Here is a 57,671-nt window from a genome sequence, read left to right as displayed (position 1 = left end):
TTGCCTTCTCCCCTTGTGGGAGAAGGTGGATCGGCGCGTAGCGCAGAGACGGTTGAGGGGTGATGGCCGGAGTGCCGCCGGCGCCAAGCTGGAGCACCCCTCATCCGTCGCCTTCGGCGATACCTTCTCTCACAAGGGGAGAAGGGGAGCCGCGCGCTCGGAGCCGCCTCGTCTAGATCACGACTTGACCGGCAGGCCGGTCGCCGCGGCGATCTGGCTTGCGGCATCGTCGAGCGCTGCCTTGGCGTCGGGATAGCCGCCGGCCAGATATTTGGTCTGCACCGCGCGGATGATGATTTCGGCGTCGCTCTGGAACGGCGTGCCGCGGCTGGGGACGACCTTGGGCAAGGTGCCGAGGATGTCCTTCCACACGGCTTGGCCGCCCCAATAGGGCAGGCCTTCGGAGACATAAGGGTCGTTGAGCGCCGAGATCAGCGACGGCACCAAGCCGAAGCCTTTCAGCATGGTGATCTGGCCCTCATTCGTCCCTAGCGTGTATTTCAGATAGGCGTAGGCGGCTTCCTTGTTCTTCGACACCGAGGTGATGGCGAGCGAGGAGCCGCCGAGATTGGCGGCGCGCGGACCGTCGGCGGTCAGGCTCGGCATCAGATAGACGCCCCATTTGCCTGCTCCATCGGGCGATTCGGTGCGCACGGTGCCTTCATACCAGCCGCCATACATCTGCGTGGCGACCTTGCCGGCGGTGTTGTTGGTGATCTTGGTGCTCCAGTCGGCAGAGGAAATGATGCCGGCATCCTTCATCTCCTTGATCTTGGTCATGGCATCGACGCATTTGGGCTGGTTGACCGTGATCGATTGCCCGTCGGCGGAGAAGTAGGCGCAACCCTGCTCGTTGGAGATCATGCGGAAGAATTCGGAATCGCCGTTGAAATCGGCGTTGGTCATCGTGACGCCGGGATTGGCGGCCTGGATTTTCTTGGCGGCGGCGATGAAGTCGTCCCAGGTCTTGATCGAGGACGGATCGACGCCAGCCTTCTCGTAGAAGTCGCGGCGGTAGAACATCGCCACTGGACCGGAATCCCAGGGCATCGCATAGGCCTTGTCGTCAACCTCGAGCTCGGTACGCTTGAAGTCGGGGAATTTTGCCTGGTCTTCCGCGGTGTAGCCGAGCGTATGCAGGTCGACGAAGCAATCCGGGAACTGGCTCCAGTAGTTTTCGGCTTCGCCGTTCTCGATCGTAACGATGTCAGGCAGCCCCTCGCCGCCGGCGGCACAGCCGGCGATTGATTTGTCGTAGGTCGGCTGGTTGCCAAGGTCCTCGACCGTCACCTTGATGTCGGGATACTGCTTGTTGAAGCCCGCTATGGTGGCCTTCAGCGACGAAGCGGCGATATTCCAGCTCCAGATCGTGATTTCACCGGACTGCGCAAAGGCCGGGCTGGAGCCCAAGGCAAGCGCGAGCGCGGCGCAGGTCAATTTTATGCGCATTGAAATCCTCCCATTTCAGTTGCTCTCTGTTTGCGAGCGTGGCTAGACTAGGCCTCGGGAAAGCCTTGTCCGCGACAAAGGGAATAAGAAATGAGCGGAAAGTAAGATGCCGGAAAGGCCGTTTTACCAGCCTGGCGCCAGCAGCGTGGAGGGCCTGCCGCTGCTGCTGCAGATGTTCCACACCCAGCCCCTGGTGATGCTAAAGCCGCATTGGCACGCCCAGGTCGAGGTGAATTTCATCGTGCGTGGCGCCGTGCATTACCGCATGGATGGGCACGGGCTTTCACTTTCTGCGGGTGACATGTGCCTGTTCTGGGGCGGCCTGCCGCACCAGATGGACGAAGCGTCCGATGATGCCATCTATGCCGGCGCGCATTTGCCGCTGGTGCATTTCTTCCGGCTGCATTTGCCCGTCGAGGTCCGCAACAGGCTGATGACCGGGGCGACGCTGGTGACCGACGCCACCGACCGGTCGGACGACCACAATTTCGAGCGCTGGAATCGCTATGCCCGCTCCGGCGATCCGGTCAAGGCCGAGCATGCCGTCAACGAGCTTTTGCTGCGGCTGGAGCGGGTGCGCTTCGAGCCTTACCGGCTGGTGCCCGAAACCCCGGTCGAACAGGAGATAGGCAGTCCCTTCGATCAGCAATCGCTGCGCAATGTCGGGCGCATGTGCGACTTCATCGCCGAGAATTTCCTCTACGAGATCGATTGCGTCGACATCGCCGCGGCGGCCGATATCCATCCCAAATACGCCATGAGCATCTTCAAGAAATCGACCGGCATGACGCTCAATGAATATGTGAACTTGCTGCGCCTCAGCTACGCGCAGGCGCTGCTGATGCATCAGGATGCCAATGTGCTGCGCGTCGCCATGGAATCGGGCTTCGGCTCGCTCAGTGCCTTCAACAAGTCGTTCCGCAAGCTTTCCGGCATGTCGCCGTCGGATTTCCGCAGGGGCGTGGCCGGCGCCAGATAACGGCTGGATTCAAGCGATAATATCCAGGCGCCTCGGCAGGCGGTTCATCGGCGACGGCCCGTTGGCGGTGATCAGGAACTGGTCCTCGAGATTGAAGCTGGCGAGACCGTCGATGTAGAGCGGGATTTCGAATGCCAGCACCATGCCGGCCTCGATCACGACATTGCTGTCGGCCGAGATGAACGGCCATTGCTCGGAAAACACGGAATTGCCGACGCCGTGGCCGAAATGGCCGCGGCGATAGGAACGCAGGCCCTGGCGCGCCAGGCTTTCGCTGGCGGCGCGATGCACGGCGGCTAACGGCTTTCCGGGCATAAGCGCGGCAAGCCCGTCGGCGAAGGCGCGTTCGGCTATCGCATGCAATTCGGCCTGTTCGGGCGAGGGCGGCCCGAAGGTGAAATTCCGCGACATATCCGAGGCATAGCCGTTCACGCTGCACACCATGTCGGCCTTCAGCGGATCGCCGGCGGCGGCGACGACGTCGGCGCCTTTTGGGCGAGCGCCCAGCGTGACGTATTCCGCCGTCGAGATTTGCTGCGACGACCCGGCGGATGCATCCGCGACGCCTTGCCGGTAAAGCGCGACCAGCTCAGACTGACGCATGCCGGTCGTCGCATGCTGCTGCAGCCGCGACAGGCCGGCTTCCGACAGGGCGATGCCCTGCTGCAGAAGGTCGATCTCGCTCTGCGATTTGATTGCCCGCAGCCTGTCGAGAACCGGCGAGCCGTTGACCAGGGCAGTGCCCGGCAACATTGCCTGCATCGCGGAAAAATCGCTGGCCGAGACGAAATCCAGCTCGATGCCGAGCGTCGCACGCTCCAGCCCGAATTCTGCGAGGATCGTTTTCAGCTCGCGGACGGAGCGGGCAAGCTCGAAGGTCGCCGGACGTGAAAACCCGGGGGCGCGGCCAACCAGGCCGGCCTCGATGCGCTGCGCAACAGGCCGGTCGGCCGTCGCCGGCTCGAGCGACGCCGATTCGATCCAGAACGCATGCGTGCGCAGCACGGCGCCGGCCATCGCCGCCCGGAGCCGGGCAGCCTGGAAATCCGCCACCACGACGCCGATCGGCAGGTCGCCTCGCTTGGGAATAACGACGAAACCGGCGCCGGCCCGCCGGAACAGGCCGGCCGGGCCGATCCAGGCACCGGTGGCATATTGGAACGCCTCGGGCTCACAAAGCACCAGCGCCTCGATGCCGGCGCGCTGCATCAGGTCAGTTGCGCGCTCGCGGTCGACAAAGCCGGCCATGGGATCTCCTCGAATGCAATCGAAACCGACGCCGATGCGGCGGCGTTTGGCCTTAGCGTAGCTTCAGTGCCGCCGTGGAGCAGCTTTTTTCTGGAAGCGCTGTTCACCTTTGAGAGTTCGTCGTCGGGAAACGAAAAAAGCCGCGGCGAACCACGGCTTTCAACGCGACAAGTGGTCTGTTTCGAATGCTCACTCGGTTTCGTCAGAGGTGTCGTCGGCAGTGTCTGCCGCGTCTTTCGCGGCCTTTCTATCCAGCGCTGCCTGCAAGGCCAGCGTAGCCTGCGGCGAGGCCGGTGTCGTGGCAACGACCGCCATTGCATGAGCAACGCCGGTCGTCGACTTGTCCTTGGCCGCGGCGGAAGTGGCGGCTCCGTGTCCCTGCGAGCCGGCCCCGGCCGAGTTTCCGCCGTTACCGTTGCTGCCGCCATTGCCGTTGCCATTGCCATTGCCCCCGGGAGCAGCGAGTACCGGAGACGCGACAAGGGTGAGAGCGGCTACAGTCGCGAATAGACAGGTGCGCGTTTTCATAGTTCCTCCTTCGAGTCGCCCTCCCGCCAGGATGGGTTTCTGATGAAAAACGTCAGGACTTTCGAATCCGAAAGTCGGCTGTTACCTAGCTTTGTTCAAATACAGTATTCTACAAGACGGACCTTGGTCCGAAATCGATACGCAAAAGTCCTGGATTTTATCGACAGCGTACTTCGGACGACCGCAGCGGCGGGATTTTTGCTGCCGGCAGATCCGGCGGCGCTTCAGCGCAGTGTGCGTCGGCTGACATCAGGCTAGGGTCGAGGAAACCTAGCTGCTCGACCATCGGTGAGATCATTCAAGGCGATTGAGAAACATTCCACATCTCCTGAAGTTGGGAGCGCAGGTGCGCTTTTGAGGTGCCAAAATGTTTGATGCCGGCGGGCTTTTGGGAGGAAGCCATGATCCGCGTCACGCCTGCATTTCGTGTTTCGCGCCGCCGCGCGTTGCAGTTTGGCCTGGGAGCAACGCTCGCTTCGGCCACCGGCCTTGCCCCGATTTCCCGGGCCTATGCGCAGGATGAGGTCAAAGACGAAGACATTTTTTCCGGTTCGCCCTCAATCTCGAATATATGCGGAAGCCGAATATTACCTGCGCGGTACAACCGGAAAAGGGATCGAAGACTCGGATACTGGCCCGAAGGCCGGCACTGTCGTTGGCGGTAAACAGGTCAGCTTTGACACGCCTGCAATCGGCGAGTTCATGTGCCCATGGCGTCCAAAAAGCTAGTGAGTTCAATTGGCTCGCCCGAAAAGAGTCGAATTCCTGACCCTTAGATTCTGGTCTGAGAAGTCAAGATCTAGGCGGTTCGAACGTGTCCCATACTCCGTCAACGCTCCGGCTTCCCACCGCCAAGGCACATCATGGTTTAGGAGCTTGGCTTAGACGCTCGAAGTGAAGTACCCAGCCCATACCTTATTCCATTCTGGAGTTTCCACGTTTTTCGCAGCGGTCAAGGCCGCCGAGAATCCGAGATGGTCAATACCAGTGAAATGATGCAGGTTCTTCTGGACCACGTGGCAAGCAGGCCGCTGAGCAGACGTAGCTTCCTGGTTTCAGCATATGGACCCTCTTTGTAATACGAATTGAAAATTGCGCCCTCATGTTTCAGAACAGGTCGGTAGACCCGCGAGGATGATTTCGAATCCTGCGGGTCGCTCACGGTCCTCAAGGCGAGAATTCTAAGAGACGTTCAACAATGACCCAGCACGCAGAAAACGCTCGAATTCTCATGTACAGCCACGACACGTTCGGGCTCGGCCATTTGCAGCGCTGCCGGACTATCGCGCATTCGCTGGTCGAGGATTTCCGCGGACTTCAGGTGCTCATCATTTCGGGTGCGACTATCGCTGGCGCCTTCGATTACCGCGCCCGTGTCGACTTCGTGAAGATCCCCAGCGTCATCAAGCTGCGCAACGGCGAATACACCTCGCTGGAAAAGGACATCGATCTGCATGAGACGCTAAGGATGCGCCAGTCGATCATCCGCCATACAGCTGAGACCTTCCGGCCCGATATCTTCATCGTCGACAAGGAACCGCTCGGCCTGCGCGGTGAGATTGAGGACACGCTGTCCTACCTCAAGACGCGGGGCACCACGCTGGTGCTTGGCCTGCGCGAGGTGATGGATGCGCCGCATCTGCTCGAAGCAGAGTGGGCGCGCAGAGACGTGATGCGCAAGATAGGCGTCTTTTACGACAAGGTCTGGGCCTATGGTCCGCCGGATTTCTACGATCCGTTGACGGGCTTGGATGTGCCCCCGGCTGTCAGGGCAAAGATGAGGTTCGTCGGGTTCCTGCAACGGAGCCTGCAGCGGAACGAGTTGCCCGGCCACCGGCCCGAGGGCGACTATATCCTCGTTACTACCGGTGGCGGCGGTGACGGCGCCGATCTGATCCACGACGTCATCGATGCCTATCAGCAGGATCCGCAATTGCAGCATAGAGCCCTGATCGTGCTTGGGCCTTACATGCCGGCGCGCAAGCGCAACAAGCTGCTCAAGAAGGGGTCCAAGATCCCTTACATCAAGATCATCGAGTTCGACAACCGCATGGAAGACCTGATTGCCGGCGCCAAGGCGGTAGTGGCGATGGGCGGCTACAACACCTATTGCGAGATACTGTCTTTCGACAAGCCGGCGCTGATCGTGCCGCGCGTCGAGCCCCGCCGGGAACAACTGATCCGGGCACGGCGCGCAGCCGAACTCGGCCTCATCGAGATGCTTTTGCCGGAAGAAGCCGAGGATTCCCGGCGGTTTGCTGATGCACTGAAGGTGCTGCCGGACCGGCCCCGCCCATCGCAGAGCAATCCGCATCTGACGCTCGAAGGGCTGCCTCATATTTCCGAAATCGTCGCGGAACTGCTCGACCGGCGGGCCGGCCATCACCTTTCGGTCATTGAAGGAATGACCTGAGTTGCAACATCGCAAGATCGTCGTGGTTCTGAAGGGTTATCCGCGGCTGTCCGAAACCTTCATCGCGCAGGAACTGCTCGGTCTTGAGCGTGCGGGGTTCGACCTGATACTCGTCGCGCTCAGGCGGCCGACCGACGAAAAACGCCACCCCGTGCATGACGAGATCAAAGCCCCCGTCCATTATTTGCCGGAATATCTGCATGAAGAGCCGCTGCGCGTGCTTCGCTCGCTGTTTGCCTATGTGCTGCGTCCGGGCTTCTGGCGCGCGCTCGGATCGCTGGCTGCCGATATGCCCCGCGACTTTACGCGCAATCGCGCACGGCGCTTCGGGCAAGCGCTCGTGCTGGCGGCCGAATGGCCGGAAAACGCGGGCTGGCTGCATGCACATTTCGCGCACACGCCTGCATCGGTGACGCGCTATGCCAGTCAGCTTCGTGGCCAGCCCTGGACCTGCTCTGCCCATGCCAAGGACATCTGGACTTCGGCGGACTGGGATCTGGCCGGCAAGCTTTCCTCGGCGCGCTGGACGGTCACCTGCACGAAAACCGGCTTCGACCGTCTGAAAAAACTCGCTAACGGCAACTCGTCTGTGCATCTGAGCTATCATGGGCTCGACCTTGATCGCTTCGGCAGTTTCGGCAAGGCGCGAAAGCAGCATGACGGCTCGGCTCCGGACGAACCGGTTGTCGTTCTGAGTGTCGGGCGCGCCGTTGAAAAGAAAGGTTACGATACGTTGCTGGAGGCCCTTGCCCTGCTGCCCGGCGATTTGGCGTGGCGTTTCGAGCATATCGGCGGTGGCGAAGAACTGGAACGGTTCAAGGCGCTGGCGCAAAAGCTCGGCCTGGATGGTCGCGTCTCTTGGAAAGGCGCTCTTGCGCAGGAGGAGGTGCTTGAGCACTACCGCCGCGCCGACATCTTCGCCCTGGCCTGCAGGATCACCGCAAATGGCGACCGCGACGGTCTGCCGAATGTTCTGGTGGAGGCGGCTAGCCAGCGGCTTGCCTGCGTGTCGACCGATATTTCCAGCGTGCCGGAGCTTTTATCGCCGGATGAAACCGGGTTGCTGGTTCCGACGGAAAACCCGATTGCCCTGGCACAGGCGCTGGAGCGCCTGATCCGAGATCCCGTGCTCCGCGACCGCCTCGGCGACGCCGCAGAGCGGCGCGTGCGCGCCAATTTCGATCACATGGCAAGCATTGGACAGCTCAAGGAACTGTTCGAGCGGGAGTGGCGGGCCGCCGAATGAAGCGGCTGCGCGCTTTCTTCTATGTCCAGCACTTGCTCGGCATCGGCCATCTCGCGCGCGCCAGCCGCATTGCGGCGGCTCTGGTCGATGACGGGTTTGACGTTACCGTCGTGACCGGCGGAGCGCCGATCGCCGGGTTTCCGGGACTGGGTGTACAATCTGTAACCCTGCCACCTGTCACCTCCGGTGATGAAGGATTTTCGGGACTTGTCGACCTGCAAGGCAACCCGATCGACGATGATTTCAAGAAATGGCGTTCAGAGATGCTGCTGCAGGCATTCCGGGATTGCAGGCCTGATATCGTCATTGTCGAGGCGTTTCCATTTGGACGCCGGCAGATGCGTTTCGAACTCTTGCCGCTGATCGAGGCCATCGACGCGACGTCGCCCAGACCGCTGCTGGCGACGTCCGTCCGTGATATCCTCCAGGAGCGCGTCAAGCTGGGCCGAAACGAGGAAACGGTCGATCTCATCAACAGGCATTTCGATCTTGTTATGGTCCACGGCGATCCGGCTTTCGCAACCATCGACAAGACATTTCCACTGGCTGGGGCGATCAGGGCCGAGGTCACCTACACGGGGCTCGTTGCCGCGCCGCCGTCGCCCGCGGCCTCCGAGCGCTTCGACGTTCTGGTGTCGGTTGGCGGCGGGGCTGCCGGAAAGAGCCTTGTCAGATCCACCATCGCAGCGGCGCGGAATGCCAACAACGCTTGGAAATGGTGCTTGATCACCGGCCCAAACCTGCCGAAAGACGAGTTTGACGCGATCGCACGCGATGCCACGCCAGGCCTGTCCATCTTCCGGTTCCGCGAGGATTTCGCCAGCCTGCTGACCGGCGCCCGCCTGTCAGTCTCGCAGGCGGGTTACAACACGGTCTGCGATGTCCTGCGCGCGGGTTGTCGCTCCCTGCTCGTCCCATTTGCAGCCGGCGGGGAAACCGAACAGACGGTTCGCGCCCTGATGCTCGAAGAACTCGGTCTTGCAACGGTGCTGATGGAAAAGGACCTGACGCCTGAAGGTTTGGCGCAAGCGATCGAACAAGCGCTTGTGGAACCGACGCCATCCGCGCATCGTCTCGATCTGGAAGGCGCGCGTCGCTCCGCGCAAATCCTGCGTGAGCGGCATCGAACATGGTCCCTAAATGTGGGGCCCGGTTTCGGAAAAGTTCATGATTAAACAGACGATAGATCCTAGAGCGGTTCATCGTTTCACGCAGAACCGCTCTGTCTCTTTGTTTTGACGCAATTCCGGACGGAAAGCCGTTTCCACACTTTCCTGCAAATGCTCTAACGCGCGTCGCGCCTGGTGAGATTCGTGCGACGCGCTTCAAGTCCTGTTTTTATGCATGTCGTTTCCCAAACCGCTACGCGCTTTTGGGCGAAATGCGTTAAACAGTTCCAATCAGCATGAAGCGCGTATAATTTTTTGTCGGCAGTTCGCCGGAGAACCGCACCTCCCGTAGCGCCGCCATTTCTTCGAAGGCTGCAAGCGAAGCCACGCAGTTGATGTGCGTCGGCTCGCTGAAATAATCGTTCGATTGCAGCAGTACATTCGTGCCCGGCGGAAGCAGAGCAAGCCAGGCGCGCAGATCGGCTATGTGTTCGCAGCTCGTATTGACCATCAGATCGGGCCGCCCGGCCGCATAGTCGAGTGCGTACATATCTGCCGTCAGCGCCCGGAACCGGTCGCCGGCTTCCCGGTTGAGGGTCCGGGCGACCGGCGCGACTTCGGGATCGATGTCGATGCTATCGACCGCCGCGATGTCGAAGCGGGCGTCGTTGAAAAGCATTGCCGGCAATACGCCGTACCATCCACCCAGAACCCATATGCGTCCGAAGCGGCCGCCGCCGCTTTCGAACAGCCTGTCGAGCGCCCACATCTTGCAGGCGACCTGCTTGTGGTTGAAGGCGTTGGCGATATCGGCCTTCGGATGCTTGGCGACGACCCGCGCCAGCCCTGCCACGAGAGGGCAGTTGACATAAGCAGCAATTCCCCGCGTGAGGTCTAAGGCTTGCTCGTGCCAGTCCATGGCATTGCGTGGTTGCGTGACATCCATCATAATTCGTCTTGTATGTTGGGATTTTGGGCGACACAACGCAATCTTGCCTCCCGCAAGACTGTTTGATTCCGCGGACGTGATCATGCTGCAAGCCGCTTGGCTATTGCCCGGTGCCGGAGAGAGCCTGTTGCATCTGTCCGGATCATCGGCGTCCATCCGCCAGCACCAGCCGCGCAGCTGCGGCCTCGTGCCGCTCGGCTGTTCGCCAAAGCCCTACGAAAGCCGCGGACCGTTTGGCCAGCCGCTGTCTTCGCCGATCAACAATGCCCATGTCGATGCCATCGACCATGCGTCGGAACTGGATCGCGCCGCCTCGCAGGTTTCTTGCATCGTTGAGCGCAGGACAATGTCCGTGCACAGCAGCTTCGAGCTTGTCGTTGGCGATGAAGAAATTGCCGATACGCCATTCGCCAGCAGGTGCTTTTACATCCTGCATCCTTCCAACTGAAGGGTCCACAGTCGCATATGGAAGCCAGCCTAGCCCGCTATATCTGGACGCACACCAAGAAGCAGCAACTCTGGATATTGATGATCGTCGTGCTTTCGATGATCCCGTATTTCATGTCCTTCGACCTGCCGAAGCTGATCGTCAACGGACCGATCCAAGGTCGCGGCTTCGAGCAACCGGGCGCGACCCAGCCATTCATGAGGCTACACTATAACCTGCCGTTCGTTGGAGAGGTCCAGTTCTTCTCCGGTTTTCAGCTCGACCGCAAGGAGACCCTGTTTGCCCTGAGCCTTGTGTTCCTCTTGCTAGTCGTCATCAACGGCCTGTTCAAATTCTACATCAACACCTACAAGGGCCGCCTCGGCGAACGCATGCTGCGGCGTATCCGCTTCGATCTGGTCGACCGTGTGCTGCGTTTTCCGCCGGTTTATTTCAAGCGGGTGAAATCCGCCGAAGTGGCGACCATGGTGAAGGACGAGGTGGAGCCGCTGGGCGGCTTCATCGGCGACGCCTTCCTGCAGCCGGTACTGCTCGGCGGCCAAGCGCTGACGGCCATGCTGTTCATCATGATCCAGAACGTCTGGCTCGGAATGATAGCGGTCGTGATCGTGGCGATCCAGATCGTGCTCATCCCGCGAATGCGGCGGCGGCTGATCGTGCTCGGGCGCCAACGGCAGTTGACCGCGCGCGCGCTTTCGGGCCGGGTTGGCGAAATCGTCGACGGCATCGGCGCGGTTCACGTCCACGATACATCAAACTACGAGCGCGCCGACATAGCTGCCCGGCTCGGGCTCATCTTCAAGATCCGCTTCGATCTTTACCAATGGAAATTCATGGTGAAGTTCCTCAACAATTTTCTCGCGCAGCTCACGCCCTTTCTGTTCTACATGATCGGCGGGTATCTGGTCCTCGAGGGGCGGCTGGACGTCGGCCAGCTCGTGGCCGTGATCGGCGCCTACAAGGACCTGCCCGGACCGATGAAGGAACTGATCGACTGGGATCAGGATCGGCAGGATGTCCAGGTCAAATATCAACAGGTCGTTGAACAGTTCACCGTCGAAGGTCTCATCGCGCCGAAAATCGGGGCATTGACGATCGACGATCCCGATCCGATGACCAAGCCGCTGTCGGCGATCAATCTGTCCGTAGCAGACGATGGTGGTGCAATGCTCCTCAACCGTATCTCCCTCCAGGTCAAGCCGGGTGAGACGGTGGCACTGGTCAGTACCGCAACAGGTGGAGCGGAGGCGCTTGCAGAAGCCTTCGCGCGGCTGACCTGGCCGGACAGCGGAAGGGTCGCTTCGGGCACCGACGACCTGCTTGAACTCCCCGAAGCAGTAACCGGCCGGCGCATGTCGTATGCCTCGTCGGATGTTTTCCTGTTCCAGGCAAGCCTCCGCGACAACCTGCTCTACGGGTTGAAGCATGCACCGCTGACATCGGTGCCTTATGACGGTGCTGCGGCAGATCAGCAACGCTGGAACATTCACGAGGCGCGCCGGTCGGGCAATCCGGATCTTGATATCCACAGCGACTGGATCAACTATGCTTCCGCTGGCGCTACCGGCCCGCACGACCTCTTTGAAGCCGTGCGCCGGGTGCTCGACGCGGTTGTTCTGTCGCGTGACATTCTGGATCTCGGCTTGCGCTCTTCGGCCGACCTCACGCGTCACACGGAGCTTGCCAGGCGGATCGTCGAACTGCGTGCGGCGCTGCGGACCCGGCTGGAACAAGAGGGGCTGAGCGGACTGGTGGTTCCTTTCGAACCGGGCGCCTACAACAAGGAAGCAACGATCGGCCAAAACCTGCTCTTCGGCGCTGCCGCCGGCCCCGAACTGGCCGACAGGGCCCTGGCGGCCAATCCCTATTTTGCTTCCGTGCTGAGGCAAGCCGGCCTCGACCGAACGCTCTACGAAATGGGCTTGGAGATCGCCAAACAGGCGATCGAGCTGTTTGCCGACCTGCCGCCCGATCACCAGTTCTTCCAGCAGCTCGCCTTCATGAGCGCGGAGGAGATACCCGCCTACGAAACCTTGCTGCAACGGCTCAAGAACCGTCCCTACGAGGCGGTTTCGGAAAACGATCGCGCCATGATCGTTACCTTGAGCTTTGCCTACATCGAGCCCCGGCACCGCTTCGGCCTGCTGAGCGACGAGCTGATGAGCAAGATCGTCGCTGCACGCAACCGGTTCTATGAAGACCTGCCGCCCGAGCTGCACAATGCGGTCGAACGGTATGATCCTGCCAAATACATTGCCGCGGCCACCGTCATGGATAATGTCCTGTTCGGGCGTGTGGGCAACAATCATCCCGACGCGCCCGACCGCATACGCTCCATCGTCTATGACATTCTTGACGAACTGGGGCTTTATGGCGAACTTCTGGATGTCGGCCTGGACTTCAACGTCGGCTCCGGCGGCAGGCGGCTGACCGGTGGACAGCGACAGAAGCTCGATGTTGCCCGAGCCTTGCTCAAGCGTCCCGATTTTCTCATTCTCAACCGGCCGCTGTCGGCGCTCGATCAGCGCATGCAGGATAAGGTGCTGCGAAATGTGCTCGAGGAAGCCAGGCGCGACGGCCATTCGCCGGCAATTGTGTGGGTCGTGACGAGTCCGGCAATGGCGATGATGTTCGATCGCGTTATCGTCTTCGACTCGGGTCAATTGGCGGAAGACGGAACACACGAGACACTTTTGGCAGGGAACGGTATCTTCAAGGAACTGTTGTCATAGAGCAACGGATATTCAGATGGGATCATTCTGCCGGTGCACGACATCGGGCTCGCCACCTTTCGCGTGGTTTGTCTCGCCATCCCGGAAAGAGAATTGATTCCATCGGGGCGTCCGTTGCTCTAGTCTGGCAAACGCGAATTTTGGAAGGTTTGCGACAATGCTGCTCAAGGATGAAGTTGGAATGCTGCAACGCGTTCCCTTGTTCTCTGCCATCGAGCCGACAAAGCTCAAGCTGCTTGCGTTCACATCCGATCGTGTGAGCTACAGCGCCGGCCAGATCCTTTTCCGGCAGGGCGACGAGGGAGACGCCGCCTATGTCATCCTTTCAGGCAGAGCGGATATTCTTGTCGATTCCGACAGCGGACCGATAAAAGTTGCCGAACTGGAGCCAAATTCGATCGTTGGCGAGATCGCCATATTGTGCAACAGCTCCCGCACTGCCACCGTCAGAGCGGCAAGTCCGCTGGAAGCCCTGAGAATCCGCAAGGATCATTTCCTGAGGCTTATGAGGGAGTTCCCGGAAATGACCATCGAGATATTGCGGGTTCTTGCCGATCGCCTAAGCCATACGACCGCGGATCTGATCGACGCACGAAGCGCCAAATAACGACGGACGTGCGCTCGATCCTCGCAGTCGTGACGGCACTGTCCTCTCGCTGAGAAGATCACCCGGAGAAAGCCTGTCTGTCTCGCCTAGCAGCAGTTGTTTGGATATGATGGGCGAAGGGGTAGCATGGACGACAACGTTTTCCTGGTCAGGTTTTGGGGTGTCCGCGGCAGCATTTCGGTATCAGGGCCAGAATTCTCTCGCTATGGCGGCAACTCAATCTGCGTCGAGATGCGATGCGGTAAGCACACGCTTCTGTTCGACGCAGGCTCTGGCCTACGGCCTGCCGGCGCGGCGCTTCAGGCGTTGGGCGTGACCGATTTCGACCTGCTTTTCACCCATTGCCATTACGATCACATCATCGGGCTGCCGTCTTTTGCGCCGATCTATGACCGGGGCGCCAAGGTTACGCTCTGGTCCGGGCATCTTGCAGGACACATGACGACCCGGCAGATGGTCGATGAGTTCATGCGGCCGCCGTGGTTTCCGGTGAAACTGGAGGCCTGCAAGGCAAGCCTCGACTATCGCGATTTCGTATCCGGAGACGTGCTTCGCCCGCGCGAAGGGGTGGTGGTCCGAACCGGCAGTCTTATGCATCCGGGCGGCTGCATAGGCTACCGGGTCGAATGGGGTGGCGGCGTCGTGGCGGTGATCACAGACACTGAGCACGACCCGGACAAACTCGATCAGACGGTGCTCGGCCTGATCGAAGATGCCGACCTCGTCATCTACGATTGCACCTACACCGAGGAGGAAATGGAACGCCGCCGCGGTTACGGGCACTCGACGTGGCAACAGGGCGTCAAACTCTGTGAGGCGGCAGGTGCGCGGAGGCTTGCGCTGTTTCACCACGATCCGACACGCACCGACAAGGAACTGGACAAGATCCAGAAACTGGCCAAGGACAGGTTTACCGGCGCTTTTGCCGCGCGGGATGGCCAGACGCTCAACATTCCAGTCTCATTGCGCAAAAAGCGCTGAGCTATTTTCCTCTATCTCTTTGTCTTGACGCAATTCCGGACGGAAACCGTTCACACTTTCCTGGAATTGTTCCACCGGCGCTGTGCCCGATCAATGTCCTGATCGGAAGCCATGCGCAGGCTTCGGTCTGTGCGGTGACTGTGAACAGCCGTTCGAGGAAGAGCCAGGCGGATTCATCATGTACGAGATGGTGGGTGAGCAGGCCCACGGGTTCGCCCCCATCGAATGCATGCTGCAATTGCGCGATGATAGCCTGAACCAATAGGCCATGATCGCGGCAGCCGTGCGTGCCATGCCAATCCATGATGTCGACATTGCTGTTGATGACCGCAAGTGAAGCCGGCCTTGGCGGCCCATAGACCGACAATGCCGAAAATCCTATCGATCCAAGATCGGATACCAAGCCGGCGTCGATCCTGTTCCAGGGTGGTACCAGCATCGGAACAGCACGTGCGCCGTGCAGGCCGGTTACGTGCGCCAGCCCGCGAGCCAGATCATCGAGCACCGCCTCGCGTGGCCGATGCGCGCCGAGCTCCTGCTTCTTCTGGCCCTCGGGCGCATGATTTCGGTGCGCCCAGCCATGGATGGCGACCGTGGCATGCGGCGCCTCGTCAAGCCGAACGACAAGCTTCTCGTCAGTCAGGGCGGGAATGACGGCCAGAGTCACCGGAACCGCGAATTCACCGGTGAGGTCGAGCAACCGATCAAGCGCAGGCGTCGGATCCACGGCGTCATCGTCGCGCAGCCAGAACTCTGCCTTACGGTCCGCCCGTTGCCGGCTCGCCAGTTCCTCCACCAAGGGTTGCCAGATCTGATCGGATGTCATGAGACCGGGATCTTTGCAAGAAGTTCGGCCAGACGCGCCGCCGCAGCACCGATAGAACGTTCTTCGAGGATGAAACGTCTGGCTTCTGCGGCCATGATGGATCTTTCGTCGTTACGGGCCAGAAGCCTTTCAATGGCAGAAGCGAACGCCGCCACATCGCCCGGCGGGGTGAGAAACCCGGCCCGCACGACCTCCGGCACGCCGGCGATGTCCTGAGCCACAACCGGAAGGCCGGCGGCCTGTGCTTCAAGATAGGCAACGCCATAGGCCTCGCCGAAACCCGGCCAGACGTAAATTCCCCCACTGTAGAGGACATCCGGCACGGCGGCTGGCTCAATCGCGCCAAGCCATTTGATACGGTCGGCGGGCAAGCCGGCGAATTGCGCTTTGATCTCCTCGCGGGCAGGTCCGTCCCCGACGACCGACATCGTCCAGGGCAGGTGACCGATCGAACCGAGCGCCTGCGCCAGCATGCCATAGCTTTCGACTTTGTCGCCCGGGCGCATCATGGCGACGGTAACGAGGCGCGACGGACAACCCCGTGCCGGCGTTTCCCGGAATAGCGATGTGTCGATGAAGGGCGAAAGCATGCCGAAAGCGGCGTCGGGTACCGCATCTGCCAGTCCCTGACGATCCCTTTGCGTGAAGCAGATGTTCAGCGCCGCCTGTTCGACGGCTCGCGCCACCAACGCTTGCGTATCGGCCCACAAACCGGTGTTGCGCCGCCTCGAATAGGAGGCTTCCGCTGTCACATAGGGGACACCAAAGGCCAACGCCAGTTCGGGCCCGATCAGGTCGGGTGCCTTGTAATAGGGATGATAGGTGAACCACAGATCGGGCTTGCCGTCACGATCCCAAAGCCTTGCCAGCCGCGCGGCTTCCTCCCGGGCCTCGATCTTGAGCGCATCGAAACTTTTCGAATCCGGTTCGCGTAGATAGAAGCGCAATTCGGATGCCAATTCGACGCTGTGCCTTCCATGCTCCAGTGCCTTGACCAGCATCCGTGCCATCTGGCGGTCGCCGGAGGCAACGGGATGATTGGGCGACTTCAGCGGCGCGTAGAAGGCAATTCGCATCGCCGGACCCTATCATCGGAAAGCCTGCGCAAGTCAATTTCGAAGCATGATCGACTTCACCCTCAAGCACTGGAATGTGCTATCTGATGCTCATGGAAACAGCTGCCGCGTCCGATCCGTTTGTCGCTTCTCTGCCGGTCTTCGCAAAGTTCGAAAGCGTTGCCGATATCGATAACTATCGGCCTCTCCCCGATAGCTGGGCGCTGGCCACCGCCGACATCGTCGGCTCGACCAAGGCGATCGAGGCGGGGCGCTATAAAACCGTCAATATGGCCGGTGCCAGCGTCATTTCGGCGCTGCTCAATGCGCTGGGTAGGCAAGATCTTCCCTTTGTCTTCGGCGGCGACGGTGCGCTCGTGGCGTTTCCCGGCTCGGCGCTGGAGATCACCCGCAACGCGCTGGCGGCTGTCCAGAGATGGGTGGCGGACGAACTGGACCTGACCTTGCGTGCCGCAATCGTGCCGATAAAGGATATAAGAGCGCAAGGCCTCGACGTTCGCGTGGCGAGGTTCCAGGCCTCCGATGCGGTCTTCTATGCCATGTTCGCCGGAGGTGGCGGCAGTTGGGCGGAAGCCGAGATGAAAGCGGGGCGCTACCGCATCGATCCTGCGCCGGCCGGCGCGCGGCCGGACCTGACCGGCCTCTCGTGTCGCTGGAACCCGATCGAAGCCCGGCATGGCGAAATCGTCTCGATCATAGCCATACCGGGGGCGTCGCGCGACTTGCGCGGTTTTCAGTTTCTGGTTTCCGACATCATCGCCCTTGCCGGCAGGCAGGAACGCGATGGCCACCCGGTGCCGGTGAACGGGCCGGACTACAGTTTGCTGCCCGCCGGCCTCGATATCGAGGCGCGGGCCACGGCGCCGGCAGGACGGCGGTGGCTGTCGAAGCTGTGGATAGTGTTCCTGATGACGCTTACGGCTGTTACGGATAGATATGGCTGGACGATCGGCAGATTCGATCCGAAGATCTACAAACGCGAAGTGGCCAGCAATTCGGATTTCCGGAAGTTCGACGATGGCTTGAAGATGACCATCGACGTTGACGCGGATGTGTTGCAACGGATCGAGGACCGGCTGAAACAGGCGGAAGAGGCGGGCATCTGCAACTATGGCCTGCACCGCCAGAAGTCGGCCTTGATGACATGCCTCGTCGCATCGCCGCTGCAGCGCGATCACGTTCATTTCATCGATGGCGCCGCCGGCGGCTATGCGATGGCTGCCGCAAGCCTTAAGGCGAAGGTGCCGGTCTGATGCTTGCGGACATCGATTTTCCGCAATATGCCTCGGGGCTCTTGTGAGCGGTGAACCTCACCATGGAAGCGGACGGCCTGTCCGAATTAACAGAAAGCAGATTGTTGGACGCCTCACGATCGACATATGACCGTCTTCTGACCCGGATTTCGACGCGTGCCGCGCAAGTCGGCGTGATCGGACTGGGCTATGTCGGGTTGCCGCTGGCGGTTGCGATCGCACGCGCCGGCTTCCCGGTTTCCGGCTTCGACATCGAAGCCCAGAAGGTCGAGAGCCTGAACAACGGCCAATCCTACATCGAGGCGGTGACGTCGACAGCTCTTGCCGGCCAGGTGGCAAGCGGACGGTTCCGCGCCACTGCGGATTTTGCCGAACTGGCCGTCTGCGATGTCATCGTCATCTGCGTTCCGACACCACTGACGAAACACCGCGAGCCGGATCTCTCCTTTGTCAGGAACACCGCAGGCACCATCGCGAAGCATCTGCGTCTCGGCCAGCTGATCGTGCTGGAATCGACCACCTATCCCGGCACCACCGACGACGTGATCAAGCCCATCCTGGAAAAAACCGGCTTGCAGTCGAGGATAGACTTCTTCCTCGGCTTCTCGCCCGAACGCGAGGATCCCGGCAACCGCAGCTTTGAAGTCGCGACGATCCCCAAGGTCGTGGCAGGTGACGGCATTGAAGCGGCGACGCTCGTGCAGGCTTTCTACCATGGCGTGGTCAAGACCGTCGTTCCGGTTTCCACCACGGCGACCGCCGAGGCGGTCAAGCTGACGGAAAACATCTTCCGCTCGGTCAACGTCGCCCTCGTCAACGAGTTGAAGATCGTGCTCGGTGCGATGGGAATCGACATCTGGGAGGTGATCGAGGCGGCAAAGACCAAGCCCTTCGGCTACATGCCTTTCTATCCCGGCCCTGGACTTGGCGGGCACTGCGTTCCGATCGATCCCTTCTACCTGACGTGGAAGGCTCGCGAATACGAACTGCCGACCCGCTTCATCGAGCTGGCGGCAGAGATCAACACGGCCATGCCGCGTCATGTGGTCGATGAACTGGCGAAGGCGCTGGACCGGCGCTGCGGCAAGGCGCTCAGCCGCTCGCGCATTCTCATCATCGGGCTCGCCTATAAGAAGAATGTGCCCGACATCCGCGAAAGCCCCTCATTGCGGCTCATTGAACTCATCGAGGAATGGGGCGGCAAGGCGGAATTCCACGATCCGCATGTTGCCGAAATCCCGGCCACACGGGAGCATATGGCGATCAAGGGGCGTCGCTCGGTCGAATTGACCGAGGCGGCCTTGAAGGATTTCGACGCTGTCGTCGTTGCAACCGACCACGACGCGATCGACTATCAGGCGATCGCGGATCACGCTCTACTGATCGTCGACACACGCAATGTTTTTGGCCGCCTCGGGCTAGCCCGAGAGACGGTGGTGAAGGCCTGACGGCGTCCGAGCCGGCGAATTTGTGGCAGATCAGGGAGATTTCGAGATAGCATGAGCACAGCGCAAGCAGAAATTTCTGCCATTCTCATGGATAAGGTTGCCGATTGGCTGACCCAATCGGCGTTGGCGGGCAACGACCTGGAAACATTGGTAAGGGGCTTTTGTGAACGGCTGGCTGCTGCAGGCCTGCCGTTGAAGCGGGTGCATTTGAGCTTTTCGATGCTTCATCCACTTTATGACGCGCTCGGCTTCACCTGGCTCCGCGGCCAGGGCCTGGAAGTGGAAGGCTTCCGCAAGGAGAACGGCGTTCATTCCGACAGATTCCTGACCAGCCCATACTACCATCTGCTTAGCCACAAGCTGGACCATCTGCGGCGCCGGCTCGACCCGTCGGTGCCGTCGGAATTTCCTGTTTTCGATGACCTCAAGCTGATGGGCGTCACCGATTACATGGCTTTTGTCCATCCCTTCAGCGGCAACACCAGTCAGGGCATGATCGGGTCTTGGTCCACCGACAGTGCTGCAGGCTTCAGCGACAGCATGATTTCGGCGCTGCTGCGCATCCAGAACCATCTCGCCATCGCAACCAAGATGGCGGTGCTCACCAAGCTTGCCGACAACATGATGACCACTTATCTCGGCGGCGACGCCGGCAGGCGCGTGCTCGAAGGCCAGATCAAGCGCGGCGAGGGTGATACAATCCGGGCGGCACTGGTCATGGGCGACATGCGCGGGTCGTCAAGACTTGCCGAAACCTCCGGCCGCGAAGTCTATATCGATACGCTGAACCAGTTTTTCGACGCCGCTGCTGCACCTTTCAATCGCAAGGGCGGGCAGATCATGAGTTTCATAGGTGATGGCTTCATTGCCGTCTACCCTTGCGCAAGGCACCGTTCACAGTCCGAGATCGCCTGCCAGGCTGCTCTTGCAGCAGCGCACAAGGCCACCGCGCGCATGATGGATCTTAATCTGCGCAGAAAGCAGCAGGGATTGAGCGACATAAACTATGGTATCGGGCTGCATGTCGGCAATGTGATGTTCGGCAATGTCGGGCTTACCGACCGGCTCACATTCTCTGTCTTCGGCTCGGCTGTAAACGAGGTCCAGCGCCTCCAGACCCTGACCAAGAAATATCCGCACAGCGTTCTCGCCAGCAAAGACTTCGCCAGCTATTGCGGCGCCAACAACTGGCTGGCGCTCGGCATGGAGGAACTGGCGGGCATCAGGCAGAAGCTAACGGTGCTTTCACCCGATTTGTCGGGTGCTCTGTCGCTCGACGAAGATGGTGCGCTGGAGCCGATTTACGACCGCATATCGGACGCCGAGCAGGTCATGCTGCTTCATCGCAATGCCGCGCGGCCGCCCGCGGGCGACCCGAGGAAGCTCCAGTAACCGCCACGATCTGATCCGAACGCGTTTGGTATGCAGTTCGGTCGCCGGTTCCGCCAGGGAACTGGCGACTGTTCGAATCCAAGTTGCTCTAGGCTGGCAATGCGTTAGTCTCGCCTTCTGGACCTGCCAGAGTGGGGGCTGGTGTGAGAATGAATTTGGGCGTTGATCTGCTGCGGATCGAGGATGTTGGCATCTCTTTTGCCATTATAGGGGGACCGTTGCATGCTGTCAGGCGTGCAAATCTTCGCGTCCTGCCCGGCAAGGTTACCGCGCTTGTGGGCGAGTCCGGTTCCGGAAAATCGGTTCTCAGCCAGGCAGTGATGGGCATTTTGCCGAACACAGCCCATGTTCGCGGCCGTATCCTGTTCTCCGATCCAAAAAAGCCCGGTACGACGCAGGATATACTGCAGATGCCGCGTGACGGAACCGAAATCCGGGCGTTGAGAGGCAGCCGCATCGGCAAGATATTTCAGGAGCCGATGACATCGCTGTCGCCGCTGCATACGATCGGCAATCAGGTCAGCGAATCCCTGCAGATTCATACGCCCATGGCTCGGGTGGAGCGCAAGGCGCGGACCGAGGAAATGCTCGGCCTTGTCGGCTTTCCCAACCCCAAGCGCGCCTATGACATGTATCCCTTTGAACTTTCGGGAGGATTGCGTCAACGCGCCATGATCGCCATGGCGCTTATCTGCCGGCCCGCCCTGTTGATCGCCGACGAGCCGACGACGGCGTTGGACGTGACCATCCAGGCGCAAATCCTGCAATTGCTGCGCGAGCTCCAGACGAAGCTGAACATGGCGATGCTGCTGATCACGCACGACCTTGGCGTAGTCGCCAATGTCGCCGACGAGGTGGTGGTCATGTACCATGGCGAGATCATGGAAGCGGGACCCGTGGAGGCGATATTCCGCCGGCCGGGCCACCCTTACCTGAAGGGCCTGATGGCAGCCGTTCCGCATTTCGACCTGAAGCCCGGCGAAAGGCTAAAGGCGCTCCGCGAGGTGCCGGTGAATGTCGGGAACCTGCTCGGCAAGCAGACGGCGCCGGCATCGAAGGGGCCGGACGACATCCTGCTGTCGGTCAGCGATCTGACAAAGACCTTCACGATCCGCAAGTCCGGATGGTTCGGCGGAGATCATCAAACCTCTGTTCGCGCCGTGGACGGCGTGAGCTTTGATATCAGGCGGGGTGAGTGCCTGGGTCTTGTCGGCGAAAGCGGCTCCGGCAAAACCACCGTCAGCAAGATCCTCATGCGGGCTGTCACCCCTACCGGCGGCTCTGTGATCTTCAATGGCCGCGATGGTCCGATCGACGTCTTGGAAGCCGAGGGAGACGCCCTGCGCATGCTGCGCGCGAAAATCCAGATGGTATTCCAGGATCCGGTTTCGTCGCTTTCACCCCGCATGACGGTGGAGAACATTTTGAGCGAGCCGCTGGAAATCCATCGACGTGGCAATGCCGCGTCCCGACTCGCCACGGTCAAGAGCCTGATGCAGGCAATCGGGCTCGACCCGCGCTTCATAAAGCGTTATCCGCATAGTTTCTCCGGCGGGCAGCGTCAGCGTATCGGCATCGCGCGCGCGTTGGCGCTGGGACCTGAACTCCTGATCTGCGACGAGCCGGTTTCGGCACTCGACGTCTCTGTCCAGGCGCAGATCCTGAACCTTCTTAAGGACCTGCAGAAGGAGCTGGGCCTGACCTACCTGTTCATTTCCCACAACCTGGCGGTGGTGGACTACATGGCAGACCGCATCGCGGTGATGTGCGGCGGGCGTATCGTCGAGCTCGCGCCGCGCGAAATTCTGCTTAGGAAACCTATCCACCCCTACACGCGCTCACTGGTCGCCGCAGTTCCTTTCCCCGATCTCGACAGGCCGATGGATTTCAAGACGCTGAAGCTCAGCGGCGCTTCCGACACCAGCGCATGGGGACCGCAATTCCGCGACGAGGGCGACGAGGATATGCTGTCGCCGCTCGATCTTGGCGGCGGCCACCTGGTGCTGGCCCGACGTTCGGCCGATGTCAGCGAGCTACGCCATTGATCAGCCGGCGCACCGTCCTTGGACTCATGGCTTCGGCATTTCTGCCGGGCGCGTTGCGCGCCGGCGATCTGGAGCCGGAATTTCTTGAGCCGCAGCTGAAGGCCAGAGCGCTGCCGGCACTCGCCGAACGCCTGCCCAAGCGCCCTCGCGCGTTGAATCTCGCCGCGATGGGCCGGCAGCCCGGCCAATATGGCGGCACGCTGCGCACGATCATCGGCAGCCAGAAAGACATCCGGATGATGACAATCTACGGGTACGCTCGCCTGGTCGGCTATGACGAAAAGCTTAACCTGCAAGCCGACATTCTCGAAAGTTTCGATGTAGCGGATGATCGTGTCTTCACTTTCAAGATACGAGAAGGACATAAATGGTCTGACGGTAGCCTGCTGACGTCGGAGGATTTTCGCTATTGCTGGGAAGATGTCTGGCTTAACGATGAGCTTTCGCAAGGCGGGCTCGCCCCGGCCCTGCTGGCGGACGGCAAGCCGCCACGCTTCGAGATCGTCGATCCGTTGACGGTCCGCTATAGTTGGGATGCGCCCAATCCCGACTTCCTGCCCAAGCTCGCCGCTGCTTCGCCCCTATCGCTTGTTCTGCCGGCCGCCTATCTCAAGCAGTTCCACAAGAAATACCAAGATCCATTCCGGCTCGCCGGCCTAATGAAGGAGAACCGGGCCCAGAAATGGACGCTCTTGCATATCCGCATGTCGCGGCAGTATCGCCCGGAGAACCCGGAACTGCCGACGCTCGATCCCTGGCAGAACCGGACCAAGCCGCCGGCTGAGCAGTTCGTCTTCGAGCGGAACCCGTTCTTTCATCGAATAGACGAGAATGGCCGGCAACTGCCTTATGTCGACCGGATTGTCATGAATGTCAGCTCGTCGGCGATCATTTCCGCCAAGACCGGTGCGGGCGAGAGCGACCTGCAAGGCATGGGAATTGACTTCACCGATTACTCCTTCCTGAAGGATGCGGAGAAGCGCTACCCGGTGAAGATGCATCTCTGGAAACGCACACAAGGTTCGCGGCTGGCGCTGCTGCCCAATCTGAATTGTGCCGACCAGGTGTGGCGTGGCCTTTTTCGTGACGTGCGCGTGCGCCGCGCACTTTCGCTCGCTGTGGACAGGCGCGAGATCAATTTGGCTGTGTTCTACGGATTGGCGCAGGAAAGTGCCGATACGGTCCTGCCGGAGAGCCCGCTCTACCGGCCGGAATTCGCGAAAGCCTGGGTCGCCCATGATCCCGACCAGGCCAATGCCCTGCTCGACGAGGTCGGGCTTCAGGCGCGTGACGATGACGGCCTGCGGATACTCCCCGACGGACGCCCGGCGCAGCTCGTAGTGGAAACGGCCGGCGAAAGCACGCTGGAAACCGACGCGCTCGAGCTCATCACCGATCACTGGCGCAAGATCGGCATCGCCCTGTTCATCCGGACTTCGCAGCGCGACATCTTCCGCAGCCGCGCGCTTGGTGGCCAGATCATGATGTCGATGTGGTCGGGCATCGACAATGGCGTGCCGACCGCCGACATGAACCCCTACCAACTCGCCCCCACCGTCGATGACCAGCTGCAATGGCCGCTCTGGGGTGCTCACTACTTGTCCCGTGGCAAGGTCGGCGAAGCGCCCGATCTTCCGCCCGTGGTCGAGTTGATGGCTTTACTCAAGCGCTGGAACGCATCGACCGAAGCCACGGAGCGCGCCGAGATCTGGAATTCAATGCTGTCGATCTATACCGATCAGGTGTTTTCGATCGGCACGGTAAACGGAACGCATCAGCCGATTCTGGCATCCTCGCGGCTGCGCAATCTGCCTGACAAGGCGCTCTACGGCTACGACCCGACCGCCTATTTCGGTGTCTATATGCCGGATACATTCTGGCTTGGAGAGTCCTGAGCGTGCTTCGATATTTTGTCTGGCGTATCGCCGTGATGGTTCCAACGCTGCTGGTCATATCGGCACTGGTGTTCACGATCATTGAACTTCCCCCAGGCGACTATTTCGACAGCTATGTTGCCGAGCTTCGGGCTCAGGGCGAAGCGGTGGATTCCGATCGCATCGAGATGATGCGCAAGGAATATGGTTTCGACAAGCCACCGGTCATTCGCTACTTCTACTGGGTCGGCGGGATGCTGCACGGCGATTTCGGCTATTCCTTCGAATATGAGCTGCCGGTTCGCGACGTCGTCGGGGACCGAATGTGGCTGACGGTGCTGGTTTCCTTCGTCACGATCATCTTTACCTGGCTCATCGCCTTTCCGATCGGCATGTACTCCGCCACGCATCAATACAGCTGGGGCGACTACGGCCTGACTTTCTTCGGCCTTCTCGGCCTTGCGATTCCGAACTTCATGCTGGCGCTGATCCTGATGTATTTCGCCAACATCTGGTTCGGCACGTCTATCGGCCATCTCATGGACCAGCAATATCTCGGCGAGCCGATGAGCTGGGCCAAGGCGAAATCGATCCTCGCCCATCTCTGGATTCCGGTCTTGATCATCGGCACCGGGGGCACGGCAAGCATGATCCGGCGGCTGCGCGCCAATCTGCTCGATGAGCTACATAAGCAATATGTCGTGACCGCGCACGCCAAAGGCCTTCATCCCTTCAGGGCGCTGGTCAAATATCCGCTGCGCATGGCGCTCAATTTCTTCATTTCGGATATCGGCTCTATCCTGCCGGCCATCATCTCCGGTGCCGAAATCACGGCGATCGTGCTGTCTTTGGAAACGACCGGGCCGATGCTGATCAAGGCGCTGCAAAGCCAGGACATGTATCTCGCAGGGTCGTTCCTGATGTTCCTCGCCTTCCTGACGGTCATCGGCGTCCTGATTTCCGACCTGGCGCTGGCGCTACTTGATCCGCGAATTCGTTTGCAAGGCGGCAGCACCAAATGAACACGCAATCGCCGCTGCCCGCTCCGGGTGCCCCACTGCAACACTACGTTTCCATCGAGCCCTTTGACCTGCAGTCGGTCGAGGCGATGACGCCGGAGCAGGAGAAGGTCTTTCAGGCGTCGCAGTTGCGGCTGATGTGGTGGAAATTCCGTCGGCACCGGCTTGCCCTTGTATCCGGCATATTCCTGGCAGCGCTTTATTTCGGGATACTGATCTGCGAGTTCCTGGCGCCCTACGATCTGCACACGCGCAACATGGACTACATCTATTCGCCGCCGCAGCGGGTGCACCTGTTCCACAACGGCGAGTTCGTCGGGCCGTTCGTCTATGGCCGCCAGATGACGCTGGATATGGACACGCTCAAGCGGAACTACATCGAGAAACAGGATGATGTTCAGCGGATCCGTTTCTTCTGCAAGGGCGATAAGTACCGGTTCTGGGGCCTGATCGAAGGTGACAGGCATTTTGTCTGCCCCGCCGAAAACGGCCAGCTCTTTCTGGCCGGCACTGACAGGCTGGGGCGCGATGTGCTCTCGCGCATCATCTATGGCGCCCGCATTTCACTGACAATCGGCCTCGTCGGCATCAGTTTCAGCTTCCTGCTCGGCATTGTCATCGGCGGACTGGCCGGCTATCACGGCGGTATCTTCGACCTGATCGTCCAACGGATAATCGAAGTTCTGCAATCGATCCCCAGCATTCCGCTATGGCTGGCTCTGGCGGCGATCATGCCGATAACCTGGAGTCCGATCCTGATCTATTTCGGCATCACCGTCATCCTCGGGCTGCTCGACTGGACCGGACTGGCGCGGGCCGTGCGTTCGAAGCTTCTAGCCTTGCGCGAGGAGGATTACGTTCTGGCCGCGCAATTGATGGGCGCCAGAAGCAGCCGCATCATCGGGCGGCATCTCATTCCCGGCTTCATGTCGCATCTGATCGCGACGGCGACGATCTCCATACCCGGCATGATCCTGGGCGAGACGGCGCTGAGCTTCCTCGGGCTCGGCCTGAGGGCACCGATAACCAGCTGGGGCATCCTGCTCACGGAGGCGCGCAGCGTCAGCGTGATCGCGTTCTATCCATGGCTGCTTTTGCCGATGCTCCCCGTCGTTCTCGTCATCTTGGCGTTCAACTTCCTGGGCGACGGGTTGCGGGACGCCGCGGACCCCTACAAATGACATCGCTGTTCCGCCGCGCGCTGCGCCGCCGATTCCACCCGGTATGATCCTTGTCGGCAGCCTGTTCGCTTGTTGCAGTGTTCATCGTTCGCCTCTACACGCGGCAAGACTCGATCGGGGTTTAGCTCGTCGGCCTGGGTTTCAGCCGCGAAACGCTCTGGTCGGGGGCAGTTGATTTCGTGAACTGGTTCTGGACATACAATCGCACATGAGTCGCCTTGACAGTTTCATCCGGAGGATGACCGCACAGCGCGACATACTCGATCATGTCTGCGCCGAGGTTGCGAAGATGGAGGGCCCCGTGCTCGAGCTCGGCCTCGGCAATGGCCGGACGTTCCACCATCTGCGCGAGCGCCTGCCCGGACGCCGGATCGTAGCGTTCGATCGCGCACTTGCCGCACACGCCAGCTCAATTCCCGAAGCTGAAAACCTCGTGCTCGGCGAAATACGCGAGACGGCGAGCAGGTTCATTGGCATCGACGCCGCTCTTGTTCATGCCGACATCGGCACCGGCTATGAAGATCGCGATGCAGTGACCTCTACCTGGCTTCCCGATCTGACCGCGCGCCTGCTTCGCGTCGGCGGCATCGCGGTCAGCGGCACGCCGCTCGATCACCCGCAGTTGCAACGCCTCTCGCCGCCACCTTCGATTGCCGCCGATCGTTATTTTATCTGTAGGCGCGTGTGAGGGGCCGGGACGAGCCAGATTTTCGGGGGCCAAGTCTCCAGGGGCCAAGTCTTCAGGGGATCGTATATACCGCTATCTCCCGGTCAATGCCGCGCAGCGAGACCTCGTGGGGCACGGGCGTCAGCGCGTTCCTGTGTAAGAGATCGGCGGTGAGATTGTCGTCGACCACCGCTCGAGTGGCGAAGATCGCCTGTGCGTTGGCAAGGTTCTGGACCCGCGAAGCAATATTGACCGTCTGGCCGAAATAGTCCTGTCGCTCATTCATCGACACGGCGATGCAGGGGCCGGCATGGACTCCGATCTTGAGCAGCAGATCCTCGCGCCCGCTCTTGTCGTTGAGCGTACGCATGGCATCGCGCATCCTGAGGGCTGCAGCAATCGCACGATCAGGCGTCGCGAAGGTCGCCATCACCGCATCACCGATCGTCTTCACCACCGCGCCTGCCTCCGCCGTGACGATCTCGTGCAGAACCTGGAAATGCTCGCGCACGAGATCGAAGGCTGAAAGGTCGCCCACCCGCTCGTAAAGCTCGGTCGATCCGCGCAGGTCGGTGAACAGGAACGTCAGGCTGGTGATCTTCAGGCGCTGGTTGATGTCGAGTGTATCCGTGCGATAGAGATCGCGGAACGTCTGGTTGGTGAGCAGGCGCTTGGCGGTCAGGAAGGGCCGGCGTTTTCCCAGGAAATCATGCAATGTCTGGCCGGCGATGAAGACTGTCGGCAGCACGCGGGTGTCGGTCCGGTTTTCCAGCGAAATGCGCAACGGGCCGGGTTGCATCTCCAGCGTCTGGTTCTGGACATGGTCGCGGTCGAAGGCCAAAGAGAGGCTCCGGCGCTCCTTTGTTGGTTCGCCCTTCCCGTCGATGAACTGCGCTGAATGGGTGACCGGCTCGAAGACGATGATGAATTCAGACGGAAGCTGTATGGTCAGAACCGCCTTTTCACCGGGCGCAAGCTCGATATCCTCCAGCGAGAACGCTTCCAGCTTTTTCACGAAATCCTCTTCCGGCAGATCGACGCCGGACGCCCAGTAGATCTGGCGGAAATATTCCGCCACCGGCAGTTCGTGTGGATTGTGTGCGGCAATCCTGCGCACGCGGGGACTGACGGTGAATGTCACCTCGACCATCTCGTCGAGAGTCGGTGAATAGCCCTCGGAGCACAGCGCGCAGGTGTATTCGTCCTTTTGCAGGGTTTTCAGCGTGGCGTTGGTGTCGAGCACACCGCCGCAGCCGGGGCACAGAACATTCCAGGAAATGTCGAAGATGCCCACCCGCGCCGCATGGAGAAAGGCGCCTATTGCGCGCTCCTCGTCGAGGTCATGCTTGCGGGCGAAGGCTGGCGCATTGATGCGGCAAAGTTCGCGGTCCTCGCCCTCCGCGATGGTTCGCTTCATCGCGTCAATCGCCTGCGGATCGACATCGGCCGATTGTCGCAGAAGTGAGAATAGATCCTGAGCTTCGTTCATCGTGCAGGCTCCGGAAAATGCACCTCGAGGCGTTTTGACCGGACCGATCTTTGGTCCGAGTGTTCCATCTTACTTCGAAACGGACCGTACGGCCATTCGAATGGATAAGCCTGGTGACCGTTCAATTTCCATTCGGCGGATTTTAACCGGCCGCAAGCAGCACTATGATGGTCCATGGAGCATTCATCTTTGGGATTTTCTTCCATGCCGACATCAGACAATCCGCCATTTCCCGCGGTCCTGCGCCTTTTTTCTGCGGGGGTCATCGTCGTCCTGATCGTAGGCGCCGGCCTGTTTTTCATGCCTGCGCTGGTGAAATCGGGCTGGCCTTGGGCCGTCACGCCGTTCAATGCGCGCTTCCTCGGTGGCTTCTACACCGCCGAAATGGTCGTGATGGCGGCACTGCTGGTCTGGAATCGCTGGTCGCCCGGCAGGCTCGTGCTCGTCATGGCCTTCATCTTCACCGTCATCGTGTCGGTGGCTTCGTTCATCAATCTCGGCTATTTCAACTTCGAGCGCAAAGCGCCTTGGCTGTGGTTTTTGGTCTATCTTGCTTCGGCCGCGGTATCCGGGCTGTTCCTGTGGCGGGCCAGGGCCCGTCCTTCTGCAAAAGGCGTGACCTTAAATCCCGCATGGCGCGGCTACATGCCGGCGGAATCCGCGATCCTTGGGCTCTATGGCGTCGGCCTGTTGCTGTTTCCCCTGACATTCAGTGGCATCTGGCCATGGCCGATCGATGCCTTCCACGCTCAGGTCTACAGCGCCATCTTCCTCGCCGGTGCGGGCGGTATATATCTCGTCTGGAGAAGCGCGCCGCGCGAGGAACTGCTGGTGCTCGGGTTGGCGCAGTTTCTGGTTGGCCTGCTTGCTATCCTCGGCGTCGTCATCACCGACGCTGCGGTGCACCGGATCGACTGGACGGCGACCGGGACATTGTGCTGGCTCGCCTTTTTCGGCTGGATAGGCATCAGCGGCGTCTTCAAACTCTACGCTGCCTCCCGGTATTTTTAGCCCGCAATCGGTATCATAGGTCAGAGACGGCTGGATTTTCAGGTGGCGTCCGGTGCATCGTACCGGGCCGATTGCCTTCGCCGGGAACGCCATGACCAGCACGACCTCGCCACCCGCCGAGAAAATCCAGCCGCTGCTGCGGTCCGTCCGGTCAAGCGATGCGGAGGCGCTTTGCGCTATCTTCAACATGCCGGGCTTCCGCTGGGGCACGCTCAGGATGCCTTTCGAGATGGTGGAGCAGGTGGCGCGGCGCATTGCCAAGTCCGGCCCGGAAACCACCTGGATCGTTGCCGAGCTGGACGGCAAGGTCGTCGGCCATGGCAGCCTGGTCGTGCAAGGTTCACCGCGCCGTTCGCACATCGGCGAGATCAATATCGGCCTTGACGATGCCTTTGTCGGCAAAGGTATCGGCTCTGCCATACTTGGCGCGCTGCTTGACGTGGCCGACAACTGGCGCGCCCTGAAGCGAGTCGAATTGACCGTCTATGCCGACAACGAAGCGGCCCTCCGTCTCTATAAGAGCCACGGCTTTGAGATCGAAGGCCGGCATGTGAAGGCCGGCTTTACCGACGGGCAGTACCACGACCTCCTGAGCATGGCCCGGCTGCGGTTCTAAGATCCGCTGTTTGCCTTAGCTGTTTGGCCAATCTGACAATTCGTGCCGAGGCAGCGAACAGGGGATTGCTCAAGGAGAATTGCGTAGGATACGGTCATTTCGTCTCACACCACCTTGATCGAATTGACGATCTATGTGGGCCGGCCGCATCCAGCAAGTCTGGTCTCGCTTGGCGTTTACACCGCAAGCGGCTAGACGGGACCAATGACCGCCGTCTTTGATCCAACCCCTACCCCTCCGCGGGAAATTCTGGCTGTGCTGTCGCTGCTCTGCCCGGAGGTCGTGCGCGACATCGAGCAGAACTGGAATGCACCGGTTTCCGACTACGCCCGCCATCTTTGGCGGCCGGTGGCAAAGCCTGCATCGGGCCCGGCGATCGCTGCCCGCTCGATCCTGCGCGAAGTCCTGCATCAGCGCCTCGGTAGGATCATGCAGCCTGAGAAGATCGGCAAAGCCCTCGACGAGTTCGAGCACAGACCGGTGATTCAGTCCGGCCTGCACTGCCTGCTTCTGATGGACCGGATCACCTTCGATGCTCTTCTGCTTGCCTGGCTCGGCGCGGTCGAAAACGGGCTGTCGGCCTTCGTCGGCTTCATGGGAACGACGATGACCATGGAGACAGTTGGCCGGGAGGGGCCGGGATGGCTCGATGTCGGCGACGACAAGGTCAACCTGTTTGGCATGGGACGCCACAAACTGTGCCGCAAAAGCGCCTGCGTGGCCGGTCCCGTCTCCCTCAACAAGCGCGTGCTCGAAGCGGTGGGCGATGAAACGGATGGCAGCCGCTGGCTGGGCACACTGCTTGCCAGCCGGGACAAGGTGTTTGAAACCGCCGCCGATGCGCTGACTGAACTGAATGAGGATCTGGTCGCCAATTGGGATCGTGCCAGCATGGCCCTGCCGGTTTTCGTCGATGATCGGGTCGCCGCGGCTGCCATGGCGCGGCATCTAGAATATGACGGCAGCCTTCTTTCCAGGCTGCTGATTGAACCCGCAAGACGCCAGCGTCTCGAACATGCCTGGCAAGAGGCCGCATCGAGCCCATTTGGCAGATTCCTGCCCAATGCCACGGACTATTTCTGGGGCATCCGCGAGGAGCGCGTGCGCAAGCTCGTTCTCGAGAACGGGCACCTGATCGAGCCCGACAGGCCGCAAGGTCTTTCCATCCCGTTCGAGCGGCCGTATCTCAGGCAGGCGCTGCTGGACGGCGTGCTGCTGCCGAACTTGTTCCTGACGTTCCTCGTCCTTGCCATATTGCCGCGCGTGCGGGTCGTGGGCGGCCTGAGACAGATTGGCTATGTAGCGCTTTTCCACTCGATCCTCCTGGCCGTGCTGGACGAAAACGTGCCGGAAGAGCGCGATCTGGCCGCGGAACTGCAGGTTCGGGAAAATGCCTGGGGCATGCGGGTCATCGATGAAAAGATATCAGTCCGCGAGCAGCTTGCCGTCCTGCCGGAAGGAGCGCTCTTCCCGGACCTGCTCCGGCAATACCGATTGCGGACATTTGCCGAGACGACCGACGACCTGAAACTGGTTCGCGAAAACGCCAGATGGCGCAAGATCGGCCAGGCAGAGATCAAGCCGACCTGAGCCTAATTCGCAACCGCAAGCGACGGCGATCCATCGGGGAGCCTCTGGCGTCTGACCCCGCCGCACAGGCCTCACCTGTCATTGCACCACACCGCCCTTGCGGAGCCCATCCACCACGTGTTCGAAATCGACCGGTTCTTGTGGCAGACCAAGACTTTGTAGCGGTATCCAGCGAATAGTGGCGATTGACGCGAAGCACCTCCTGCCATGGCGCGCGGGCCTCGGCGAAGCGGCCCAGATGACCGTAGCTGGCGGCCAGAAACGCGCGCGAGACGTCGGTGACAGCGTTTGCGAGCCAGCCGTTGCATCAGAGGTCATGGGTAGCGGTCTGCCACCGGACCCACACGGATCGCCCGCTGCCGCTTGCCCGCCGACGGCTATCGGTGCATCCTTGTGAATAGCCTGGCCGTGAAGTGCGAGCGAGATCACGCCGTCACGGCCACTAGTGAGGTCTTGTTCGATGGACTGCTCGGGCTGCGGTTTCGAGATTGAGGGCGGTTACGCCTTCTGTCCGAGGTGTGGCAGGCGCCAGCCCGTGCCATGCGCCAGTTGCGGCTACACCTGCGCACCTGATTTCGAGTTCTGTCCGAAATGCGGGGCAAGCGTCGGTGCGCCCGCAAAAGCCGTCGAACGGCCTGCTCCGGCACCAAGCCGGACCATTGTGTCGCCTTCTCGAACTCCGTCGCTGCTTCCGAACATCGAAAGCGAAGAAGGGCTGCATCCCGTCTCTGACGCCGATCGCCGGACGGTAACGGTCCTGTTCGCCGACCTTTGCGGCTTTACGACACTCAGCGAGCAGCTCGACCCCGAGGTCATGCAAGCGCTGCAGAACAAACTGTTCAAGGAATTGACGGCGGCCGTGCGAAACTTTGGTGGGTTCGTCGACAAATTCATCGGCGATGCGCTGCTCGCTTTGTTCGGTGCGCCGGTCGCGCATGAGGACGATCCGGAACGCGCGCTTCGTGCCGCTCTCGACATGATCGCCCGGACGGCGCGGCTCGGCGAAAGCACCCCCCACTCCGGCTCGCCTCTGTTACTCCACATCGGCATAAACACTGGTCCGGTCGTTACTGGCGGATTGGGCATCGGCACCGCCAGATCCTATTCCGTGACCGGCGACACAGTGAATACGGCGCAACGCCTGCAATCGCTGGCCGCACCGGGTGAGGTGCTGGTAGGCGAGCTCACTCACAGGCTGACCCGGCATGCCTTCTCTTATGAGTCGCTGGGTGATGTCGTGTTTCGCGGCAAGGCTGGCAGCGTGCTCGTTCATCGACTGGACGCACCGCTAGCGGTGCCGCGTGCAGCGCGCGGGCTCGAGGCGCTCGGCCTCAGTGCGCCGCTAATAGGTCGTGGTGCGGAGCTCAATAGAATGATGGCGAGCCTTGACCAGGCGTGCGGCGGCTCGGCCCAACTTGTCCGCCTCGTCGGAGAAGCCGGCATCGGGAAATCGCGGCTGGTGAGTGAGTTCGTCGCCCGCGTCGGCGACGACGAGCGTTTTCGCAACGTCGCCGTGCGGCAGGCCACGTGCTCACCGCTGGGTGAACAATCTTTTGGCGCCTTGGGCGCAGTGGTGCGCAGCGCTGCCGGGATGATGCAAAACGACAATGGGGACGAAATGCGGGGGAAGCTCGCAGGCTTGCTTGCCGATCTCGGCCTGCAGGGCGAGGAGGCGAAGCGGCTGATGCCTTTGCTCTACCATGTGCTTGGCCTTGGCGACCCCGATGCCACCTTGCAGCATGTCGAGCCCGAGCAGCTGCGGCGGCAAATTCTCTACGCAGTCCGCACAATCATCGAACGGCGGCTTGCGTTGTCGCCGCTATTGATTGTCGTCGAAGACCTGCACTGGGCCGACGCCGTGTCGCTCGAGGCACTACGTTTCGTGATGGACAGGTTGGAACGCACGCGGTTGATGTTGCTGGTCACGCATCGTCCGGCGCCGGACAACGACCAGCTCGACTCAAGTCGGGTCAGTCACACAGCGCTCAGGCTTCCGCCACTCAACAATGATGACGGACGCAGCCTGCTGGCAGCGCTTTTCGGCGAGAGCTGGGTAAGCTCCGCGGGAGGGCTTCTCGACCAGATCCTCGAGCGCGCGGGCGGCAACCCCCTTTTTGTAGAGGAAATCGTTCGCGGCCTTATCGATCGCGGTGTACTGGTGCGAGAGGGCCAGCGATGGCGGACTGTGGCAGGCGAAGTCGCAACCGGCATCCCCGCCACTATCCAGGCAATGTTGCTTGCCCGCGTCGACCGGCTGCCCCAAGAGGTGCGCCGGTTGGCCCAGGAGGCCGCGGTAATCGGCCCGCGCTTCGATGCCACACTTCTGAAAACCGTGACAGCCGACCCCGGCTGGCTCGAAGCCGGCTGCGAACTGCTTTGCGATGCGGAAATCATCGAGGAAGTTGCCGGATCAGGCTCGGTCTCGTCTCAAAGCTACCGCTTTACGCAAACATTGCTGCAGGACGTGATCTACCAGAATCTGCTCCTGCAACGCCGGACCGAAATCCACGGGCGGATCGGTGCTGCCTTGGAGCAACTGTGCGGCGACGAGCCGGAACGGCTCGAGGATTTGACCGTGCTGGGTCATCATTTTGCACAGAGCGCCGAGCGGGAGAAGGGCGCGCATTACCTGCAGGCGGCAGGCGATCGCGCTCGCATGATATATGCCAACGACGACGCCCTTCGTTTCTACGAGCGAGCACTGACTGCGTTGGGCGCGATCGGGCAAACACCGCTCAAACTGGCAATTGCAGAGCGCATTGCCGATTTGAGCGGCCCGGCAGGCCGCCGTGAGATCGCGCACCACCACTACGAGACGGTGTTGCAGGCATACCGCGAGTCAGCCAATCGCGTCGCCTCGGCGCGAGTTTTGCGTAAGATCGGTCGGCTACTCTGGGATGTCGGCAAGCGGGACAAGGCAGAACCCCGCTATGCCGAGGCGGCAGCGCTCCTCGATGGAGCGGATGCCCCGATCGAGCAGGCGCATCTGTGGCAAGAACGTGGCCGACAGGCGTTCCGTAGCGGAGATCACGCTCTCGCGGCAAAATGGGCAGACGCGGCGCTGGATTGCGTAGGCACACTGACAACGGAGCATGTCTCCGAGGTAAGGTGTGATGCCACTCTTGTGACCGCCGAGGCACTCAATACCAAGGCTGTCGCGCTGGCTCGCCTTGGGCGAAACCGTGAGGCCGTGCGTCAGGTTGAGCGTAGCATTGAATTGGCCGAAGCCGCCGGTCTGCTGGGCGCGGCCTGCCGCGGCTACACCAATCTCGGCGTGCTTTACACGACCATCGATCCCGCAAAGGCAATGGAGGTCTGTCGGCGCGGTCTTGAAGTGGCGCGCCGTATTGGTGATTTGGGTTTCCAGGCGCGCCTCCTCGCCAATCTGGCGGTCGCTTGTTGTACTTTCACGGATCGCTGTCCAACGGAGGGCGTACCCGCTGCCGAGAAGGCCATTGAGATCGACCGGGCGCTCGACCAGCGCGAGCACCTGCCGGTGCCTTTGATCGTGCTTGGGCAAATCCACCAGTGCAACGGCCGCCCGGACCTGGCGGTTGGGTTGTTCCACGAAGCACTGGACGTAGCTCGCGAAACGGGCGAACCCCAACTGCTGTTTCCGTGTTATGATGGTCTCGCAACGCTTAATCTCGATCTCGACAATCTGGCCGAGGCCGAACGCTACTTTTCCCTGGCGCAGGGTATATGCGCCCAGCACGGGCTCGACCCGGAAGCGCTTGTGGTGCTGCCTTTTCTCGACTAGCCGGGGTTGGAGGTTGGAAATGTCCGCGCGTAGTGACTTGGTGCCGCTTCAACCGGGCGACCGTGCGCCAAACGTGGTACTCGACGCCATTACCCAGGAAGGCAAGATCGCGCTTGACGATTTTCGCGGCCAAAAACCGGTGCTGGTCGGCCTATTTCGAGGTCTGCATTGCGCGTTTTGCCGGCGCCATATCGCCGCCCAGGCGCGGCTTGATCCGGAGCTGCGCGAAAGGGGCGTGGAGAGCCTGACGGTGGTCAACACGCCGATCGAACGGGCGCGTCTCTATTTCCGCTACCATCCGATGCCGAATCTGCTTGCGGCCTCCGATCCTGAACGCGCTTCACATCGTGCTTTTGGACTGCCCAATCTCGAATTCACCCAAAACGAGACGAACTGGCCGTACAAGGTCTCGATGGCAGCGGCAAAGGATATGCGGGTCGACATACCAGGCGAGTTGCCCGGTCCTATGGATCCTCTTGCGGCCAGTGAAATGCTCAACAAGAGGGACCATTACGAGCTGACCGAAGCCGACGAGCAGATGCTAGCAACGGACACGGACAATTGGTCGGTCAGTTCCTGCTGGACCGGCAGGGGATCGTCCGCTGGAGCTTCACGGAGGTTCCAGAGGGTGGGCGATACATGTTTGGGGCGCCAAGCCCGCAGGAGCTGATGTCAGCCGTATCCCAAGTCGCCCAATAGACTTGCGAACGAGGTAAGCGGGCGGGACACGGAACAAAAAAGCGGAACCAATTTGGTACGAATCTAGACACTGACAAGTTCACGGTTCATGCGAGCACGGCCTCGACAACGGCAACAAAGTCATCGAGCGAACGATCCCCACGAATCTCGATGCGCGGAAGGTCGATGGGATCGCAATCGAGGTCCGCCGGTCCGTGTCTGCCGCCGAAGCCGATTCGATAGCCGCACTCCTTGGCCAGCCTGCCAAGCCGTCGGTCGGTGACAGAGAAGGGTGCCGCGAACGCCGCGGTTGGCCGACCGGTCCACCGTTCGATGAACATACGAGAGCGCAGGAGCTCGGCGGCCAAGTCAGAGCTCGACAGACCATCGATCGCGCGATGCGTCGCCAGATGGCTTCCGAAGAACGCACCTTCGCCGGCGAGGCGTCGCACCGTCCCGGCGTCCATAAGCTGCGTCGGCGGGCCGCTGTAGGCGTCCCACTGTGCACTTTCACCCACCAAGTCCGTCACCAGGAACACTTCCGCCGTCAGGTCGTTCGCGCGCAAGGCCGGCCAGGCATGGTCGGCAAAGTTCTGGAAGCCGTCATCGAAGGTGATGAGCACTGGGCGGCCAACGAAAGGCTGACGGTTGGCGATGAACCATTCCAGCTGCTCGGAGCTAATCGCGTGAAAGCCATTGGCGCGCAGCCATGTCATTTGGCTGGCGAATGCGGCGGGCGCGAGCCGAAAACGGGCGAGCGCGGCCGGACCTTCATCGGAGACACTGTGATACATGAGGACAGGGATACGCTGCCGCCGCTCGCTATGTGCGACGTCGCGGCGCAAGGCCCGCGCCCCGCCCCAGACGATATTTCGTGCGACTCCGATTTCGACGGGTGCGCGGATTGGCATATGATCTATCGTCGGTTCCGTCGCCACGTCGCCTGGTGACAGGCGGCGGAAGCGGTCTATGCGGTAGAGCTCGGTCTGGATCGATTGCTCGAGAACGAGGCCGTGGCCCGCTGCCAGCGTCTCTGAGATCGCTTGTGCACCGAATGTGTTCCAGTCGAAGCCCGTCCTTTCAACATTGTCTCGTAGCACGAATGCGTGTGCGCTGATGAAACTGCCACCAGGCGCCAACGCCTCAACAAGTTTTTTGGCGATGCGCCGCAACTCGGTGAGATCGTCCAGGTAGTAGAGCACTTCCGAACAGACGATCAGATCCATCTCGCCCGGCAGCGTGTCCGCAGAAAAATCCAGTACGCCGAACTCAACGTTCGGCTGATCACTGCATCGCGCGCCCGCCCGCCCGACGGCTACGGCGGAGATGTCAGTTGCGGTCAAATGGCCCACGCGCGGCGCCAGCTGCCGCGTGAAGTGGCCCTCCGCGCAGGCCAGCTCAAGCGCCCGTCCGATGGGACCGGCAGGCAGAATTTCGAGCTGCCGCTCATATTTTTCCTGCTCATAGGGCGAACCGTAGTTCCAGGGATCCTCGATCGCAAAATGGCGATTCCAGAAAGATGTGCGGTCATTGTCGCGCCCATCCGCGGCCCGTGCACGGCGCGGCGCTGCAAAAGGCTCTTTAGTTTCGGCGCTCGACCGAACCAGCGCCTGCGCTTCCGCGGCCAATCCCGCAAGTTTGCCGAAATGGCTGTCCTGATCAGACCGGCGTCCCGCCATGGACAACAATGCCTCGGCTGCAGACATGTTTGACTTGTCGGCACCGGCGCCCTTTTGCGGTGCATCTACAGGCGATCGCCTCGCAAGTCGCGCGGCACTGTGCATAGGCCGCTCAGAGGGCAGGAAATTCAGGATCAATTCAATCCAATGACGCCTCGTCACTCTCCCGAGTACGCCGAACTGCACGAGAGCCTCGATCTGGCCATCCATCATCAGATGGGCATAGATTTGATCGATTCCTTTCGGTACTTCGATCGAGGCCGGATTTCGCACGTCGACACGAATTCCAAGTGTCCGCGCCAGCCTGCGCGGCGCGGCAAGATCGTCGACATCGAGCAGCATTTGCTCAAAGTGATACTGCACGCGGCGAGCCGCGTCCGGATTATTCCAGACCTTGCCGAGTTCGAGGATCAACTCGGTGAGGGAAGCGCCGAACCTGTCCCACCTGGCAGCCAATTGCGCTGGCACCGACAGGCTTCCTACCATAAGGCCATCGACGGCCACCTTGGCGATCTCACGCGCCCACTTACGTCCTGCTGGGAGCGCGCGCAGGGACTGCGGGTTGATCGAGCGCGAGCCGCAGCCGCAATCCGATGCGGCGTTCCACAACGCGAACCACGCGAGTGCTTCTGAAGCGGTGTGGCCGTTCGCGTCGGTCGCTCCATTGGCGTGAGCCGATGCCGGGTGTTTGACCCTGGGATCGGCGGAAAAGCCGCGAGCGATCACGACTTCGCCATCTGCCAGCATCTGCGCCGAATTGCGGCTGAGCGCGTTGGGGCTGGCCCGATAGAAAGCGAGCGGCTCGTCGACCATCACCCAATTTTTGCCTAGACGTGCGAGGCGCTGCCACAGATCCCAGTCCTCGCAGGTGCGCAGCGACACGTCGAAACCGCCCAACTCGACAATTATCTCCCGATCGACCAGCAGCGCGTGAGTGCGGACGGCACACCGGCGGGCGAACGTTTCGAAGGGTTGAATCGCAACCTCCGTTGCGATGCTCGACGCCGTGAGTTCGCCATCGGGCATCACGCGTCGGGAACCGCAATAGGCAGCCACTGCATCGGGAGCGGATTTCAGTGCGGCCAGCATTTTGGCAAGGAAGCTGGCATCCACCCAATCGTCCGCATCCAGAAACATGAGCCAGTGGCCGCGCGCCTTCGAAATCCCGCTATTGCGCGCGCCGGCGGGGCTATGCGCGCAAGAGCTCAACATCCGAAATCGGGCATCGTGCTCTACATAACCGGCGATGATCGCAGGGGTGCGGTCCGTGGAGGCGTCGTCGACGATGATCGCCTCCCAATCCATTATTTCCTGATCAAGAAGGCAATCGAGTGAGCGCGCCAGCGTTACCTCCGCGTTGTGCGCAGGAACCACGATTGAAACCAAGGGATCATGCGCCACGCCGTCTTACCCGCGCCTGGTTCGAGGTAGAACAAGATGTGTTGATCTTTCTCGGCGTAGGCCGTCACAATCGACGCCGATCAGTCCGTCGACCCATCGTCCATCACCACTATATCCAGTATCTGGCAGGTCTGCCGGCGGATGCCGGCACGCATTGTGCCGACGGTTTGCTCGGCATTGAGCATCGGTACCACACCGCCCTGCGGTAGCATCCTGGATCATCGAGCCTTCGTTTTCTTCGGCAGGAGTTGGCAAATGTCAAAACCGGATGACGGCATCGGCTGGCAGCACTGCCCTGTCAAGATAAGGGCGAATTGGAGGCGGGCAAAAAAGACTTGAACACAGGCTGAATGGCAGCGCGCATGCCCGACGGCTTGGAGCTGGGGTCGATGCGCCAGGGCATCTCCGCTCTCGCATTTCATCTGCATAAAGATGATCGCGGGCGAAGACGCGAGCGCGAGCTGATCCGGATCGAGCGCATGTCGAAATCTACCCGAATGGGGACGTTCGAACCGACTTAAGCCGCGAAGATTCCGGCTTGCGGGTCGACAATTTTACTGGCAAGTTTACCAGTTGCTAAATTAGCGCTGTGGCAATGTTCAAAAGAAGGGGCATGGGATGGCCAAGGAATCTTCGAGTACCGCTTCTTCGGCAAATAAAGCGGACGCAAATCTGACAAGTAATGCAGACGGAAGCGGGCTGACCTTCATGGCGGGCCAGGCTCGCGAGAGCGGAGCCCCCGGCGACGCTGTAGGTGTCGACAAGATACGTGATCTGCTGTTCGGCAACCAGATGCAGGACTATGACCGCCGCTTTTCCAAGCTTGAAGAACGGGTCTTGCAGCGCTTCAAGGATGTCGAATCCGAGGCCAAGCGCAATCTTGAAATGTACGAGTCAAATGCAAAGAAGCAGGTTGACTCGCTTGCGGCGCAATTGCGGAACGAAAAAGACGCGCGAGCCGACGCCGATAAGGAGATTGATCGGAATCTTCGCGAGCAAAATCAGGCGCTCGAAAAGCAGGTGCGCGCGTTGTCGGATCAGTTGAGCGAGCTTGAGCGGGAAGTTGCGGACCGGATAAATCGAAACGATCATTTGCTGCGTGAGGAAATCAAGCAAAAGAATGAAAGCATTCAGATGCTGATGGAGAAAATGTTTTCCGATCTTGGCAATGTCAAGACCGACCGAAATCTTTTGGCTGGCCTGTTTGTTGAGGTTGCAAAATGTCTAAATCAGGATCCCGTCGGCAGCAAGAACAACTCGGAGCGTACCTGGAAAGTGAGTTGATCGGAACTTGACGTCGACTGTCGACCCAATCAGCCTCCCTCAAAGAGCAGCTTCGAACGATACAGAGATTGATCGCGAGGCGCTGGCTCGCCTTTTGATCGAAATTGCCCGGAACGTTGATCCGGACTATCGTGCGCGTCTCGACGGAATCCCAACCGCCGACCCCCGCATGGAAACGCTGCGCCAGTTGCTGGTCGGCCGCGAAATTTCGGAGCTTTCACGAGTTACGCACCTGCTCGACGAACCCGAGCAGCTTGCGGCTGCAGTGGGGAGCGTTCTCCCCAGTGCAGCCGCACGTGCGCCTCATGCGCAACTCGGAGAGGCCCTTGCGCCAGCTGTCGAGAGGGCCGTGCAACGGTCCATCCAGAAGAGCCCGCGTACGCTGACGGATATATTGTACCCGGTGTTTCTGCCGGCTATTCGCAAGTCGATCGGCGAAAAGATCGACCAGACCTTTCAATCGTTGAATGAAACTTTAAGACATATATTTACCTGGCATGGGCTCAAGTGGAGACTTGAAGCTTGGAGAACAGGAGCAAACTTCTCAGAAGTTGTTCTTAAGCATTCTCTTGTTTATCGTGTAGAACACGTCTTTCTAATCAATCGCAATTCCGGGCTTTTGATAGCGCATGTAACTGCCGATAATGCAACTAGCGAAGATCCTCAACTCATTTCTTCTATGCTTAGTGCAATTCAAGATTTTGTAAAAGACTCATTTAACGAGAAAGAACAGAGCGGCCTGGATACCATTCGTTTCGGAGAGCTTCGTCTCTGGTCGGAAGTTGGACCGTTTGCGACCTTGGTTGCGGTGATCCGGGGAAATCCGCCGGAGGAATTACATGAAATAATTCGCGATGTATTGCTTCGCATCCATGATGAATGCTCACAGGCTCTAGAGCAGTTTGACGGCGACAGTTCGCAGTTGGCCGGCGTAGAGACGCAGTTGCAGACCTGCGTTGAACTGAAGCAGGAGGAATCAAACCAGGGATTTCCGTGGCTGGTCGTGGCTGCAGTCCTGCTGGTTTTGATTCCGGCAGGCGGTTGGTTCTTTCTTTCCTGGCAATCCGTGCAGCGCTGGCAGACCTATGTGTCGCGACTGGGGACCCAGCCGGGCATCATCGTTGCCGAACAAAAGGTGCGTGATGGCCAATTCTATATTGCCGGTCTGAGAGACCCGCTTGCCGCCGACCCGCAGTCGCTGTTGGCCGGAACGCAGGTCGATCCCGCCCGCGTTCATTCACAGTGGCAATTCTATCAGAGTCTTGATCCGGAGTTCGTATTGAAGCGGCTAACGGCGTCGCTGGTTCCGCCGGATTCAGTACGACTTTCGATCGTCAATGGTCGCATCGTTGCCGAGGGTGAGGCTCCCAACACCTGGATAGATCGGGCGCGCGCAGCGGCCCAACAACTTTCGGCAGGCGGACCGGAATTCGACATCTCCAGGGTTCGTGATGTGAGCCCCGAAGCACGCGCGGCGGAGCACTGGCAGACTTATGTGTCGCGACTGGAGGCCCAAGCGGGAATCATCGTCGCCCAACAAAAGGTGCGTGATGGCCAATTCTATATTGCCGGCCTGAGAGACCCGCTTGCCGCCGACCCGCAGGCTCTGCTGTCCGGAACGGAGGTAGATCCCGCCCGCGTTCATTCGCAGTGGCAATTCTATCAGAGCCTTGATCCGAAGTTCGTCCTGAAGCGGCTGATGGTATCGCTGACCCCGCCGGATTCAGTACGGCTTTCGATCGTCAAGGATCGCATCGTTGCCGAGGGTGAGGCTCCCGACATCTGGATAGACCGCGCACGCGCAGCGGCCCGACAGCTCTCGGCAGGCGGACCGGAATTCGACATCTCCAAGGTTCGTGATGTGAGCCCCGAGGCTCGCGCGGCGGAGCACTGGCAGACTTATGTGTCGCGACTGGAGGCCCAAGCGGGAATCATCGTCGCCCAACAAACGGCGAGGGGGGGACATTTCTATATTTCCGGCCTGAGAGACCCGCAGGCCGCCGACCCGAAGGCTCTGCTGTCCGGAACAGGGGTCGATCCTGCTCGCGTTCATTCACAGTGGCAATTCTATCAAAGCCTTGATCCGAAGTTCGTGGTGAAGCGGCTGATGGCGTCGCTGACTCCGCCGGATTCAGTACGGCTTTCGATCATCAAGGATCGCATCGTTGCCCAGGGTGAAGCTCCTGCCGCCTGGATAGATCGGGCGCGGGTCGCCGCCCAACAGCTGTCCGCGGACGGACTCTCTCTAGAACTCTCCGAGCTGCGTGAGTTGACCCCTCCGCAACTCACTCATTTGAGGGAGGCTATTCAAGCGGTCAACATTTTCTTCGATTCTGGCAAGGCTGTACCGGGACCAGAGCAACTGCCGGTTCTCGACAAATTGGCGAATCAGTTGAAGGAATTGGCCGAGGACGCCCGCAAGGCAGGCGTAACAGCACAGTTCATGTTGACCGGCCATTCGGACGAGACGGGCCGTGAAACGGCCAAGTTGTCGATCAGCGCCGCGCGCGCGGAGACAGTTCGTGCGCTTCTCAAGAAGCGCGGCGTCGATCCGGAGTTGCTCTTGGTTCGCGGCGCGGGCACCTTTGAGCCAGCGGAGATTGAAAATAGCCGAACCGGGAACTCCGCCAACCGCAGAGTTTCGGTTACGGTAAACTTCCACTAGGCGGAGCCCAGGATATTGCAAAAGAAGATCTGCATGTTGGGCGGGTTCGCTGTCGGAAAGACGAGTCTGGTTCGCAGGTTTGTGCAAAGCATCTTTTCAGAAACCTACTTGACCACGGTGGGAGTGAAAATCGACAAGAAGAGTGTCGCATTCCCGGACAAAACCGTGGATCTGATTTTGTGGGATTTGGCCGGCGAAGACGATATCGGCTCATTCCGCGTCAGCTATGTGCGAGGTGCGAGTGGGCTCGTGCTTGTCGTCGATGGAACACGCGCTGCTACTCTTGCCGTTGCGCTCACGTTGCGCGAGCGGGCCGAGGCTGAATTCGGCGCTATGCCGTTTGTATTGCTGTTCAACAAATCCGATCTGGCCGATCGGTGGGCAATATCGGATAGTGAAATTGACGAACTGAGGCAACTTGGATGGCAAATCTATCTAACAAGTGCGCTTTCGGGCGAACATGTTGATGATGCGTTTCGTCAACTTGCTTCGATGGTTAGCAAATAAACCATGAATGTCTTGCCAAGAGAAGTTAAAAGCTGGATTTACGATTTCTTCTACAACGAGCGCTCGGTCGCATATCTGAAAATCGACGCCCAGCTTTGCATAGCTGCGAAGGGCGGTAACGTTAACCATTACGGACTCTCGTCAGTTCGCATAGGTAAGCCTGTTGCCGAGCAGCTTGAATTCATGGAAGGTTTGTTGCCCTGCCCGGAGCTTCCATATGATATGGCCATGGTCGAACTGCCCAGCGGGCGTGTCGCGGACCTCCATCTTTTTGCTGACAATGCCTGCGTGTGGCTGCTCTTTCTTGACGCCACTGCCGAACGCGACAATAGGCAGCGGCTTCAACAGAAGGCTTATGAAATGACGCTTCTGCAAGAGAGGGAGCGTCAACTCAACGAGAAATTACAATCGACAAACGAGGCGTTGAGGGCGAGCCAAGAGGGATTGTCGCGTGAATACCAGCGCGCCGAAGCCCTACTCCTCAACATTCTTCCGGCGTCGATCGCGGAGCGGCTAAAAGCGCACGAACAAATTGCAGACAACCATGCGGAGGTGAGTGTGCTTTTTGCCGACATCGTCGGCTTTACGGAAAGAGCGCGGAGCGTCGGAGCCGTGACGACGCTCGCTATTTTAAATTACTTCTTCAAGGCGGCGGATCTGCTCTCGGAGCGATACGGCTGCGAAAAGATCAAGACAATCGGCGATTGTGTGATGGTGGTCGCTGGCCTGCCCACCGCGCGATCCGATCATGCGGAAGCCCTTGCGCACTATGCACTTGAACTGCGGAAGGCGGTTAAGCGCGAACGCTTCGCAGGAGAACCGATAAGACTCAGAATTGGAATTCACTCAGGACCAATCGTGGCGGGCGTCATAGGCAAAAGGCGGTTTGCCTATGACCTATGGGGCGACACCGTTAATCTCGCCGCACGTATCCAAACGTCCGCGGAGCCCGATGAAATCCGTATTTCGGATGCAACTCATCAACTGCTTGGACCAAATTTTGCTTGCGACCCACTCCAGGAAACGGAATTGCGTGGTACAGGTCGTGTGCGAATGTGGCGGCTCCCGGCCTGATTTGCCGCATGGCAGTGCCGACCCGGAAGCGCATTTCATCTCAAGCAACATCATGGTTTCGAATGTCCGCAGCGGTGCGCGAAGCAGTTGACCACCGAGCGACCGCCAAAGGTCTGTCCTGGTCAACTCAGGAAATCAGTTCCTGAGATTTAACGTCGATGCCCAGTCCATAGAACGGCCGGAGGCCTGGGACGAGGTCGGAATGTCCTGCCCCCGCGGCTAAATAAACACCGCCAAGTACCCGGCGCAACGGTCTGGCTCGGAACGATGACGTCTTGCACCGCAACATCGGTTTCTTCAAGGTAGGGCAACAACGGACATAGATGTCGTTGCTCGCCGATCTGACCGGAAGGTTAACAGCACGATGCCACTCATGACTCGACGATTGGGCGCCAGGAACCTGGCGCGCCCGGCACGGCGTCTCGGAGACCTGACTGCGATGTTTGCCCTGATTGCCAGGCCGCTCGTCTTTGGGATCGCCCTTTTGTTGGCTGGTCAGGCGCAGGCGCAGGCGCCGGCGACCGTCCCGCCTGAAAGGGTCAAACAGCTGCTCGAGCTTCTCGACGATCCGTCAGTGAAGGCCTGGGTGGCCGAACAGCGAAATCAGGACGCCGGATCAACGGGAGCGCCCGCCGAGAGAGGGGCTTCGCCGACCGACGCATCGTCCGGCGCTGTGGCCGCACCAGGCCAGATGAATACGATGGCATCCTCGACGCTCGATGGGATCAGGCATCATATCGAAAGAATCGTGCGAACTTTGCCCTTGCTGCCAGGCCAGTTCGCGCGCGTTCGGGCAGAGACGATGGAGGATATGTCCAGCAAGGGGCCTGCCGGCGTATTTGTGCTGATTGCAATGTTCATCGCTGCCGGCCTGGCACTCACTTGGGCAACATTCAAGCTCACCCGTCCATTTCGTCTTTGGATTATCGCGCAACTGAAGGATACGCCTGTTGGGCGAGCCAAGAAGATTGGTGGCCGCCTGCTTTATTCCAGCATGCTGATAGTCTCTTTCGCACTGGGCAGCGCCGGCGCGTTCATGTTGTTCGACTGGCCGATGCTTATCCGCGAGATTGTACTGACATTTCTGATGGCGGCAGTCGTTACATGGGGTGTGCGCATGTACGTCATGGCCATGCTCGTCCCTTCCTTCATGAACGTCGAGAACGCCGTCGAGGTTCGTGCTTTGCCGATCACCAACGAAGCGGCTGACCATTGGTCCTATTGGCTACCCCGGATCGTCGGCGTCTTCGCCTTCTTCGGCGCCGCGTTTATCCTCTTGCCAGGTCTCGGCATCGATCAGGACGGAATGATGGTCCTGTCACTGGGCGCCGATTTCGTGCTGCTGTTGCTCCTGCTGCTTGCCATTTGGCGTCGGCCAAGAACGCAGCGAGACGGTGCGCGCCACATCGGTTACACGGAAGCGACATGGCTATTGACTGCTTATTTCGTCGTCCTGTTCCTGCAGCGTATCGCTGGCCTTTATACATACTTCTGGTTCACCTTCGCCGCATTCTTCCTGCCTTTGGCAATCGTGGTGACGCAGCGCGGGGTTAATTTCGTTCTGCGGCCAGGTTCGGAAGATGTCGGCCGGCCCACGATCCCGGCGGTGACGATCGCTGTCATCGATCGCGGAATCCGAATGATTTTCATCCTGGCGGCGGCTTACCTTCTCGCACGTGTCTGGGGTCTGGACATGCAATCCATGCGGGACAGCGATACGACGACGACGTTCATATTGCGCGGCTTGATCAATGTCGTGGTCATTGCCCTCGCCGCCGACTTCGGCTGGTCGATCATCAAAGCTTTGATCGAACGAAAGCTGGGCATAGAAACACCGCACCCTGTGATCAGCGACGAGGACGTCCCGATCCTCGATCCGCAGCAGGCACGGCTGCACACGCTCTTGCCGATCCTCCAGAATATTCTGCTCGCATCGATCATCGTGATGGCGGTGCTTATGATGCTCGCCTCGCTGGGTATCCAGATCGGCCCATTGATCGCCGGCGCTGGCGTCGTCGGCGTCGCCGTGGGCTTTGGGGCACAAACCATTGTCAAGGACGTCATTTCAGGCGTGTTTTTTCTGCTCGATGATGCGTTCCGTGTTGGCGAATACATTTCATCGGGCGATTACAAGGGTACTGTGGAAAGCTTTTCGCTGCGCTCGGTGAAGCTGCGCCACCATCGTGGTCCGCTGTTCACGATACCTTTCGGTGAACTCGGGGCAGTCCAGAACCAGAGCCGTGACTGGGTTATCGACAAATTCAACATCACCGTTGGTTATGACACCGATATCGACTTCGCTCGCAAGCTGATCAAGCGGATCGGCCTCGAACTGGCGGAAGATCCCGAGTTCAAACACTGGGTGCTCGACCCGATCAAGATGCAGGGCGTACAGGAGTTCGGCGAATACGGCATCGTATTGAGGGTCAAGGCCACAACCAAGCCGGGAGGCGCCTTCGGTATGAAACGCAAATTCTATGTACGCCTCCGCCAGGTCTTCAAGGAGCAGGGCATCGAACTCCCATTTCCGACCGTCCAGGTCCAGGGGCTACAGAACCAACATGGGGCAGAGAATGCACCGTTGGAGATCACGCCCGAGTTGAAAATGGCCGTCGCGCAGTCGCACACTATTCGGCGCAGAAAAAAAGCTAGCACAACGGAATAGAAAAGCTGCGACACCTGCTGGTCACAGCGCGGCTTTCCGCGCATCGCCATGGCAGGGACACTCTTTTCGCCACGTAAGCAAAAGGCGCCCCGAAAGGCGCCTCTTAATCGCTTGATTCCCCTCAAGGAAACTGGAGCGGGTGAAGCGATTCGAACGCTCGACCCCAACCTTGGCAAGGTTGTGCTCTACCCCTGAGCTACACCCGCTCGCGCGGCTTTTGGGCCGCAAGCCGCGCCTATATGGCTGAAGAGCGCGGCGATTGCAACAGGGAATTCGCAGGCTTTTTGCTTCGCCGGCAATGCGGAGAAGCGCTCCTCGGGACGTCGCAAGGCAATCACCCCCGCGTTGCGCGACGGGCTTGTCTTGGCCGCATCATTGGCCGTAAACGGCGTTAGCCGAACAAGCCGTTGAAAGCGGGCCATCAGAAGAAAGACCGATGCCGAAGACCGAAGCCGAACTTTTCGCCTTTCTTGCCGGACTCGGGATCGAGGTATCGACGCGGCGGCATCCGCCGCTGTTCACGGTCGCCGATTCGCAGGCGCTGCGCGGCGAGATTGCCGGCGGCCACACCAAGAACCTGTTCCTCAAGGACAAGAAGGACAATTTCTTCCTGGTCAGCGTCGACGAGGAGGCGGTGGTCGATCTCAAGCAGATCCACCATCTGATCGGCGCTGCGGGGCGCGTGTCTTTCGGCCGGCCGGAGATGCTGATGGAGCTTCTCGGCGTCGTCCCGGGCGCGGTCACGGTGTTCGGGCTGATCAACGACACCGAGCGAAGGGTCAAGGTCGTGTTGGACGAGGAGCTGATGAGCCATGCGGTGGTCAATGCCCACCCGCTGACCAACGAAGCGACGACTTCCATCGCTGCCGCGGACCTGGTCAAATTCGTCGAGGCAACCGGACATGATGCTGTTATCTTGAAAGTCTCGGCATGATCGCCACATGGGTGACTGAAACCGGGTTCTAAAGAAGGATGTTGCGCCCGTCCCTTGGCCGGCGGCGCGACCGAAAGGCGACGAGATGAGTGATAGCAACCCCTTTGGCGGCCCATTTGGCAGCAATGGCGGCCGGTATGCCACCACCGTGCAATATGGCGGCACCGATGCCGCGCGTGAGAAGGTCGCGCTTGCGGAGGCGCCGGCCGACGTCATCAAGGACACAACGACCGCTGGATTTGCCGCTGACGTGATCCAGGAATCGCGTCACCAGCCGGTGCTGGTCGATTTCTGGGCGCCGTGGTGCGGCCCTTGCAAGCAATTGACGCCGCTGCTGGAGAAGGCGGTGAAAGCCGCCGGTGGCAAGGTCAAGCTGGTCAAGATGAATATCGACGACCATCCATCGATCGCCGGCCAGCTTGGCATCCAGTCGATACCGGCGGTCATTGCCTTCAAGGACGGCCAGCCGGTCGACGGCTTCATGGGCGCCATTCCCGAGAGTCAGATCACGCAATTCATCCAAAAGGTCGGCGGCAAGAACGGCGGTGCGCCGCAAGTTGCCGAGGCGCTGGCCGCGGCCGCCGAAGCGCGCGACGCCGGGGACGTGCAGACGGCGGCCGACATTTACGATGCCATCCTGGAACAGGCGCCGGAGACAATCGAGGCGATCGCTGGCTTGGGCGATCTGCTGTTCGAGGCCGGCGATGCCGAAGGTGCCGAGGCGGTGCTGGCGCGGGCGCCGGAAGCAAAGAAGGATGCGCCCCAGCTCGCCGCGCTGCGGGCCAAGATGGCGCTCGCCGCGCAAGCAGCAGTGCTCGGCAATCCGGCGGAACTGGAACGGCGGCTGGCCGAAAATCCCGGGGATCACCAGGCACGGTTCGAGCTTGCCATGATCCAGAACGCCAAGGGTGATCGCATGGCGGCGGCCGACAATCTGCTGGCGATCATCAAGGCCGACCGCTCGTGGAACGACGACGGCGCCAGAACCCAGTTGCTGCAGCTCTTCGAGGCATGGGGCATGACCGACGAAGCAACGCTGTCGGCACGGCGCAAACTGTCGTCGCTGCTGTTTTCCTGAGCCGGCGCAGACTGTTTTGTCGCGCGGGCTTGCGGTAGGCCGCGGCTGCGCCAGATTAGGTTTTCGGACGGCGTTCGATTTCAGGTTTCCGGTGTTGCGCCTTGTGCGGCCGGGAGGAGACGGATTTTGTGCGCTTCCTGACAAAGCGATCGGAGGATTGAGGTGCAGGCGGGAAACGCGCATTACCGGCTCGCTGCGGACTTACCGTCGACCATGCCGATCTTTCCGCTTGAGGGCGCATTGCTGCTCCCGGGAGGCCGCATGCCGCTCAACATCTTCGAGCCGCGCTATCTGCAGATGGTCGACGAGGCGATCGCCGGGCCGCGGCTGATCGGCATGATCCAGCCCAGCCTTAACGGTGCGCTGCGTCCCGACGGCGAGCCGGAGCTCTGCAATGTCGGCTGCGCCGGGCGCATCATTGCGCTGTCCGAGAGCGGCGACGGCCGTTACCTGATTTCGCTGCAGGGCGTGTGCCGGTTCCGTATTGTCCAGGAGCTCACGGTCAAAACACCGTTCCGGCAGTGCCGGTTGGCACCCTTTCTCGCCGATCTCGACGAGGAGCAGGCAGACGCCGAGATCGACCGGCCGGCGCTGCTCAAAGCGTTTCGCGCCTATCTGCAGGCTAACGATCTGGAGGCCGACTGGGAAAGCGTCAGCCGCGCCGAAAACGCCATGCTGGTCAACGCACTGTCGATGATGGCGCCCTACGGGCCGGCCGAGAAACAGGCGCTGCTCGAAGCGGCCGATCTGAAGACACGCGCCGAGACCCTGATCGCCATCACCGAAATGGCGCTGGCGCGCGACAATGAGGATTTCGGTTCGAGTTTGCAGTAGGTTCTTGCCTTCTCCCACAAGGGGGAGAAGGGGAAGTCCGCGCTCGAAACCTTAACCGATTGCCTTGTGGAAAGGATGGATCGAATGGCGGATGGACGTGACGGGAACAGGACCGTCGACCCCAAGCTGCTGGAACTCTTGGCCTGCCCGCTGACCAAGGGGCCGCTCGCCTGGGATCCGGAGCGCGGCGAGCTTATCTCGCGGGTGGCAAAGCTTGCCTATCCGGTGCGGGACGGCATTCCGATCATGCTGCCATCGGAAGCGCGTGTCATCACCATAGATGATGCCATGCCACCGCCGCCGCGCCTGGGTGGAACGCCCTGAGTGCTGCGGTTCAGAGCCGCTCCGTCGCGATCTTTCGCGCCTCTATTGAAAATTGCGCCCTTTGGGCATGACCTTCTCCGCCTTTCCCAATAGTTCCGTTTGCGCGATGGTGTCAGGCTGAGCCTCGTCTGCACTGCTCGACAGTCTGTCCGCGGGCCTTGCCTGTTCAAGCAGCACCGACAGCCACGGCGTCAGATCCTCGACCTTCTCGGCGACGATATGGATGACGTCAGATTCCGATTGCAGCTTGCCGGTGACGCGGATGAGACGCGCGCCCATGACGATGGGGCGGAAGCGGTCAAAAGTCCTTTCCCAGAAAATGATGTTGGCGACCGCATTCTCGTCTTCCAGCGTCAGGAAAATCGCCTTGCCATTGCCCGGCCGCTGCCGCACCAGCACGAGGCCGGCGACCGAAACGCGCCGGCCGTCCCGCACCTGGCCGAGCCGCACATTGGGCGTGACGCCGGAACGATCCAGCCTTTGACGCAGGAAGGCGACCGGGTGCGCCTTCAGCGACAGGCCAAGCGAGCGGTAGTCGTGGACGACGTGCTCGCCGAGCGGCATTGTCGGGAGCCTGGTTGCAGGCTCCAGATCGCGCAAGCGGATCGCCGGCTGGTCGAACAGCGGCAGCTTTTCGGCGGCACTCTTGCCGTCGAGCGCGCGGACCGCCCATAGAGCGTCGCGACGGTTCAATCCAAGCGACCGGAAAGCGTCGGCCTGCGCCAGTTTTTCGATCTCGTCGACGTTGAGGCCCGAGCGCAGCCAGACGTCGCGTATGGATGCATAGCCGGCGCCGCGCCTCGACACAAACGCTTCCATGCGCTCCTTCGACAGGCCCTTGACCTGGCGAAAGCCGAGCCGGACGGCATGGCTGGTCCGGATGACGCCGCGCATCTGGGCATGGCGGTCAAGGATACGATCCGGATCGAAAGGCGATTTCTCCAAGGCGCAATCCCAGCCGGAAAAATTGACGTCGACCTCGCGGATCTCGACGCCGTGGTCATGCGCGTCGCGGACAAGCTGGGCCGGCTGGTAAAACCCCATCGGCTGGGAATTCAGGATCGCGGCGCAGAACACGTCGGGATAGAAGGTCTTGAACCAGCAGGAGGCATAGACCAGCAGGGCGAAGGAGGCGGCGTGGCTCTCGGGAAAGCCGTATTCGCCAAAACCCTCGATCTGCTTGAAGCAGCGCTCGGCGAAGTCTTTTTCGTAGCCCTTGGCGACCATGCCGTCGACCATTCTCTTGCGGTAATTGCCGATCGTGCCGGTGCGCTTGAATGTCGCCATGGCGCGGCGCAGTTCATCGGCCTCGCCCGGCCTGAAGCCGCCAGCAACGATGGCGATCTTCATCGCCTGCTCCTGGAACAGCGGCACACCCAGCGTCCTGCCGAGTATTTTTTCCAGTTCCGGCTTGGGATATTCGGGTTTTTCCTTGCCTTGCCGGCGGCGCAGATAAGGGTGGACCATGTCGCCCTGGATCGGGCCGGGCCGCACGATCGCCACCTCGATGACGAGGTCGTAAAAGCTTTTCGGCCGCAGCCGCGGCAGCATCGACATCTGCGCGCGCGATTCGATCTGGAAGACGCCGATCGTGTCGGCACGGCAGATCATGTCGTAGACATGCTTGTCCTCGGCAGGCAGAGTGGCCAGCACATAGGGCAGGCCGTACTCGTCCCGCGCCTGCGGATAATGATCCTGGAGCAGGGTGAAGGCGCGCTGCAGGCAGGTCAGCATGCCGAGCGCCAGCACGTCCACTTTAAGGATTTTCACCGCGTCGAGATCGTCCTTGTCCCACTCGACCATCTTGCGCTCGTCCATCGCCGTCTTGACGATGGGCACGATCTCGTCGAGCCGGTCCCGGGTGATGACGAAACCGCCGACATGCTGCGACAAATGACGGGGAAAGCCCATGATCTCGTTGGCGCATTCGATCACATGCCTTGTCGATGGATCGGTCCGATCGAGGCCGCCGGCCTTTGTCTCCTTTTCGCCGAGCTCCGAGGTCGACCAGCCCCAGATCGAACTGGACAGCGCGCCCCGGACGTCGTCCGACAGGCCCATCGCCTTGGCCACTTCGCGCATCGCCGAGCGGCCCCGGTAGCTGACGACGGCGGCGGCCAGCGCGGTGCGCTTGGTGCTGTATTTGGAATAGATGTACTGGATGACCTCCTCTCGCTTTTCATGCTCGAAATCGACGTCGATGTCGGGCGGCTCGTTTCTTTCCTCGGAAATGAAGCGCTCGAAAAGCGTTTCGATCTTGTCCGGGCCGACTTCGGTGATGCCAATGCAGAAGCAGACGATCGAGTTGGCGGCAGAGCCGCGCCCCTGGCAGAGAATGTTCTGGCTGCGGGCGAATTTGACGATGTCGTGGACAGTCAGGAAATAGCGCGCGTAGTTCAGGCGCTCGATCAGAGCGAGCTCCTCCTCGATGCGCTGCGTCACAAAAGCGGGCACGCCCGAGGGGTAGCGGATGGCGGCTCCCTCCTTGGCCAGCCTTTCCAGTTCGGCCTGAGGCCCAAGACCCGATTCCGTCGGCTCGTCGGGATAGTTGTATTGCAGGTCACTGAGCGAGAAGGTCAGCTCGCCGGCAAAACGCAGCGTTTCCGCCAGCGCTTGCGGATGCCTGCGGAAAAGCCGTGCCATCTCCAGCGGCGGCTTTAAGTGACGCTCGGCATTGGCCGCCAGCTCCAGCCCCACCTCAGCGACGGGCACATTGAGGCGGATCGCCGTCAGCACGTCCTGCAGCGGGCGCCGTTCCGACGTATGGTAGAGAACATCGTTGGTCGCCATCAACGGGATGCCGGCCAGATCCGCCATCGCCGCCGCCTGCTCGATACGGAAGCGGTCGTTGCCGCGGTAATCCGGCGAAACCGCAAGCCGCAGGTTTTCACCGAAACGATCCTTGAGCCGGCTAAGGAGTGCGAGGCTGGTTTCCGCGTCCGCCGACAGATCCGGCAGTATGGCGAGCGACAGGAGATCGCCCCATTCGAGAAGATCGCTCTGTTTGAGGAGCGTCGCCCCTTTTTCGTTCTCGTCACGCAGATTGGCCTGTGTCAGCATGCGGCAGAGATGCCCCCAGCCCTTGCGGTCCTGCGGGTAGGCGAGGATGTCCGGCGTGCCGTCGCAAAAAACCAGGCGGCAGCCGGGATGATAGGAAACACCTTCCACCTTGGCCTGCTGCCAGGCGCGCACCACGCCCGCCACCGTGTTGCGGTCGGCGAGACCGATCGCCGAAAACCCCAGGAATTTTGCCGCGACCACCAACTCCTCCGGTTTCGAGGCACCGCGCAGAAACGAGAAGTTCGACTGGATGCCGAATTCGGCATAGGGGTTGGCCGTCAGCGCATTCATGCGAAGATCCCATGCATGAACCAGCGCGGCGAGGGCTGCGAGGCGCCGTAAAGGCCCTGGCGATAGAGCCAGTAACGGCGGCCGTCGGCATCCTCGATGCGGAAATAATCCCGGGTCGGGGCATCTTCTCGTCCCGCCGCCCCTCGCCACCATTCCGGCGCGATGCGCTCCGGCCCTTCGGCGCGCGCGACCCGGTAGAGCGCGCGCCGCCAGCGGAAGTTCAAAGGCGGGCCTTCCGGCATTTCGGTGGCCGGCACCTCGATCGGCTCGGGCGAACGGAAAAGCCGGATCGGCCGTTCCGGCTGGAAGACGGTCGTGGGAGCGTCCTTCGCCTTGTCCGGCTGCTTCGGCGGCGAGCTTCTCTGCGGCGCCTCCGTGAAGGGAAGGGTGGCGACGGCGCGCTCCGGCAAATGGCTCTCGACGGCGACCGGCTTCAAGACCGCGCCTTCGCCGAGCCGGGCGCGAATGCGGTCGGCAAAAAGCGCGATATCGGCACCGTCGTCGCTCGTCTCGCCGGCAAGGTCGGCCTGCTGCATGTCGAAGGCGGCGGCGGTCAGCACCGAAAGGCGCACGAGATCGAAGCCATAGCCGGCGTCGATATCCTGTTCGAGCGCGGCAAGCCTTTCGTGGAACAATTTCTGGATCAGCCGCGGCTCGCGCAGAGGCCGCGAGGTGCCGACGGCGATGCGGCTGACGCCGCCATCGACGCGGAAAAGCAGCAGCGCCAGCCGCCTTGCGCCTTCGCCGCGACGCTCAAGGTCGCTCTTCAAGGTGGTCGCCAGCATGCCGGTCAGCCGCTCGATGTCCTCGGTCAGCATGATCGGCTCGGCAAGGTGACGCTCGACCGAAAGCGGTGCCACCGGCAGGCGCGGCGACACGGCCTCCTCGAGGCGGCCAAGCGCCTGGTCGAGGCGCAAGAGCAGCGATGCGCCGAAGCGGCGGGCCAGCGGCGCGCGCGGTGCCGCCATGACGGCGCCCGCCGTGCGCAGGCCGACGCTTTCGAGGCTGGCGCGTACCTCCGGGTCGATGCGCAGCGCCGCCAGCGGCAAGGGCGCGAGAAGCGCTTCCTCCTCACCATCGGGCACGATGCGGTCGCCAGCAAACCGCGCCGCCGCCCAGGCAGCACCAGGCGTGGCGGCAAGCCCGGCGCGGACATCGAAGCCCTGATGGAAAAAACGCGACAGGATATCGTCCAGCATCGAGCGTTCGCCGCCGAAAAGATGGGTGCAGCCGGTGACGTCGAGATAGAGGCCGTCGGTCCCGTCAAGCGCCACCAGCGGGGTATAGCGGTCGCACCAGTCGGCGAGGCCTTCGAGCAGGCGCCGGTCGGCCTCCGGATCGGCCTCCACGATGTCGATCGAGGGATGCATGGCGCGTGCATCGGCTATGCCCATGCCGCGCTTCAGATTAAGCGCCTCGGCCCGCTCGTCGAGGGCGGCGATGCGCTGGGCGTTCCGGTCGCGGTGACTGATCACCAGCGGCAGGTGATCCGAAGGCCGGGAACGCCAGGACCGCCCCAGACGCTGCCGCAGGATCCTCTCGGCGGCGAGATGCGGAAACCACAGGGATAGGATTCTTTGGCCGTTCTGGGGTCCATTCCTGAGACCTTCCTTGCTCGCCCCGTCTTTCTTCGAATATGCGTTCATCGGGGTTCCACTCCAGTGTGAATTTTCCGGGCAAGGCCGTGCGGCTCTTGCCGATAGCGACGGTGAAGGCGGGTCGGCCGATCGAGCCGGCGAGCGGCCCGGCAAGCGTCTTACGCGTTGCCGCCGGTGCCGCCGACAGGATGAGGCGGACGGGCGCTGCCGTCGGTTCGGGCTCGCCGGCCTGGCGCAGCAGGAACAGCGGCCGGCCCGCACTCTGCGCGCGGGCGTGCAGCCGCCGCGTCGCGGTGAGGTCAAGCCGCTGCGGGCTGCCGCGGATTTCGAGGATGACGGCGGCCAGCGCCGTCATCCGGGCAGCCTCCTCGGCGATCCACAGCGCATCGAGCAGCCTTGGCGCCTCGGAAAACAGCAATTGCTCCGGCTCGATGCCGAAGAAGGCGTGAAGCCCCCTGGCATAGGGAAAGCCGGCCTCGCGGAAAACCTCTGATGTGCCGATCCACAGCACCGGCAATCGCGGCCCCTGGCTTAGGATCAGGCTGACGAGCGACAAGGCAAAACCGGCAACGGCCCCGGCATCGCGGGTCGCGGCGCCATGAAACTCGCTCACCGCCGCCTTCGGCAGGCCGCCGCTCAGCGCAGCATCGAGGCGCTCGGCGCCGGTGCGCAAAAACGCATCGGGCGGCGCCACGGCAAGGCCGCGCCGGACAATGGTCAGATTCCGAGCGGGTGTCGGATGCCGAGAGGGTGTCAGACTCTGACGAGGGACATCCGCGTCAAACGACGAACTGGCCGGCGCCTCCAGGCGCTCGGGCAAGGTCCCTTCGATCTTCGCGATCTGGCGGCGCAGGGCAAAAACAGTCTCCCGCGCCACGGCGCTTGTCGCCATGACGGTCAGCTTCCACTCACACTTGTTCCTGTTATGTTCTCTAGGATTCCAGAGGTCGCCCGAAGAGTCAAGCGGAGTCATGGGGAATTTATTCCTGTAGTGGGGGCATGGCACGAGCACTCCAGCCCGACCATTTGCCGAGTCCGGCCTGAAAGCCTATATGCCGGGATCAAAGGACAAAGCATGGCTCGCATCTACCAAACACGCATCTGGCACGACCAGCTTTCGCCAACGATGGAGGAAATCGAGCTCCTGGCGCTGGAGGCCTATGCCCATCTGCCGGAGGACTTTCGCAAGTTGACCGGCGAGATCGTCATTCAGATCGCCGAATTCCCGACCGACGAGATCATGGACGACCTTTCGCTGGAAACGCCCTTCGACCTGCTCGGCCTGTTCGAGGGGCGCGGCATCGCCGAGCGCTGGAATCCGCAGACCGGCGAGGGGCCGAACCGCATCACCCTCTATCGTCGCGCCATCCTCGACTACTGGGCCGAGAACGAGGAAACGCTGGGCGACATCGTCACCCATGTGCTGATCCACGAGATCGGCCACCATTTCGGCCTGTCGGACGACGATATGGAGAAGATCGAAGAGGCAGCGGAGTGAGCGACCCCGCTCCTCGTCATCCTGGGGCGGAGCAAGGAGCGAAGCGACGCAGCGCAGACCCCAGGATCCATATGTGGACGGCGCCCTGCCTGCAACGGTTGTTTTGCGTCGTTTTCGATCGCTTGCGTCCATATGTCCGGCCTTTGAGCACGGTCCTTGCGGCCG

At 60.9% G+C, this 57,671-nt stretch carries 42 protein-coding genes, 1 tRNA gene and 3 pseudogenes; 32 read left to right on the top strand and 14 right to left on the bottom strand.

The genetic code is table 11. The features are described 5' to 3' along the window. Nucleotides 1–177: 177 nt before the first annotated feature. The gene (locus tag NKJ15_RS24235) at nucleotides 178–1,449 is read right to left on the bottom strand and encodes an extracellular solute-binding protein (RefSeq protein WP_352818007.1); all 1,272 of its coding nucleotides are present in this window, start codon (nucleotides 1,447–1,449) and stop codon (nucleotides 178–180) included. A 106-nt stretch (nucleotides 1,450–1,555) separates the two neighbouring features. On the opposite strand from NKJ15_RS24235, the gene NKJ15_RS24230 reads away from it, so the two are divergent. After that, nucleotides 1,556–2,428, top strand: a complete 873-nt coding sequence (locus NKJ15_RS24230; RefSeq protein WP_023675948.1) for a helix-turn-helix domain-containing protein — start codon at nucleotides 1,556–1,558, stop codon at nucleotides 2,426–2,428. Between the two features lie 9 nt (nucleotides 2,429–2,437). Here the strand turns inward: NKJ15_RS24230 and NKJ15_RS24225 are convergent, their stop codons facing one another. Then, on the bottom strand, nucleotides 2,438–3,676 hold the full coding sequence (locus NKJ15_RS24225; RefSeq protein ID WP_352818004.1) for a M24 family metallopeptidase: 1,239 nt from the start codon (nucleotides 3,674–3,676) through the stop codon (nucleotides 2,438–2,440). Nucleotides 3,677–3,865: 189 nt separating this feature from the next. Continuing rightward, the gene (locus tag NKJ15_RS24220) at nucleotides 3,866–4,204 is read right to left on the bottom strand and encodes a hypothetical protein (RefSeq protein ID WP_023675950.1); all 339 of its coding nucleotides are present in this window, start codon (nucleotides 4,202–4,204) and stop codon (nucleotides 3,866–3,868) included. 401 nt (nucleotides 4,205–4,605) lie between these two features. On the opposite strand from NKJ15_RS24220, the pseudogene NKJ15_RS24215 reads away from it, so the two are divergent. The 4 genes and pseudogenes from NKJ15_RS24215 to NKJ15_RS24200 all read left to right on the top strand — a co-directional run. Then, nucleotides 4,606–4,909 (top strand): annotated as a pseudogene (locus NKJ15_RS24215) (ferritin-like domain-containing protein); the annotation flags it as partial. A gap of 493 nt (nucleotides 4,910–5,402) precedes the next feature. Next, nucleotides 5,403–6,617: a glycosyltransferase family protein gene (locus NKJ15_RS24210; protein ID WP_352450264.1), complete on the top strand. Its 1,215-nt coding sequence runs from the start codon at nucleotides 5,403–5,405 to the stop codon at nucleotides 6,615–6,617. 1 nt (nucleotide 6,618) lies between these two features. Next, nucleotides 6,619–7,863, top strand: a complete 1,245-nt coding sequence (locus tag NKJ15_RS24205) for a glycosyltransferase (RefSeq protein WP_352818001.1) — start codon at nucleotides 6,619–6,621, stop codon at nucleotides 7,861–7,863. Further along, nucleotides 7,860–9,038: a glycosyltransferase family protein gene (locus tag NKJ15_RS24200; RefSeq protein WP_023675953.1), complete on the top strand. Its 1,179-nt coding sequence runs from the start codon at nucleotides 7,860–7,862 to the stop codon at nucleotides 9,036–9,038. The genes NKJ15_RS24205 and NKJ15_RS24200 overlap by 4 nt, the downstream gene beginning before the upstream one ends. Before the next feature lie 211 nt (nucleotides 9,039–9,249). Here the strand turns inward: NKJ15_RS24200 and NKJ15_RS24195 are convergent, their stop codons facing one another. After that, the gene (locus tag NKJ15_RS24195) at nucleotides 9,250–9,918 is read right to left on the bottom strand and encodes a class I SAM-dependent methyltransferase (protein ID WP_352450272.1); all 669 of its coding nucleotides are present in this window, start codon (nucleotides 9,916–9,918) and stop codon (nucleotides 9,250–9,252) included. Nucleotides 9,919–10,003: 85 nt separating this feature from the next. Between NKJ15_RS24195 and NKJ15_RS24190 the strand changes: the two genes are divergently transcribed. The 4 genes from NKJ15_RS24190 (at nucleotide 10,004) to NKJ15_RS24175 (ending at nucleotide 14,689) form a co-directional block, all read left to right on the top strand. Beyond that, entirely contained in the window at nucleotides 10,004–10,369 is a 366-nt protein-coding gene (locus tag NKJ15_RS24190) for a hypothetical protein (protein WP_352470896.1), read from the top strand. 17 nt (nucleotides 10,370–10,386) lie between these two features. Further along, entirely contained in the window at nucleotides 10,387–13,101 is a 2,715-nt protein-coding gene (locus NKJ15_RS24185; RefSeq protein WP_352500819.1) for an ABC transporter transmembrane domain-containing protein, read from the top strand. Between the two features lie 157 nt (nucleotides 13,102–13,258). Then, nucleotides 13,259–13,708 (top strand): cyclic nucleotide-binding domain-containing protein, encoded by a 450-nt coding sequence (locus NKJ15_RS24180; RefSeq protein WP_023675957.1) that lies wholly within the window; start codon nucleotides 13,259–13,261, stop codon nucleotides 13,706–13,708. Between the two features lie 126 nt (nucleotides 13,709–13,834). Continuing rightward, nucleotides 13,835–14,689, top strand: a complete 855-nt coding sequence (locus NKJ15_RS24175; RefSeq protein WP_352470894.1) for an MBL fold metallo-hydrolase — start codon at nucleotides 13,835–13,837, stop codon at nucleotides 14,687–14,689. Nucleotide 14,690: 1 nt separating this feature from the next. Here the strand turns inward: NKJ15_RS24175 and NKJ15_RS24170 are convergent, their stop codons facing one another. Together NKJ15_RS24170 and NKJ15_RS24165 are read right to left on the bottom strand one after the other, a co-directional pair. Next, a complete protein-coding gene (locus NKJ15_RS24170; protein WP_352817997.1) occupies nucleotides 14,691–15,515 on the bottom strand; it encodes a polysaccharide deacetylase family protein in 825 nt (274 codons plus the stop codon). Continuing rightward, nucleotides 15,512–16,591, bottom strand: a complete 1,080-nt coding sequence (locus NKJ15_RS24165) for a glycosyltransferase family 4 protein (RefSeq protein ID WP_352817995.1) — start codon at nucleotides 16,589–16,591, stop codon at nucleotides 15,512–15,514. The genes NKJ15_RS24170 and NKJ15_RS24165 overlap by 4 nt, the downstream gene beginning before the upstream one ends. A gap of 74 nt (nucleotides 16,592–16,665) precedes the next feature. On the opposite strand from NKJ15_RS24165, the gene NKJ15_RS24160 reads away from it, so the two are divergent. The 8 genes from NKJ15_RS24160 to NKJ15_RS24125 all read left to right on the top strand — a co-directional run bounded on the left by NKJ15_RS24160 (nucleotide 16,666) and on the right by NKJ15_RS24125 (nucleotide 27,491). Continuing rightward, on the top strand, nucleotides 16,666–17,844 hold the full coding sequence (locus NKJ15_RS24160) for a DUF3095 domain-containing protein (RefSeq protein ID WP_352817992.1): 1,179 nt from the start codon (nucleotides 16,666–16,668) through the stop codon (nucleotides 17,842–17,844). 104 nt (nucleotides 17,845–17,948) lie between these two features. Continuing rightward, nucleotides 17,949–19,292: a nucleotide sugar dehydrogenase gene (locus NKJ15_RS24155; RefSeq protein ID WP_352817989.1), complete on the top strand. Its 1,344-nt coding sequence runs from the start codon at nucleotides 17,949–17,951 to the stop codon at nucleotides 19,290–19,292. 51 nt (nucleotides 19,293–19,343) lie between these two features. Then, nucleotides 19,344–20,684: an adenylate/guanylate cyclase domain-containing protein gene (locus NKJ15_RS24150; protein WP_352817986.1), complete on the top strand. Its 1,341-nt coding sequence runs from the start codon at nucleotides 19,344–19,346 to the stop codon at nucleotides 20,682–20,684. 149 nt (nucleotides 20,685–20,833) lie between these two features. Next, entirely contained in the window at nucleotides 20,834–22,729 is a 1,896-nt protein-coding gene (locus NKJ15_RS24145) for an ABC transporter ATP-binding protein (RefSeq protein WP_352817984.1), read from the top strand. Continuing rightward, nucleotides 22,726–24,624, top strand: a complete 1,899-nt coding sequence (locus tag NKJ15_RS24140) for an ABC transporter substrate-binding protein (RefSeq protein ID WP_352684413.1) — start codon at nucleotides 22,726–22,728, stop codon at nucleotides 24,622–24,624. The genes NKJ15_RS24145 and NKJ15_RS24140 overlap by 4 nt, the downstream gene beginning before the upstream one ends. Nucleotides 24,625–24,626: 2 nt before the next feature. Beyond that, on the top strand, nucleotides 24,627–25,625 hold the full coding sequence (locus tag NKJ15_RS24135; RefSeq protein ID WP_023675966.1) for an ABC transporter permease: 999 nt from the start codon (nucleotides 24,627–24,629) through the stop codon (nucleotides 25,623–25,625). Next, entirely contained in the window at nucleotides 25,622–26,803 is a 1,182-nt protein-coding gene (locus tag NKJ15_RS24130) for an ABC transporter permease (RefSeq protein WP_352614641.1), read from the top strand. Before NKJ15_RS24135 ends, NKJ15_RS24130 begins: the two co-directional genes overlap by 4 nt. A 208-nt stretch (nucleotides 26,804–27,011) precedes the next feature. After that, the gene (locus tag NKJ15_RS24125) at nucleotides 27,012–27,491 is read left to right on the top strand and encodes a class I SAM-dependent methyltransferase (RefSeq protein ID WP_352541938.1); all 480 of its coding nucleotides are present in this window, start codon (nucleotides 27,012–27,014) and stop codon (nucleotides 27,489–27,491) included. Nucleotides 27,492–27,543: 52 nt separating this feature from the next. Here the strand turns inward: NKJ15_RS24125 and NKJ15_RS24120 are convergent, their stop codons facing one another. After that, on the bottom strand, nucleotides 27,544–28,959 hold the full coding sequence (locus NKJ15_RS24120) for an adenylate/guanylate cyclase domain-containing protein (RefSeq protein ID WP_352817981.1): 1,416 nt from the start codon (nucleotides 28,957–28,959) through the stop codon (nucleotides 27,544–27,546). A 204-nt stretch (nucleotides 28,960–29,163) separates the two neighbouring features. Between NKJ15_RS24120 and NKJ15_RS24115 the strand changes: the two genes are divergently transcribed. From NKJ15_RS24115 to NKJ15_RS24105, 3 genes are all read left to right on the top strand, one after another. After that, nucleotides 29,164–29,970 carry a hypothetical protein gene (locus NKJ15_RS24115; RefSeq protein ID WP_352817978.1) on the top strand — a complete coding sequence of 269 codons (807 nt, stop codon included), beginning with the start codon at nucleotides 29,164–29,166 and terminating at the stop codon, nucleotides 29,968–29,970. Nucleotides 29,971–30,061: 91 nt separating this feature from the next. Then, a complete protein-coding gene (locus NKJ15_RS24110; RefSeq protein WP_352470882.1) occupies nucleotides 30,062–30,586 on the top strand; it encodes a GNAT family N-acetyltransferase in 525 nt (174 codons plus the stop codon). 204 nt (nucleotides 30,587–30,790) lie between these two features. Continuing rightward, a complete protein-coding gene (locus NKJ15_RS24105; protein WP_352817976.1) occupies nucleotides 30,791–32,176 on the top strand; it encodes a hypothetical protein in 1,386 nt (461 codons plus the stop codon). A 78-nt stretch (nucleotides 32,177–32,254) separates the two neighbouring features. On the opposite strand, the pseudogene NKJ15_RS24100 reads toward NKJ15_RS24105, so the two are convergent. Further along, nucleotides 32,255–32,465 (bottom strand): annotated as a pseudogene (locus NKJ15_RS24100) (adenylate/guanylate cyclase domain-containing protein); the annotation flags it as partial. 171 nt (nucleotides 32,466–32,636) lie between these two features. Between NKJ15_RS24100 and NKJ15_RS24095 the strand changes: the two are divergent. Next, a complete protein-coding gene (locus tag NKJ15_RS24095) occupies nucleotides 32,637–35,936 on the top strand; it encodes an adenylate/guanylate cyclase domain-containing protein (protein ID WP_352817973.1) in 3,300 nt (1,099 codons plus the stop codon). Between the two features lie 19 nt (nucleotides 35,937–35,955). Beyond that, nucleotides 35,956–36,635, top strand: a pseudogene (locus tag NKJ15_RS24090) (peroxiredoxin-like family protein). A gap of 86 nt (nucleotides 36,636–36,721) precedes the next feature. On the opposite strand, the gene NKJ15_RS24085 reads toward NKJ15_RS24090, so the two are convergent. Both NKJ15_RS24085 and NKJ15_RS24080 read right to left on the bottom strand, forming a co-directional pair. Continuing rightward, nucleotides 36,722–39,694, bottom strand: a complete 2,973-nt coding sequence (locus NKJ15_RS24085) for a trifunctional glycosyltransferase/class I SAM-dependent methyltransferase/polysaccharide deacetylase (protein WP_352817971.1) — start codon at nucleotides 39,692–39,694, stop codon at nucleotides 36,722–36,724. 80 nt (nucleotides 39,695–39,774) lie between these two features. Next, entirely contained in the window at nucleotides 39,775–39,906 is a 132-nt protein-coding gene (locus tag NKJ15_RS24080) for a glycosyltransferase (protein ID WP_352470878.1), read from the bottom strand. Between the two features lie 406 nt (nucleotides 39,907–40,312). Here NKJ15_RS24080 and NKJ15_RS24075 point away from each other — a divergent pair, with 406 nt between their 5' ends. The 5 genes from NKJ15_RS24075 (at nucleotide 40,313) to NKJ15_RS24055 (ending at nucleotide 47,889) form a co-directional block, all read left to right on the top strand. Then, complete coding sequence (locus NKJ15_RS24075; RefSeq protein WP_352817969.1) at nucleotides 40,313–40,978, top strand: DUF3450 domain-containing protein; 666 nt, start codon at nucleotides 40,313–40,315, stop codon at nucleotides 40,976–40,978. Nucleotides 40,979–40,985: 7 nt separating this feature from the next. Then, complete coding sequence (locus NKJ15_RS24070) at nucleotides 40,986–43,643, top strand: OmpA family protein (RefSeq protein ID WP_352817967.1); 2,658 nt, start codon at nucleotides 40,986–40,988, stop codon at nucleotides 43,641–43,643. Nucleotides 43,644–43,658: 15 nt separating this feature from the next. Beyond that, nucleotides 43,659–44,150 carry a Rab family GTPase gene (locus NKJ15_RS24065; protein ID WP_254818889.1) on the top strand — a complete coding sequence of 164 codons (492 nt, stop codon included), beginning with the start codon at nucleotides 43,659–43,661 and terminating at the stop codon, nucleotides 44,148–44,150. A 3-nt stretch (nucleotides 44,151–44,153) separates the two neighbouring features. Then, nucleotides 44,154–45,224, top strand: a complete 1,071-nt coding sequence (locus NKJ15_RS24060; RefSeq protein WP_352614629.1) for an adenylate/guanylate cyclase domain-containing protein — start codon at nucleotides 44,154–44,156, stop codon at nucleotides 45,222–45,224. A 439-nt stretch (nucleotides 45,225–45,663) separates the two neighbouring features. Then, the gene (locus tag NKJ15_RS24055) at nucleotides 45,664–47,889 is read left to right on the top strand and encodes a mechanosensitive ion channel family protein (RefSeq protein ID WP_352817965.1); all 2,226 of its coding nucleotides are present in this window, start codon (nucleotides 45,664–45,666) and stop codon (nucleotides 47,887–47,889) included. Between the two features lie 131 nt (nucleotides 47,890–48,020). Here the strand turns inward: NKJ15_RS24055 and NKJ15_RS24050 are convergent. After that, a tRNA-Gly gene (locus NKJ15_RS24050) sits at nucleotides 48,021–48,095 on the bottom strand. Between the two features lie 230 nt (nucleotides 48,096–48,325). Between NKJ15_RS24050 and NKJ15_RS24045 the strand changes: the two genes are divergently transcribed. The 4 genes from NKJ15_RS24045 (at nucleotide 48,326) to NKJ15_RS24030 (ending at nucleotide 51,059) form a co-directional block, all read left to right on the top strand. Next, a complete protein-coding gene (locus NKJ15_RS24045) occupies nucleotides 48,326–48,823 on the top strand; it encodes a prolyl-tRNA synthetase associated domain-containing protein (RefSeq protein ID WP_352458336.1) in 498 nt (165 codons plus the stop codon). Between the two features lie 85 nt (nucleotides 48,824–48,908). Continuing rightward, nucleotides 48,909–49,901 carry a thioredoxin gene (trxA, locus tag NKJ15_RS24040; RefSeq protein WP_352458335.1) on the top strand — a complete coding sequence of 331 codons (993 nt, stop codon included), beginning with the start codon at nucleotides 48,909–48,911 and terminating at the stop codon, nucleotides 49,899–49,901. A gap of 162 nt (nucleotides 49,902–50,063) precedes the next feature. Further along, the gene (locus NKJ15_RS24035) at nucleotides 50,064–50,735 is read left to right on the top strand and encodes an LON peptidase substrate-binding domain-containing protein (RefSeq protein ID WP_352470870.1); all 672 of its coding nucleotides are present in this window, start codon (nucleotides 50,064–50,066) and stop codon (nucleotides 50,733–50,735) included. Nucleotides 50,736–50,819: 84 nt separating this feature from the next. Continuing rightward, on the top strand, nucleotides 50,820–51,059 hold the full coding sequence (locus NKJ15_RS24030) for a Trm112 family protein (protein ID WP_023675986.1): 240 nt from the start codon (nucleotides 50,820–50,822) through the stop codon (nucleotides 51,057–51,059). A 42-nt stretch (nucleotides 51,060–51,101) separates the two neighbouring features. On the opposite strand, the gene NKJ15_RS24025 is transcribed toward NKJ15_RS24030, so the two are convergent. The 3 genes from NKJ15_RS24025 to NKJ15_RS24015 are packed head-to-tail and all read right to left on the bottom strand — an operon-like array spanning nucleotide 51,102 to nucleotide 56,900. Then, entirely contained in the window at nucleotides 51,102–54,410 is a 3,309-nt protein-coding gene (locus NKJ15_RS24025) for an error-prone DNA polymerase (protein WP_352817964.1), read from the bottom strand. Beyond that, entirely contained in the window at nucleotides 54,407–55,885 is a 1,479-nt protein-coding gene (locus NKJ15_RS24020; protein WP_352748944.1) for a DUF6504 family protein, read from the bottom strand. The genes NKJ15_RS24025 and NKJ15_RS24020 overlap by 4 nt, the downstream gene beginning before the upstream one ends. Next, nucleotides 55,818–56,900 carry an ImuA family protein gene (locus NKJ15_RS24015; RefSeq protein WP_352817962.1) on the bottom strand — a complete coding sequence of 361 codons (1,083 nt, stop codon included), beginning with the start codon at nucleotides 56,898–56,900 and terminating at the stop codon, nucleotides 55,818–55,820. Before NKJ15_RS24015 ends, NKJ15_RS24020 begins: the two co-directional genes overlap by 68 nt. 183 nt (nucleotides 56,901–57,083) lie before the next feature. On the opposite strand from NKJ15_RS24015, the gene NKJ15_RS24010 reads away from it, so the two are divergent. Continuing rightward, complete coding sequence (locus NKJ15_RS24010) at nucleotides 57,084–57,506, top strand: metallopeptidase family protein (RefSeq protein WP_023680515.1); 423 nt, start codon at nucleotides 57,084–57,086, stop codon at nucleotides 57,504–57,506. Nucleotides 57,507–57,671 lie beyond the last annotated feature (165 nt).

The sequence above is a fragment of the Mesorhizobium sp. M0207 genome, from assembly GCF_040321995.1.
In the GTDB taxonomy this organism is placed as follows: Bacteria; Pseudomonadota; Alphaproteobacteria; order Rhizobiales; family Rhizobiaceae; genus Mesorhizobium.
Note: the sequence above shows the minus strand (reverse complement) of the source record. Positions and strands in the feature narration are given on the sequence as shown.

Coding starts and splice junctions, on each gene's coding strand:
- NKJ15_RS24235 (WP_352818007.1), bottom strand. CDS start 1,449: ATGCGCATAAAATTGACCTGCGCCGCGCTCGCGCTTGCCTTGGGCTCC.
- NKJ15_RS24230 (WP_023675948.1), top strand. CDS start 1,556: ATGCCGGAAAGGCCGTTTTACCAGCCTGGCGCCAGCAGCGTGGAGGGC.
- NKJ15_RS24225 (WP_352818004.1), bottom strand. CDS start 3,676: ATGGCCGGCTTTGTCGACCGCGAGCGCGCAACTGACCTGATGCAGCGC.
- NKJ15_RS24220 (WP_023675950.1), bottom strand. CDS start 4,204: ATGAAAACGCGCACCTGTCTATTCGCGACTGTAGCCGCTCTCACCCTT.
- NKJ15_RS24210 (WP_352450264.1), top strand. CDS start 5,403: ATGACCCAGCACGCAGAAAACGCTCGAATTCTCATGTACAGCCACGAC.
- NKJ15_RS24200 (WP_023675953.1), top strand. CDS start 7,860: ATGAAGCGGCTGCGCGCTTTCTTCTATGTCCAGCACTTGCTCGGCATC.
- NKJ15_RS24195 (WP_352450272.1), bottom strand. CDS start 9,918: ATGGATGTCACGCAACCACGCAATGCCATGGACTGGCACGAGCAAGCC.
- NKJ15_RS24190 (WP_352470896.1), top strand. CDS start 10,004: ATGCTGCAAGCCGCTTGGCTATTGCCCGGTGCCGGAGAGAGCCTGTTG.
- NKJ15_RS24185 (WP_352500819.1), top strand. CDS start 10,387: ATGGAAGCCAGCCTAGCCCGCTATATCTGGACGCACACCAAGAAGCAG.
- NKJ15_RS24180 (WP_023675957.1), top strand. CDS start 13,259: ATGCTGCTCAAGGATGAAGTTGGAATGCTGCAACGCGTTCCCTTGTTC.
- NKJ15_RS24175 (WP_352470894.1), top strand. CDS start 13,835: ATGGACGACAACGTTTTCCTGGTCAGGTTTTGGGGTGTCCGCGGCAGC.
- NKJ15_RS24170 (WP_352817997.1), bottom strand. CDS start 15,515: ATGACATCCGATCAGATCTGGCAACCCTTGGTGGAGGAACTGGCGAGC.
- NKJ15_RS24165 (WP_352817995.1), bottom strand. CDS start 16,591: ATGCGAATTGCCTTCTACGCGCCGCTGAAGTCGCCCAATCATCCCGTT.
- NKJ15_RS24160 (WP_352817992.1), top strand. CDS start 16,666: ATGTGCTATCTGATGCTCATGGAAACAGCTGCCGCGTCCGATCCGTTT.
- NKJ15_RS24150 (WP_352817986.1), top strand. CDS start 19,344: ATGAGCACAGCGCAAGCAGAAATTTCTGCCATTCTCATGGATAAGGTT.
- NKJ15_RS24145 (WP_352817984.1), top strand. CDS start 20,834: ATGAATTTGGGCGTTGATCTGCTGCGGATCGAGGATGTTGGCATCTCT.
- NKJ15_RS24130 (WP_352614641.1), top strand. CDS start 25,622: ATGAACACGCAATCGCCGCTGCCCGCTCCGGGTGCCCCACTGCAACAC.
- NKJ15_RS24125 (WP_352541938.1), top strand. CDS start 27,012: ATGAGTCGCCTTGACAGTTTCATCCGGAGGATGACCGCACAGCGCGAC.
- NKJ15_RS24120 (WP_352817981.1), bottom strand. CDS start 28,959: ATGAACGAAGCTCAGGATCTATTCTCACTTCTGCGACAATCGGCCGAT.
- NKJ15_RS24115 (WP_352817978.1), top strand. CDS start 29,164: ATGCCGACATCAGACAATCCGCCATTTCCCGCGGTCCTGCGCCTTTTT.
- NKJ15_RS24110 (WP_352470882.1), top strand. CDS start 30,062: ATGACCAGCACGACCTCGCCACCCGCCGAGAAAATCCAGCCGCTGCTG.
- NKJ15_RS24105 (WP_352817976.1), top strand. CDS start 30,791: ATGACCGCCGTCTTTGATCCAACCCCTACCCCTCCGCGGGAAATTCTG.
- NKJ15_RS24095 (WP_352817973.1), top strand. CDS start 32,637: ATGGACTGCTCGGGCTGCGGTTTCGAGATTGAGGGCGGTTACGCCTTC.
- NKJ15_RS24080 (WP_352470878.1), bottom strand. CDS start 39,906: ATGCTACCGCAGGGCGGTGTGGTACCGATGCTCAATGCCGAGCAAACC.
- NKJ15_RS24075 (WP_352817969.1), top strand. CDS start 40,313: ATGGCCAAGGAATCTTCGAGTACCGCTTCTTCGGCAAATAAAGCGGAC.
- NKJ15_RS24060 (WP_352614629.1), top strand. CDS start 44,154: ATGAATGTCTTGCCAAGAGAAGTTAAAAGCTGGATTTACGATTTCTTC.
- NKJ15_RS24055 (WP_352817965.1), top strand. CDS start 45,664: ATGTTTGCCCTGATTGCCAGGCCGCTCGTCTTTGGGATCGCCCTTTTG.
- NKJ15_RS24045 (WP_352458336.1), top strand. CDS start 48,326: ATGCCGAAGACCGAAGCCGAACTTTTCGCCTTTCTTGCCGGACTCGGG.
- trxA (WP_352458335.1), top strand. CDS start 48,909: ATGAGTGATAGCAACCCCTTTGGCGGCCCATTTGGCAGCAATGGCGGC.
- NKJ15_RS24030 (WP_023675986.1), top strand. CDS start 50,820: ATGGCGGATGGACGTGACGGGAACAGGACCGTCGACCCCAAGCTGCTG.
- NKJ15_RS24025 (WP_352817964.1), bottom strand. CDS start 54,410: ATGAATGCGCTGACGGCCAACCCCTATGCCGAATTCGGCATCCAGTCG.
- NKJ15_RS24015 (WP_352817962.1), bottom strand. CDS start 56,900: ATGGCGACAAGCGCCGTGGCGCGGGAGACTGTTTTTGCCCTGCGCCGC.
- NKJ15_RS24010 (WP_023680515.1), top strand. CDS start 57,084: ATGGCTCGCATCTACCAAACACGCATCTGGCACGACCAGCTTTCGCCA.